61 protein-coding genes (1 of these 61 only partly in view) are annotated in these 53722 nt (G+C 59.6%); 35 read left to right on the top strand and 26 right to left on the bottom strand.

What is annotated here, in order from left to right; all coding sequences use genetic code 11:
- The first annotated feature begins 265 nt into the window (after positions 1-265).
- Positions 266-1045 (top strand): alpha/beta hydrolase, encoded by a 780-nt coding sequence (locus ACSBQV_RS10620; RefSeq protein ID WP_099783881.1) that lies wholly within the window; start codon positions 266-268, stop codon positions 1043-1045.
- A gap of 429 nt (positions 1046-1474) precedes the next feature.
- Positions 1475-1693 carry a TM2 domain-containing protein gene (locus tag ACSBQV_RS10615; protein ID WP_033641985.1) on the top strand — a complete coding sequence of 73 codons (219 nt, stop codon included), beginning with the start codon at positions 1475-1477 and terminating at the stop codon, positions 1691-1693.
- A gap of 50 nt (positions 1694-1743) precedes the next feature.
- Here ACSBQV_RS10615 and ACSBQV_RS10610 read toward each other — a convergent pair whose 3' ends face one another.
- Positions 1744-2277 carry a hypothetical protein gene (locus tag ACSBQV_RS10610; RefSeq protein ID WP_047572519.1) on the bottom strand — a complete coding sequence of 178 codons (534 nt, stop codon included), beginning with the start codon at positions 2275-2277 and terminating at the stop codon, positions 1744-1746.
- A 502-nt stretch (positions 2278-2779) separates the two neighbouring features.
- Between ACSBQV_RS10610 and ACSBQV_RS10605 the strand changes: the two genes are divergently transcribed.
- Positions 2780-3877: a hypothetical protein gene (locus ACSBQV_RS10605; RefSeq protein WP_099818242.1), complete on the top strand. Its 1098-nt coding sequence runs from the start codon at positions 2780-2782 to the stop codon at positions 3875-3877.
- A 3-nt stretch (positions 3878-3880) separates the two neighbouring features.
- Here the strand turns inward: ACSBQV_RS10605 and ACSBQV_RS10600 are convergent, their stop codons facing one another.
- The 6 genes from ACSBQV_RS10600 to ACSBQV_RS10575 form a co-directional block, all read right to left on the bottom strand.
- Positions 3881-4585, bottom strand: coding sequence for a hypothetical protein (locus tag ACSBQV_RS10600; protein ID WP_042783746.1), 705 nt, complete (start codon positions 4583-4585; stop codon positions 3881-3883).
- 16 nt (positions 4586-4601) lie between these two features.
- Entirely contained in the window at positions 4602-5777 is a 1176-nt protein-coding gene (locus ACSBQV_RS10595) for a hypothetical protein (protein WP_099783879.1), read from the bottom strand.
- A complete protein-coding gene (locus ACSBQV_RS10590) occupies positions 5774-7060 on the bottom strand; it encodes a hypothetical protein (protein ID WP_099783877.1) in 1287 nt (428 codons plus the stop codon). The genes ACSBQV_RS10595 and ACSBQV_RS10590 overlap by 4 nt, the downstream gene beginning before the upstream one ends.
- Before the next feature lie 53 nt (positions 7061-7113).
- On the bottom strand, positions 7114-7638 hold the full coding sequence (gene cybB, locus ACSBQV_RS10585) for a cytochrome b561 (RefSeq protein WP_099783898.1): 525 nt from the start codon (positions 7636-7638) through the stop codon (positions 7114-7116).
- A 277-nt stretch (positions 7639-7915) separates the two neighbouring features.
- The gene (locus tag ACSBQV_RS10580; RefSeq protein ID WP_099783875.1) at positions 7916-9517 is read right to left on the bottom strand and encodes an ABC transporter substrate-binding protein; all 1602 of its coding nucleotides are present in this window, start codon (positions 9515-9517) and stop codon (positions 7916-7918) included.
- 128 nt (positions 9518-9645) lie between these two features.
- On the bottom strand, positions 9646-10026 hold the full coding sequence (locus tag ACSBQV_RS10575; protein ID WP_046688317.1) for a winged helix-turn-helix transcriptional regulator: 381 nt from the start codon (positions 10024-10026) through the stop codon (positions 9646-9648).
- Positions 10027-10110: 84 nt separating this feature from the next.
- Here ACSBQV_RS10575 and ACSBQV_RS10570 point away from each other — a divergent pair, with 84 nt between their 5' ends.
- The gene (locus ACSBQV_RS10570; protein ID WP_072628318.1) at positions 10111-10878 is read left to right on the top strand and encodes an NAD(P)H-dependent oxidoreductase; all 768 of its coding nucleotides are present in this window, start codon (positions 10111-10113) and stop codon (positions 10876-10878) included.
- Here the strand turns inward: ACSBQV_RS10570 and ACSBQV_RS10565 are convergent.
- Positions 10875-11123 (bottom strand): hypothetical protein, encoded by a 249-nt coding sequence (locus ACSBQV_RS10565; protein ID WP_099783873.1) that lies wholly within the window; start codon positions 11121-11123, stop codon positions 10875-10877. The genes ACSBQV_RS10570 and ACSBQV_RS10565 overlap by 4 nt on opposite strands.
- 192 nt (positions 11124-11315) lie before the next feature.
- On the opposite strand from ACSBQV_RS10565, the gene ACSBQV_RS10560 reads away from it, so the two are divergent.
- Positions 11316-11720, top strand: coding sequence for an Exc2 family lipoprotein (locus tag ACSBQV_RS10560; RefSeq protein ID WP_033651039.1), 405 nt, complete (start codon positions 11316-11318; stop codon positions 11718-11720).
- A gap of 233 nt (positions 11721-11953) precedes the next feature.
- Positions 11954-12595, top strand: a complete 642-nt coding sequence (locus ACSBQV_RS10555) for a DsbA family protein (protein ID WP_099783871.1) — start codon at positions 11954-11956, stop codon at positions 12593-12595.
- A gap of 35 nt (positions 12596-12630) precedes the next feature.
- Here the strand turns inward: ACSBQV_RS10555 and ACSBQV_RS10550 are convergent, their stop codons facing one another.
- Complete coding sequence (locus ACSBQV_RS10550) at positions 12631-13353, bottom strand: acid phosphatase (RefSeq protein ID WP_099783869.1); 723 nt, start codon at positions 13351-13353, stop codon at positions 12631-12633.
- Between the two features lie 223 nt (positions 13354-13576).
- Between ACSBQV_RS10550 and feaR the strand changes: the two genes are divergently transcribed.
- On the top strand, positions 13577-14476 hold the full coding sequence (gene feaR / locus ACSBQV_RS10545) for a transcriptional regulator FeaR (protein WP_434991441.1): 900 nt from the start codon (positions 13577-13579) through the stop codon (positions 14474-14476).
- Between the two features lie 33 nt (positions 14477-14509).
- Here the strand turns inward: feaR and ACSBQV_RS10540 are convergent, their stop codons facing one another.
- Both ACSBQV_RS10540 and leuE read right to left on the bottom strand, forming a co-directional pair.
- Complete coding sequence (locus tag ACSBQV_RS10540) at positions 14510-16009, bottom strand: aldehyde dehydrogenase family protein (protein ID WP_042783752.1); 1500 nt, start codon at positions 16007-16009, stop codon at positions 14510-14512.
- Between the two features lie 159 nt (positions 16010-16168).
- Positions 16169-16807, bottom strand: a complete 639-nt coding sequence (leuE, locus tag ACSBQV_RS10535; protein WP_033641999.1) for a leucine efflux protein LeuE — start codon at positions 16805-16807, stop codon at positions 16169-16171.
- Positions 16808-17044: 237 nt separating this feature from the next.
- On the opposite strand from leuE, the gene ada reads away from it, so the two are divergent.
- Positions 17045-18100: a bifunctional DNA-binding transcriptional regulator/O6-methylguanine-DNA methyltransferase Ada gene (gene ada, locus ACSBQV_RS10530; RefSeq protein WP_099783867.1), complete on the top strand. Its 1056-nt coding sequence runs from the start codon at positions 17045-17047 to the stop codon at positions 18098-18100.
- Positions 18097-18768 (top strand): 2OG-Fe(II) oxygenase, encoded by a 672-nt coding sequence (locus tag ACSBQV_RS10525; RefSeq protein WP_099783865.1) that lies wholly within the window; start codon positions 18097-18099, stop codon positions 18766-18768. Before ada ends, ACSBQV_RS10525 begins: the two co-directional genes overlap by 4 nt.
- Here the strand turns inward: ACSBQV_RS10525 and tehB are convergent.
- A complete protein-coding gene (tehB, locus tag ACSBQV_RS10520; protein ID WP_099783863.1) occupies positions 18763-19626 on the bottom strand; it encodes an SAM-dependent methyltransferase TehB in 864 nt (287 codons plus the stop codon). The two genes, ACSBQV_RS10525 and tehB, sit on opposite strands and share 6 nt — an antisense overlap.
- A gap of 178 nt (positions 19627-19804) precedes the next feature.
- Between tehB and ACSBQV_RS10515 the strand changes: the two genes are divergently transcribed.
- On the top strand, positions 19805-20908 hold the full coding sequence (locus tag ACSBQV_RS10515) for a DUF1615 domain-containing protein (RefSeq protein WP_099783861.1): 1104 nt from the start codon (positions 19805-19807) through the stop codon (positions 20906-20908).
- Positions 20909-20963: 55 nt separating this feature from the next.
- On the opposite strand, the gene ACSBQV_RS10510 is transcribed toward ACSBQV_RS10515, so the two are convergent.
- Positions 20964-22643, bottom strand: coding sequence for an alpha-keto acid decarboxylase family protein (locus tag ACSBQV_RS10510; protein ID WP_033642005.1), 1680 nt, complete (start codon positions 22641-22643; stop codon positions 20964-20966).
- Between the two features lie 1046 nt (positions 22644-23689).
- Here ACSBQV_RS10510 and pagP point away from each other — a divergent pair.
- The 3 genes from pagP (at position 23690) to ACSBQV_RS10495 (ending at position 25210) form a co-directional block, all read left to right on the top strand.
- The gene (gene pagP, locus ACSBQV_RS10505; RefSeq protein ID WP_033642007.1) at positions 23690-24280 is read left to right on the top strand and encodes a lipid IV(A) palmitoyltransferase PagP; all 591 of its coding nucleotides are present in this window, start codon (positions 23690-23692) and stop codon (positions 24278-24280) included.
- A 126-nt stretch (positions 24281-24406) separates the two neighbouring features.
- Complete coding sequence (locus ACSBQV_RS10500; protein ID WP_099783859.1) at positions 24407-24895, top strand: DUF2501 domain-containing protein; 489 nt, start codon at positions 24407-24409, stop codon at positions 24893-24895.
- A 51-nt stretch (positions 24896-24946) separates the two neighbouring features.
- Entirely contained in the window at positions 24947-25210 is a 264-nt protein-coding gene (locus ACSBQV_RS10495) for a putative hemolysin (RefSeq protein ID WP_019454261.1), read from the top strand.
- 36 nt (positions 25211-25246) lie between these two features.
- Here ACSBQV_RS10495 and ACSBQV_RS10490 read toward each other — a convergent pair whose 3' ends face one another.
- Positions 25247-25864, bottom strand: coding sequence for a hypothetical protein (locus ACSBQV_RS10490; protein ID WP_046688326.1), 618 nt, complete (start codon positions 25862-25864; stop codon positions 25247-25249).
- A gap of 106 nt (positions 25865-25970) precedes the next feature.
- Entirely contained in the window at positions 25971-26660 is a 690-nt protein-coding gene (locus ACSBQV_RS10485; RefSeq protein ID WP_099783857.1) for a transporter, read from the bottom strand.
- 138 nt (positions 26661-26798) lie between these two features.
- Here ACSBQV_RS10485 and ACSBQV_RS10480 point away from each other — a divergent pair, with 138 nt between their 5' ends.
- The gene (locus ACSBQV_RS10480) at positions 26799-27581 is read left to right on the top strand and encodes a DeoR/GlpR family DNA-binding transcription regulator (RefSeq protein WP_434991440.1); all 783 of its coding nucleotides are present in this window, start codon (positions 26799-26801) and stop codon (positions 27579-27581) included.
- Positions 27582-27583: 2 nt separating this feature from the next.
- Positions 27584-27967 (top strand): VOC family protein, encoded by a 384-nt coding sequence (locus ACSBQV_RS10475; protein WP_033642012.1) that lies wholly within the window; start codon positions 27584-27586, stop codon positions 27965-27967.
- Here ACSBQV_RS10475 and ACSBQV_RS10470 read toward each other — a convergent pair whose 3' ends face one another.
- Positions 27968-28876 carry a LysR family transcriptional regulator gene (locus ACSBQV_RS10470; RefSeq protein WP_434991439.1) on the bottom strand — a complete coding sequence of 303 codons (909 nt, stop codon included), beginning with the start codon at positions 28874-28876 and terminating at the stop codon, positions 27968-27970.
- 125 nt (positions 28877-29001) lie between these two features.
- Here ACSBQV_RS10470 and ACSBQV_RS10465 point away from each other — a divergent pair, with 125 nt between their 5' ends.
- The 6 genes from ACSBQV_RS10465 to ACSBQV_RS10440 all read left to right on the top strand — a co-directional run bounded on the left by ACSBQV_RS10465 (position 29002) and on the right by ACSBQV_RS10440 (position 33579).
- Positions 29002-29883 carry a pirin family protein gene (locus ACSBQV_RS10465; RefSeq protein WP_099783855.1) on the top strand — a complete coding sequence of 294 codons (882 nt, stop codon included), beginning with the start codon at positions 29002-29004 and terminating at the stop codon, positions 29881-29883.
- Between the two features lie 116 nt (positions 29884-29999).
- Complete coding sequence (gene ycaC / locus ACSBQV_RS10460) at positions 30000-30626, top strand: isochorismate family cysteine hydrolase YcaC (RefSeq protein ID WP_004928476.1); 627 nt, start codon at positions 30000-30002, stop codon at positions 30624-30626.
- Between the two features lie 312 nt (positions 30627-30938).
- Positions 30939-32114, top strand: a complete 1176-nt coding sequence (locus ACSBQV_RS10455; RefSeq protein ID WP_033651051.1) for a type I restriction endonuclease — start codon at positions 30939-30941, stop codon at positions 32112-32114.
- 239 nt (positions 32115-32353) lie between these two features.
- A complete protein-coding gene (locus tag ACSBQV_RS10450) occupies positions 32354-32713 on the top strand; it encodes a hypothetical protein (RefSeq protein WP_099783853.1) in 360 nt (119 codons plus the stop codon).
- Positions 32714-32788: 75 nt separating this feature from the next.
- Entirely contained in the window at positions 32789-33241 is a 453-nt protein-coding gene (locus ACSBQV_RS10445) for a thiol-disulfide oxidoreductase DCC family protein (protein ID WP_099783851.1), read from the top strand.
- 86 nt (positions 33242-33327) lie between these two features.
- Positions 33328-33579: a hypothetical protein gene (locus ACSBQV_RS10440; protein ID WP_033642017.1), complete on the top strand. Its 252-nt coding sequence runs from the start codon at positions 33328-33330 to the stop codon at positions 33577-33579.
- Here ACSBQV_RS10440 and ACSBQV_RS10435 read toward each other — a convergent pair.
- The 3 genes from ACSBQV_RS10435 to ACSBQV_RS10425 form a co-directional block, all read right to left on the bottom strand.
- Entirely contained in the window at positions 33570-34118 is a 549-nt protein-coding gene (locus ACSBQV_RS10435) for a GNAT family N-acetyltransferase (protein WP_099783849.1), read from the bottom strand. The two genes, ACSBQV_RS10440 and ACSBQV_RS10435, sit on opposite strands and share 10 nt — an antisense overlap.
- A 95-nt stretch (positions 34119-34213) precedes the next feature.
- On the bottom strand, positions 34214-34948 hold the full coding sequence (locus ACSBQV_RS10430) for a DUF2076 domain-containing protein (RefSeq protein WP_099783847.1): 735 nt from the start codon (positions 34946-34948) through the stop codon (positions 34214-34216).
- 107 nt (positions 34949-35055) lie between these two features.
- Positions 35056-35859 carry a helix-turn-helix transcriptional regulator gene (locus ACSBQV_RS10425; RefSeq protein WP_099783845.1) on the bottom strand — a complete coding sequence of 268 codons (804 nt, stop codon included), beginning with the start codon at positions 35857-35859 and terminating at the stop codon, positions 35056-35058.
- A gap of 117 nt (positions 35860-35976) precedes the next feature.
- On the opposite strand from ACSBQV_RS10425, the gene ACSBQV_RS10420 reads away from it, so the two are divergent.
- A complete protein-coding gene (locus ACSBQV_RS10420) occupies positions 35977-36747 on the top strand; it encodes a class I SAM-dependent methyltransferase (protein ID WP_099783843.1) in 771 nt (256 codons plus the stop codon).
- A 57-nt stretch (positions 36748-36804) separates the two neighbouring features.
- On the opposite strand, the gene aqpZ is transcribed toward ACSBQV_RS10420, so the two are convergent.
- Entirely contained in the window at positions 36805-37500 is a 696-nt protein-coding gene (gene aqpZ / locus ACSBQV_RS10415; protein ID WP_033642023.1) for an aquaporin Z, read from the bottom strand.
- A gap of 426 nt (positions 37501-37926) precedes the next feature.
- On the opposite strand from aqpZ, the gene ACSBQV_RS10410 reads away from it, so the two are divergent.
- Entirely contained in the window at positions 37927-39288 is a 1362-nt protein-coding gene (locus ACSBQV_RS10410) for an esterase-like activity of phytase family protein (protein WP_099783841.1), read from the top strand.
- A 200-nt stretch (positions 39289-39488) separates the two neighbouring features.
- Here the strand turns inward: ACSBQV_RS10410 and ACSBQV_RS10405 are convergent, their stop codons facing one another.
- A complete protein-coding gene (locus ACSBQV_RS10405; RefSeq protein ID WP_099783837.1) occupies positions 39489-40664 on the bottom strand; it encodes a low temperature requirement protein A in 1176 nt (391 codons plus the stop codon).
- Positions 40665-40974: 310 nt separating this feature from the next.
- On the opposite strand from ACSBQV_RS10405, the gene ACSBQV_RS10400 reads away from it, so the two are divergent.
- Complete coding sequence (locus ACSBQV_RS10400) at positions 40975-41259, top strand: YdgH/BhsA/McbA-like domain containing protein (protein ID WP_099783835.1); 285 nt, start codon at positions 40975-40977, stop codon at positions 41257-41259.
- 240 nt (positions 41260-41499) lie between these two features.
- Positions 41500-42057 (top strand): class I SAM-dependent methyltransferase, encoded by a 558-nt coding sequence (locus ACSBQV_RS10395; protein WP_033642027.1) that lies wholly within the window; start codon positions 41500-41502, stop codon positions 42055-42057.
- On the opposite strand, the gene ACSBQV_RS10390 is transcribed toward ACSBQV_RS10395, so the two are convergent.
- On the bottom strand, positions 42058-42519 hold the full coding sequence (locus ACSBQV_RS10390; RefSeq protein ID WP_033642028.1) for a GNAT family N-acetyltransferase: 462 nt from the start codon (positions 42517-42519) through the stop codon (positions 42058-42060).
- Between the two features lie 216 nt (positions 42520-42735).
- On the opposite strand from ACSBQV_RS10390, the gene ACSBQV_RS10385 reads away from it, so the two are divergent.
- The 4 genes from ACSBQV_RS10385 (at position 42736) to aroL (ending at position 47173) form a co-directional block, all read left to right on the top strand.
- Positions 42736-43851, top strand: a complete 1116-nt coding sequence (locus ACSBQV_RS10385) for an ABC transporter substrate-binding protein (protein WP_099783833.1) — start codon at positions 42736-42738, stop codon at positions 43849-43851.
- The gene (locus tag ACSBQV_RS10380; RefSeq protein ID WP_099783831.1) at positions 43844-45967 is read left to right on the top strand and encodes a TonB-dependent siderophore receptor; all 2124 of its coding nucleotides are present in this window, start codon (positions 43844-43846) and stop codon (positions 45965-45967) included. The genes ACSBQV_RS10385 and ACSBQV_RS10380 overlap by 8 nt, the downstream gene beginning before the upstream one ends.
- Positions 45968-46020: 53 nt before the next feature.
- On the top strand, positions 46021-46539 hold the full coding sequence (locus tag ACSBQV_RS10375) for a GNAT family N-acetyltransferase (RefSeq protein WP_099783829.1): 519 nt from the start codon (positions 46021-46023) through the stop codon (positions 46537-46539).
- A gap of 109 nt (positions 46540-46648) precedes the next feature.
- Positions 46649-47173, top strand: a complete 525-nt coding sequence (gene aroL, locus ACSBQV_RS10370; RefSeq protein WP_099783827.1) for a shikimate kinase AroL — start codon at positions 46649-46651, stop codon at positions 47171-47173.
- A 36-nt stretch (positions 47174-47209) separates the two neighbouring features.
- Here aroL and ACSBQV_RS10365 read toward each other — a convergent pair whose 3' ends face one another.
- Positions 47210-47953, bottom strand: coding sequence for a helix-turn-helix domain-containing protein (locus ACSBQV_RS10365; RefSeq protein WP_099783825.1), 744 nt, complete (start codon positions 47951-47953; stop codon positions 47210-47212).
- Positions 47954-48049: 96 nt separating this feature from the next.
- Here ACSBQV_RS10365 and ACSBQV_RS10360 point away from each other — a divergent pair, with 96 nt between their 5' ends.
- The 3 genes from ACSBQV_RS10360 (at position 48050) to ppnP (ending at position 49267) form a co-directional block, all read left to right on the top strand.
- Positions 48050-48454 (top strand): nuclear transport factor 2 family protein, encoded by a 405-nt coding sequence (locus ACSBQV_RS10360; RefSeq protein ID WP_047025776.1) that lies wholly within the window; start codon positions 48050-48052, stop codon positions 48452-48454.
- 47 nt (positions 48455-48501) lie between these two features.
- Complete coding sequence (locus tag ACSBQV_RS10355) at positions 48502-48702, top strand: YaiA family protein (protein ID WP_015376810.1); 201 nt, start codon at positions 48502-48504, stop codon at positions 48700-48702.
- Between the two features lie 274 nt (positions 48703-48976).
- Positions 48977-49267, top strand: coding sequence for a pyrimidine/purine nucleoside phosphorylase (ppnP, locus tag ACSBQV_RS10350; RefSeq protein WP_004940463.1), 291 nt, complete (start codon positions 48977-48979; stop codon positions 49265-49267).
- Between the two features lie 65 nt (positions 49268-49332).
- On the opposite strand, the gene rdgC is transcribed toward ppnP, so the two are convergent.
- Positions 49333-50244 (bottom strand): recombination-associated protein RdgC, encoded by a 912-nt coding sequence (gene rdgC, locus ACSBQV_RS10345; protein ID WP_004940461.1) that lies wholly within the window; start codon positions 50242-50244, stop codon positions 49333-49335.
- A 216-nt stretch (positions 50245-50460) separates the two neighbouring features.
- Between rdgC and mak the strand changes: the two genes are divergently transcribed.
- The 3 genes from mak (at position 50461) to ACSBQV_RS10330 (ending at position 52094) form a co-directional block, all read left to right on the top strand.
- The gene (gene mak / locus ACSBQV_RS10340; RefSeq protein WP_099783823.1) at positions 50461-51375 is read left to right on the top strand and encodes a fructokinase; all 915 of its coding nucleotides are present in this window, start codon (positions 50461-50463) and stop codon (positions 51373-51375) included.
- 102 nt (positions 51376-51477) lie between these two features.
- Positions 51478-51711, top strand: a complete 234-nt coding sequence (locus ACSBQV_RS10335) for a type II toxin-antitoxin system Phd/YefM family antitoxin (RefSeq protein WP_004940455.1) — start codon at positions 51478-51480, stop codon at positions 51709-51711.
- Positions 51708-52094 (top strand): type II toxin-antitoxin system VapC family toxin, encoded by a 387-nt coding sequence (locus ACSBQV_RS10330; RefSeq protein ID WP_033651066.1) that lies wholly within the window; start codon positions 51708-51710, stop codon positions 52092-52094. Before ACSBQV_RS10335 ends, ACSBQV_RS10330 begins: the two co-directional genes overlap by 4 nt.
- On the opposite strand, the gene licT is transcribed toward ACSBQV_RS10330, so the two are convergent.
- Together licT and sbcC are read right to left on the bottom strand one after the other, a co-directional pair.
- Entirely contained in the window at positions 52091-52939 is an 849-nt protein-coding gene (gene licT, locus ACSBQV_RS10325; protein WP_042783774.1) for a BglG family transcription antiterminator LicT, read from the bottom strand. The genes ACSBQV_RS10330 and licT overlap by 4 nt on opposite strands.
- 231 nt (positions 52940-53170) lie before the next feature.
- A protein-coding gene (gene sbcC / locus ACSBQV_RS10320) for an exonuclease subunit SbcC (RefSeq protein WP_099783821.1) crosses the window boundary here: on the bottom strand, positions 53171-53722 show its 3' portion. Its footprint extends 2700 nt past the window's final position; only the last 552 of its 3252 coding nucleotides appear in the window; its start codon lies off the right edge, out of view; it ends in the stop codon at positions 53171-53173.

Here is a 53722-nt window from a genome sequence, read left to right as displayed (position 1 = left end):
CGGACAGCATGTCGCCCTGAATCTGCTTCGGCCGGCCTTTTGCGCATGCGGTTCAGGTTGTTCACGAGGCCTCTGTTTGTTGCTGAGTGGTAATGTGCTGCAAGGGATAATACCAGTATGTTTGTTTAATGATTCACACAACCAGCAAGCGTCGTAAGCCGAATAATCTGTTGCTACGGTTGAACCTCACCGTCTTTTCTCTCATCTGGGGAGAGACATTACCGCCAATGTTAAATCACAGGCTTATTTATAAAGTGAGGTTGTTATGTGTGGATGTTTGATTTCAAGAACGAAGGACTTTAACTTTAATGGTCAACGTTATAGGGTTTTTATTGCTCATGACAAGCAAGCGCATGGCGATTTAAAAGCGCTTTACTTTCTCGATGCCAATACTCAATTCTCCCAGCTGACCGAACGCCATCAGAGTAGAAACAACGACAATATTCTTTATGTGGGCGTCGGCTATCAGGATGGGGTGGATATACTAAAAGCAAGAACCCGCGACTATACGGTTCCCTCTGATGATAAAGAGTTTATTGACGGTGGCGGAGCGCCGGCATTTTATCAGTTTATCACCGCATGCGTTAAGCCCTGGGTTGAGTCACGCTACTCAATCAATACAGACAAACAAACGCTGGCAGGTCATTCACATGGCGGGCATTTTGTACTTTATACGCTGTTGAACCATCCTGACGCGTTTCAAAATTATCTGGCGGCCAGTCCATCGATCTGGTGGGGGAATGGGGCGTTGCTTCCTGATGGCAAGTTAACAATCGCTGAAAGCGTTAATAAAATAACCCTGATGATTGGCGAGTATGAGGAAAAGGTTCATCCGCAAAGTAATGAAACTGAAAGAGGGCGGGTGACCAGAATTAATGCAACACCCAAATTGCGAGTCAGGCATCTGGCAAAAAAACTGATCGAAGATGAGCAACGCTGTGATTTTATTTTCTGCTCAGGGCGTCGTCACCAAGGGGTCATTAAAGATTACGCACTGATGGCGAATGCGATTGCGGCGCATAATACTCAACGTGATGGGCTTTAGCGTCGTGATATAATCATTTTTTGAACACCTGCAAGTGAGCTGCTATTAATCGTCTGCAGGCATTCACCAGGGAAACTAAAAATTATAGCGATATGCCGATATCAGGCAATGAAAATCTGTTTTAACCTTATCTCTTACAATGACGGCTGCGGGATAATTTTCGCTCATCTATTATGCCGACGAGCTCCTGCGAGCGTGCGTGTTTTTTTGAGCCGAAACCGGGTATCTGTAGCCTCACTTCCCATGCTTTCCTCTGCTTATCCTTTCGCCGGTTAAACAACCGTTTAATTAATCGCTGTTATAATTACCCCTGTTGAGCCTTGATGGATGAATGTTTTCCTCCTCAAGCATTGCGATGCGGCGCTCTGCGGAGCGGCATCCGTTTTTGGACATGCCGGTGGCTCGGTGAGAAGTTAGGAGAAGTGAACTATGAGCAGAAAAGACAAGCTCGCGGCGGCCCTGTTGGCCATCTTCCTGGGCGGACTGGGCATTCACAAGTTTTACCTGGGGATGAAGTGGTGGGGGCTGTTCTACCTGCTGTTCTGCTGGACGGGGATCCCATCGATTGTCGGCTTTATCGAAGGCATTATTTATCTGTTCCAATCGGAAGAGAAATTCAACCAGAAATACAATCCTGGTCTGATTTAAGGCTTTTCTGACGGCGCTTCCTGCTGCGGGAAGCGCCGTTTTTCATTCCGTTACTGTTTCTTCATCATCATCTTGCCGCGCATCTCTTTGCTCATCATTTTATTCGAGCTGGAGATCACGCAGTTATATTGCTTGCCTTGGTTGATAATCATAAAGGTACTGACCGGATTTTTAAAATCCTTGTCGATGGTGAAATAAATATAGGCCTGCGGTAGTGCAGCCGGTTTAAAGGCGCCGAAGGCATACACATCCGCCAGGCCCAGCGCAGAGAGATCGACCGTCAGCTCCATGGGTTTCATGGAATCCGGCGATGGGAACATCGACTTGGCCGACATCATCATGGTGCTGCTGTTGATGGTGTAATCGGTTTTGACCTTCATGCCCATATATTTCGATTCCGGCATGGAAAGTTCTTTTTGGCAGGCGGCGTCGTGCTGCGGCGCCGGGCTGCCGTTTTCCATCACGGCGTGCACGTGTTCCAGCATCACTTCCGCGTTGCCGGTGGTAGGTTGTGCATCGGCCGCGTAAGCCGCGCCGCTGAAGGCGGCCACAGAGGTAAGGATAATGCCCGTAACGATTTTCATTGTCGGTCTCCGGAATGCTAATAATGATATTAATTGCGGTGTGTAGCCTATTGGCCTGATAAAACGCAAAGTGACCCGTTCCGTGGAGATAAAATATCCGCGGAATATTGCTGGAAAAGAGTTTTTCTTCCTCGCGGTAAGCAAGGTTGTGTTAATTTTTTAAGCGCCTTTCTCTTTTTTTATTCGGTATTTTTTCCTGCATATAAATAGTATGTCTAAACATAGTCAATGTTTAGAATATGTACAAACTATTGCGATTTTTTTCCTCGTTACGCTTTCTGTTTCTTAATCGAGCAATAAATATTTATTGAGATACAGAGGGTTATGTTTTTATGTTGGAATCACGCAGTGAAGCATTATTTATGTGATCTTCATAGTCACAGAAATAACGCTGAAATTATTACCTTTCTATTTAACGGCTAATTATTCATGGCATAGGCTTCAACCCCACTAACCGTCTGAGCTAGAATCAGGCGGTTTTCTCTTCGAAAAGGATATCGCCATGGCCGCCTGGGCGCTTTTGATCGTCGGTTGGTTATTGATTTGGCAGGATCACCCGGTTTGGGGGGGGCTGTGCATCGCGCTGTTTGCCGTGCTGCAATGGGCGAAGCGCGCCGCTAAAAGCGGGCAAGAACCCGAAGAGGCGACAGAGTGGCGCAAGACCGACTGGCGTTCGCAGCCGATTGAGATGGCGCACGCCGGCGACAGCGATCGGCAGATTGGCGGCGTGGGGGAACTGGGCATGGGCGGCCCCAGCTTTTGGACGCTGCTGCTGCGCGACGGGGCGATTGTGCATGGCGCCTGTGCCGCGCCGCAGGACGTGGACGATGGCAAGCTGCGCCTGATACCGACCCGCAGCCGCGAGGGAGAGGAGCTGACGGTATACGAGCCCGCCGCCCGGGCGCTGTATGCGCTGCCTGCGTTGACCGATCGCGAGCTGGGAGCCTTGGGCGCCGGTTCCGCTGAGGCGCTGGCGCGGCTGCGGGCGACGTGTCGGCAGGTGGAAGCCACGCCGTTGCACCTTGTGCGCGGTCTGTGGGTGCCGCAGTGGGTAGCGGATCCGGCGGATCGGCTGGAGATCACGTTGCCCAGCGGCCGCGTGCTGGCGGCGCGCTCGATGTTGCCGGCGGATCTGCGCCAGGCGGACGATCCTGCCGCGCTGCTGCACACGCCGCCTTATGAACTGTTGTTGGATAACCGGCCGACCGATCGCTTCGTGCGCGATCTCGAACGCGTGGCGGAATCCCCGTCGGGTGACGGTTTGAGCGTCGGCGGCTGCCAGTTCCGCGGCGAGCATATCGTCGATGGCCTATACCATCTCTACTTCGCCGGTGAGTGGTTCAGCCTGCTCTCTTATGCGCATAAACCGGCGGGCGGGCGCGGTTCGGACACCACCTTTTTCGTCGAGCGGGTCGAGCCGCAAGACGGCGGGGTGTTTGTGATTGAATGGGATGCCTACAGCGTGGGGCCAGGCGGGCGTGAGCCGCGCGTGCCGGCCCCGCCGGTATTGGTTATCGCGGTAAGTTGGCAGGAAACGCCGCTGCAGTTGCCAACGGCCAACAACCGCGTGACCGTGCGCTTGCCCAACGCCACGGCGTAAGGCTTAAGGCAGCACCCTGACTTCGCCGTTGTGCAAGGTCAGCACCGCGATCGGGCTACCGGAGAAGCACTCCCTAAAGATCCAGTCGCTGGGCCGAAACGCCGCCGCAGGCAGCCCGGCCTGCCACTCCTCCCACTGCGGGGTCGGCTTATCCGGCGGTAAAGAGAAAGAGACCAGCCAACCGGCTTCGCAGTGCACCGTTTGGCCGGTTGGACGGGTGAAGGTATGCGCACCTGCCAGCTCCATCACCGGCGGTAAAACCTCGAAGGCGATGATCGGCACGCCGGCCACGCTCTGCGGCTGAGGAAAGCGCACGGCGGTCACGCCGTTCATCGTGATGGGGCTGTCTTCGGTGCCGGGCTGGCGCGGCTCCTGCCGGTTTACCCAGCTGCCTTTCGGCAGGGTGATTTCACCGAACGGTTTTGCCGCCTCGAGCGTCAGGTAACTGCGCCGATTCCAGCGTTCTTCCGCCCGCTGGCTCTTGAGATCCTGAAGGGCAATGTCGATCAGCATCAGCGCGAACGCCACCGGGTAGATCGCCAGCGCCGAGGCCAACAGATAGCCGCCCCAGGAAAGCGGCGGGCGCGGGCGGCCGCAGCGGGCGGCGGCGTATCGCCAGCCCCACCAGGCGAGCAGGATGCCGGCGAGCAGCAGGGCCAATAACAGCGCCAGCAGGCCGGCGGCGCCGGCGCCATAACCTAACAGCATGGCAAGTTCCTTATGTTCACGGCGTGGTGTAGCGATAGCGAACGAAGTAGGGCAGCGCCGGGGTCTCCCCGTCATCGCCATAGTGGCTTTCCGGTTCGATCACGGTTTGGCGTGCGTCGTCGCGCCCGTTGTAGCGGTACTCCAACGGCTGTCGGTAGCGCACTTCGGATGAGCGCAGATCGAAAATCAGCGAAAGACGCGCATCGCCGTTATCCGTTTGGGCGACCAGCTTGTCGTTGCCCGCCCACAGCTGATACAGCGATTTATCGCCGTTTTCCAACAGCACCGCCAACTGCCCGTCGGATTGATACCGCAGAAGCTGATACAGCCCTCTGTCCAGCGTTTGGGCGATCAGGTAGATGCCGCCATCCGGAGCCTGCGCGCTTTCCTTGACGCGCACCGTTAGCCAATGCAGTTCGGCCACCTCGCCGGTTTTGCCGTTAACGGCAATGTGCAAGGCGCCGGAACCGAGCACCGGGTTCATCCAAAACAGCACGCGATCGCCATCAACGGCGGTAAAGATCTCGGGCATGGATTTGCGCTTACCGGAGGCGTAAGCCGTCGGTGACTCCTCCTCGCCGCGCTCAAAGCCCAGCAGCTGTCGCTCATCCAACAGCGCCGGCAGATCCAGCGTCTGCCGCCAATGGGCGCCAAAGTCCGGGCTGTAGAATACGCCTTCGGTGCTGATGAAATACAGCGCGCGCTTTCCCGACAGCGCTACCAGTTTGCCGCCGATAAAGGAAGGCAGATTGTCGTCGCCCTCCGGCCAGGGGATCAGCGCCCCGATGGTGCCCCGTTGCACATCGACCAGCCGGCGCCCTTTGGACAGAAAAAGCACGCACTCCTGCTCGACGCAAACCGCATCGTAGATTGATTCGTCGAGTTGCCCCAGCATCTGCAACCCCTTCGGGCCGGTGAATAACACCTGGCTGAGGTAGTTGGCCGCCCAGCCGTAGAAGCTATTGTAAGCCCCGCGTTCGCTCCTTTTGCTGATGAGCAGCAGAGCGCCGTCCTGCGCCGGGTAGCTGTGGATGAGATCGTAACGGGCTATAGTCGGCAACGTCTCGTCGCTCTGGGTCCATTGCCACTGCGCATAGCGTTGTTCAGGGGCGAGGAAATAGACGCCCAGCGCGCTGGCCAAAAACAGCGTCAGGATAATAAGGGGTCTTTTATAAAGCGCTAGCGTCATCATTTCAGCTCCGTCACCTGTTCCTGCCGCCATAGCCTGCGGCGCAGATTGCGCAGGTATTTGAACGTCTTAAACGTGCGGTGCTGCTCAAAAGCGTAGAGGCGGCAGATCTGGGCGAAGCCCTCGATCAGCAGCGCCAGGCCGCTGACCATCAGCATCAGCAGCAGCAGAATCGGCGGCAACTCACTGCCGAGGCGCTTCAGGGTCCAGGCATCCAGGTAAAAGCCCTCTGGGGTATCGGCGTTATCCCACACGATCAGACCGAGCATCAAACACATCATGATCGCGCCCAGGATGAAAACGACACGCGCGCTCAGGTTAAGGCCGGCTTCGGTGAAGTAGCGATTGCCGCCGATGAGATAGGTTTGGTGGTCGCGATGATTGATGATCCCGCGCACCGTAGGCAACTCGGGGACGGTGTCGTTCTCGCAGTACAACACCTGCAGCGGATCGCCCTTAGCGATGAAAAGCGGATGCTGCCGACGAAATACCGGATGCAGTTTGGTCGTGGGGACGTTGAGCGCACGGGTCGTCACCGCGAAGTGCGTCTCGTTCTGACGCCACGCGTAAGTGTCCAAATACTGCATCTGCCGCGGGATCTCATAGTGGCGAAGTTCGTAGCTCAGGGCGTTGACCGTCTCGATGCCGGAGGCCTCGACGCCGTCCGGAAGGGGAAGTGCGGTCTGCAGCGGTGCGGTCGTCGGCACGGCGTCTTTGCGGACGGCCCGGTATCTGATGCCGGGGATTTTCAGGCTGAGCGAATCGGGCGGCGTGACGTCTTGCCCCAGCAGCACGCGATCCAGCGCCCTGAGCAGGCGCCTGCGGCCGCGATGCCCGATCAGCAAGAGCTCTGAACCGACGAACAGCACCATGCCGATGCCGATGAGGCCGGCGATGATGGCGATAAAGAACAGGACGATGGTCAGCCAGGAGTCTTCCCGGTCCATGATGAAAAAGGCGGCCGGGAAGCCACCGGCCAGCGCCGCGCCCAGCACCAGCAGGGCGAAATATTTCAGCTTGTATTTAAGCGTTCTGTCGGGTTCCAGCCGGCCTTTCGTGCCGTGCAGCAGCCAGTGCAGCCAGTAGCTGCCGTCACGCAGGCGGTGAGCGCCAATCTTCACCCGATCGCCGGCGGCGAGCGTGGCCAGCAGATTTTCGCTGTCGCTGAAGTCGTCACGGTAAAAAAAGAACGTCTGGCCGGAGGCGATGATCCTCACCAGGTTGTCGGGCGCCGTCTGCTGGCAGGCGCATTGTTCGACGGTCACATTAAAAAATTGGGTTTGCATGTCATTCCCTGTCAGCGGGCGTGGCCCGAAAAGTCATCCCTGGCGCCGGGTATTCAGCGTTTTTTCATCAATGGCAGCATGCGCACCAGCGCATTGTCCTTGACGATGTAGTGATGGAACAGCGCGGCGGCGGCATGCAGGCCGATCAGCCAGTAGCCGAATGAGGCCAGCGTTTTATGCCAGCCGATAATCATCCGCGCCTGCGGCCGATCGGCCACGTCGGCGAACGGCATCGACAGGCCGAACAGATACCACTCCTTGCCGCCCAGATAGCGCGAATACACCCCCAGCACTGGCAGCGTCAGCAGCAGCAGATAAATCAGGGTATGCGTCAGGTGCGCCAGGCCGGTTTGCCACTTCGGCGGTTTGGGCGCGATGGCGGGCGAGGCGTGGCGCCGGCGCAGGAGCAGGCGGGCCAGCATCAGCGCAAACACCGTCACGCCGCTGCTGAAGTGGGTGACAACCAGCGCGTACCACGGTGCGCTGCCCGGTTCGGCAAAACCCCGCAGCTCGATGGTGACGCAGGTGATGACCAGCAGGATCGCCACCAGCCAGTGCAGGCGAATTTGCCACGGCATGTAGGTGTTCTGCACCGGGTTACCTTTTGATGTTAAAGGGTCTGTGCGCCGATGGTAACGAAATGTTACATCGGAGGAAAGCGCGTGCGCGCAATTTAGGCAAAACGCCAGGTTCAACTCACTTATTAAGCGATTGGTTTAGTGGGATATGCGCCTGGCGGCAGGGGAGGCTGTGAGCGTCGTAAGGTATGAAGTTAACAGGCGGTAGATTCCGAGGCCGGCAGCTTATTAAGCGATGACGCGGGTTGCGCCGCAGCCCTCGCTGCGGCGCCTGGGATCAGTTCAATTTGGCCTTGGCGAAATCGCTGCCGTTCACGTCCACCACGTAGCCGCTCAGGTTGCTGCGGGTGGCGTAGAACACTTTGCCGGTGGCCAGCGGTAGCCACGGCGCCTGTTTGGCGAAGATCACCTGCGCCTGTTGGTACAGCTTGGCGCGCGCCTGCAGCTGGTTCTCCTGGATAGCCTGCTGGATCAGCCGGTCATAATCCTTATCGCACCAGCGCGCCACGTTGGCGCCGCTCTGTACCCCGGCGCAGCCGAGCAGGGTGGCGAAGTTGTCCGGATCGCCGTTGTCCGATACCCAGCCGTACAGCGCGCTCTGCTGCTCGCCTTTGCGCAGCCCGGCCAGATACTGGCCCCACTCCCAGGTGACGATCTTGGCCTTCACGCCCACCTTCGCCCAGTCGCTCTGGATCATCTCGGCGATGCGCTTCGAGTTCGGGTTGTAAGGGCGCTGTACCGGCATCGACCAGATGTCGGTCTCAAAACCCTGCTCCAGCCCGGCCTGCTTCAGCAGCTCGCGCGCCTTTTGCGGATCGTAGGCGTATTCCGGCAGTTTGTCGTTGTAGCCCAGCATGCCCGGCGGCAGCAGCGAATTGGCCGGTGTGCCGCTGTCTTTGAACACCGCGGCGACGATCGCTTTCTTGTCCACCGCGTAGCTCAGCGCCTGACGCACCAGCAGGTTGTCGAACGGTTTTTTCTGGGTGTTGAACGCCAGATAGCCGACGTTCAGCCCGGTAATGTCGTGCAACTGCAGGTTGCCGTCGGCCTTGATGGCGGCGAACTGTTCCGGCAGCGGCGCGGGGATGATCTGGCATTCGTTGGTTTTCAGCTTGGCCAGCCGGGTCTGCGGATCCGGCGTGATGGAGAAGATGAGGTGCTTGCTGGCCACTTCGCCCTGCCAGTAGTGCGGGTTGGCGATGTAGCGGATCAGCGAATCCTGCTTGTACTGCTGCAGCGCAAACGGCCCGGTGCCGATCGGCCAGTTGTCGACGTATTCCGGCGTGCCCTTTTTCAGCATCGCGTCGGCGTACTCGGCGGACAGGATCGAGGCGAAATCCATCGCCCAGTCGGCGACGAACGCGGCGTTGGGCTGGCTCAGCGTGAAGCGCACGTGGTGTTCGTCCACCGCTTCCACCTTGGTGATCAGCTTATCCAGACCCATGTCGGTGAAGTATTCATAGTTGCCGCCGGAGACCTTGTGATACGGGTTGGCCGGATCCTTCTGCCGCATCACGGTGAACACCACGTCTTCGGCGTTGAAGTCGCGCGTTGGGGTGAAGTATTTGTTGCTGTTGAATTTTACCCCCTGGCGCAGGGTAAAGGTGTAGGTCTTGCCGTCCGGGCTGACGCTCCACTCGGTGGCCAGCGACGGGGCGGGCGTTTTATCGCTTTCGCGCAGCGTCACCAAGCGGTTGTACAGCACCTGCGAGGTGGCGATAAAGGTCGGCCCGGAGCTGGAGAGCTGCGGGTTGAACGATTCCGGCGAGGCAACGGTGCAGTACACCAGCGCATCGGAAGCGGCCAGCGCGCCGCCCGCCGACAGCAGGCCGCAGCCAGCCAGCACCAGCGCGGCGATTGGGTGTTTTAAAAACGTCAAGGCAAGATCCTCAGGTGGAGTGGGCCGTTACCGGCGAATTGAATTAACTATAGATAACGGATGGCGAGACCGGGAACAAGCGTCTCACCTGCGCATTCTGTGCGCCGCGCGTTGCTTGCCAAACCGCTTTACTCGCTCTCGCGCTTGCGGTCGGCATCATAGCGCTCGCGGGCGGCGTCCAGCTCGGGGAAATGGTATTCCGCCCAGCGGTCCAGCGCCGTCAGCGTCTCGACCAGCGAGCAGGCGACGGCGCTGAGCCGATATTCCACATGTGCCTGATTCTTTTCACTTAAATCCAGCCGTTCAAGCAGCCCGTTGCGTTCCAGCTGGCGCAGCGTTTGCGTCAGCACCTTCTGCGAAATGCCGTCGATGCGGCGCAGCAGTTCGCCGTTGCGCATCGGGCGCTGCGCCAGCGCAGGCAGGATCAACATCACCCACTTGCCGGAGATCAGCGCCAGCGCATCGCGCGCGGAGCACTTGCTCGAATAGACGTCGCCGGGATAAGCCATTGGGGGTTACCTTCAGGTGCGTAATTGCCAAGGGTGCGATAAAGCCACAGCATAGCAGCACCACCTTACAACGGGAGAAATAGGATGAACGTGCTGATTGTGCTGGCTCACCCCGAGCCGCATTCCTTCAATGCCCATTTGGCCGAACAGGCGCGGCAGGCCTGCCTGGCACAGGGGCATCAGGTGAAGACGGTCGATCTGTATCAGGAGGGATTTGATCCGCGCGAGAGCGCCGGCCATTACCCCAGCAGAAAGCAGGCGGACAGATTTGATGCGATGCAGGAGCAGCGCCATCACTGGACGACTCAGGCGCTGCCGGCGGAGATCCGGCGGCATATCGAGCTGCTGCACTGGGCGGATACGCTGGTGTTGCAGTTTCCTTTCTGGTGGTTCGGCGCGCCGGCCATCATCAAAGGCTGGATGGATCGGGTGTTCGTTTACGGCGGGATCTACGACAGCCGCCACCGCCATGAGAACGGCGTAATGCGCGGCAAACGGGCGCTGCTGACCGTCACCGCCGGCGCTTCCGCACAGGCCTGCGCGCCGAACGGGCGCGACGGCGATATGCGGCTGATGCTGTGGCCCATCATGCATGCGTTGCACTATATCGGCTTTAGCGTGCTGGAGCCGTTCCTGGTCTATGGCGTGCGCGGCGGGTTGGCGGGCGAGGCTCTGCAGGCGCAAAACGCCGCTTTGGCGCAGGTGACGCAGGCGTACCGGGACGGTTTGAACGCGTTTTCCGCCTGGCCGGCGGTGCCCTTCAACCGCAATGAAGATTTTGACGCCGATCTGGCGCTGAAGCCCGGCGCGCCGGTGTACAGCCCGTTCGTGCGGCATTGCGATCCGGATTAGAATCCGGCCTTCAGCAGTTCCTCGCGCAAATCGTCGATAATCGCCGGTTCGATGTCGGGGAACTGCTGCTGAATATCGGCGATGGCTTCGGCCACGCTCGGGCCGGCGAAGGTGCCGGAGAAGGGCAGCAGCGGCAGGTTGGCGTCGCTGTCCGGCAGTTCGCCGCGGATGGTGCCGGTGATCATGCCCGCTTTTTTTTTCGCCGTGAGGTCGTACTCCCCCACGCTTTTGTCGATCGGTTTCATTGGCCGCCTCGCTGTCGGTGAGTGTTTACCCTGTCTGTTAAAGCATAGTGTTTCAGGCAATGAATACCAATCAATGTATATAATATTAATATAAAACAAGGCGATGCGCGTTTTGTCGTTTGACGTTCGCCGGGGGCTGGCGCTATGCTCTTGGCGCTAAAGGAACCTTCCTCACTGACAGGGACAGACGACATGAAAAGACTGAAAAGCGCGGCGCTGTTGTTGCCGCTGTTGGCGCTCAGCGCCTGCACCCATCACCTCAGCAGCGCCGAGCTGCATGCCAAGCACTACATTTATCAAACCCGCGACGATTTCGATCCGCAATTCCGCACCGATGTGAACGGCAGTATTAAGAACGCCGTGCCGATGTTCGAACAGTTCTACCAGCTGGGGAAAAAGGATCGCGCGGCAGGCGTGGCGCGCAGCGAGGCGCAGAAAAAGGCTGACTATCTGGCCAGCCCGGAATTCCAGCAGAACATGGAACACAAAACCATTTTCATCAACCGCACTTACAGCGGCTCCGACAACCCTAAACGCCGCCAGGTGTTCTCGCAGGAAGCGGTAGGCGCGTACTGGGACGGTTACGAAGGGCGCTGAACATAATCCCTCACAAATATACCCGTCATACTTGAAGCTGCATCTGTGTTGACTGCGAGCGCTCACCCCAGTCACTTACTTGAGTAAGCTCCTGGGGACTCCCGCTCTTGCCGCCGTGATGCAACTCCAATTATTTAGGGTATAGAAGGTAATAAAAACTGGTCTTCTGGCGGTTATTTGATTATAAAAACCGCCGCTAAGGACGATGTTCATAGATGAAACCAGGAGTGTTTATGTTGGCAAAAGTTAAGCGTTCGTTCGCCGCCGCCGTCGTATTGATGTTGGCGCTGCCCGCGGTTCAGGCCGCGGATTACCGCGCGGGCGAGCAATACACCCGGCTGGATAAGCCGGTGGCCGCCGCGCCGGCGGTGGTGGAGTTCTTCTCCTTCTACTGCGGCCCTTGTTATCAGTTCGCCGAAACTTACCGCGTGGGCAGCACCGTGGCGCAGGCGCTGCCCGCGGGCGAGAAGGTCACCAAATATCACGTCAGCCTGATGGGCAAACTGGGCAATGCGCTGACCGAAGCCTGGGCGGTGGCGACGGTGCTGGGCGTGGAAGACAAGATTGAAGGGGCGATGTTCGACGCGGTGCAAAAACAGCACGCCGTCAACAGCGCCGACGATATTCAGCGGGTGTTCACGGCGGCCGGCATCGATGCCGCCACCTATGAAAACGCGCGCCACAGCCTGCTGGTCAAAGGGTTGATCGCCAAGCAGAATGAAGCGGTGAAAGCGTTTGACGTGCGCGGCACCCCGTCGTTCTACGTGGCCGGCCAATACAAGATAGACAATGCCGGCATGGCCGCCACCAGTGTTGAAGGCTACGCCAAAGAGTACGCGGCGGTGGTGCGTTACCTGTTGGACAAACAGCCGTAAACCGGGCCGTCAGGGCGCGGTGTCAGCCGCCGGGTCTATTTCGCCGCGGGTAAATCCAGCGCCTGACGCAGCTCATCACGGGCTTGCCGATACTGCTGCTGGAAATCCTGCTGTTGCGAAAGCTGCTGGCTGATCACGCTGCCGGCGATGCGGCCCATCTCGATATCGGAAGGGTAGTGGATCCCCGCCACCACCCGGTTGTCGCCATATTGCCAAGCGCGCGTCATGATGGCGGCGCGCTTCTCCGGCACCATGTTGGCCAGGGTGATGCCCATCAGCGTGCCCAGCGTGGTGTGGCCGGAAGGCCAGGAGCCGGAGCTGGAGCGCTTGACGATCGGCTCGATGCGGCTGTCCAGCATATGCGGGCGCGGGCGCTTCCAGAAATCTTTCGCCGGATCGACCACCGCCGCTTCGGTCGCGACGATGCGATCGAATAAAGCGCTCACGGCCGGCAACGCTTTGGCGTTGAACTTCGGCCCCATCACATTGCTGTACACCCAGACGTTCTCTTCCGCATCCGCCTTGGCCTGGCTGGCCATTTCCGGCGTGCGTTTTTGCTGCATGTCGAGGACTTCCTGCAGTTCGCGCTGGGTCTGCGCCGAGTCGTTGGCCGGCGGTGGCGGCAGGATGTGGGTCAGATCCACCTGCTGCGCGGTGGTGAACGGTTGGGCTTCCTCTGCCGCCTGCGCATGGAACGCGGCCAGGGCGCTGGTGGTAAACAAACACAGCGCTAAAACAGATTTTTGCAATGATTTCATCGGGTCATGTCCAGGGTGTCAACGTGAAGGGGGAGCAGCCTGTATCTTTGGCGAGGCCTGTGAAGATGAGATGACGATTTCGTGACGGATTGATGACGACGCGCCGGGCGAACTGTGATCGCGGCGCCAAATCCCCCGCTCGCCATTGATTGTGTGTTAACGGATTGTTATGGTGATTTTCTGTTCAACGGCGCAGCGCCGCCGGCGTTTGAAGGGAGAGATCATGACGGCATTGGCAACGCTCCGCGACGCCGGCTTCGAAGAGTGGCTGGGCAAAATCAACACCGCCTGCGGCAGGTTCTGCGCGAAAACGCTGGGGCCGGGTTTCAGCGGGGCGATGCAGGAGTTCCGCGCCCATGCGCTGCGTCTGAGCGTGGTCGACGTGGCCCAGGCGCGGCTGTATCGCACGCCGCGTGAAATCGCCCGCAGCGACGGCGCGCACTTTTTTACCGTCTTCCAGCTGCGCGGCAGTGCGTTGATGGAGCAGGGCGATCGCCAAACGATGCTCTCTCCCGGCGACATGACGCTGATCGACGCCTCACAGCCCAGCAGCTTCACCTTCCAGCGCGATTCGCGCCAAATCTCTTTGCTACTGCCGCGCGGCTGTCTGCCGCTGCCGCCGCCTTGCGCGCAGCGTCTGGGGGCGGAGCTCAGCGCGGTGCGCCTCAGCCGCCAGCTGGTGCTGAGCAGCATGCAGGATCCTCAGCTCGCCGCAGCGGAAAGCGAGGCGGTGCTGAATGCGCTGGCGGCGCTGCTGCGCCCGGCTCTGGCGCTTGAACAGGCGCGGCCGGAGGGGCAGCACCCGGTATTTGACAAGGCGCTGGCGTTGATCGACAGGCATATTCAGTCGGCGCAGCTGCGTCCTGAGTGGGTAGCGGCCGAGCTGGGGGTATCGTTACGCAGCCTGTATCGGCTGTTCGCCCGTCAGGGGCTGGTGGTGGCGCAGTACATCAGGAACCGCAGGCTGGATCTGTGCGCGCAGGCGCTGCGCAGCGCCGCTGGGCAGGAAAAGCTGGCTGGCATTGGCCTTGACTGGGGCTTCGCCGATCACAGCCATTTCTCGACCGCTTTCAAGCAGCGTTTCGGCATGTCACCGAGAGAGTACCGTCGGCAGTATCAATAAGTCAGGGCGCGGGCCTGGCCCACGCCGCTGCACTCAATAGCGGATGCAGACCGATTTCGACTCGGTGTAGGCATCCAGCCAATCCGGGCCGAAATCACGGCCGCTGCCCGACTGTTTGAACCCGCCGAACGGCATGTTCGGGTCGATCAACGTATGGGTGTTGACCCACACGGTGCCGGCCTGAATGCGCGGCGTAAACGCCATCGCCTTTTGCAAGCTGGTGGTCCACAGGCTGGCGGTCAGCCCGAAGTCGGTGTCGTTGGCTTTGCTCAGCGCCTCTTCGGCGCTCGCCACCCGGATCAGGTTGACCACCGGGCCGAACACTTCCTCGCGCGTCAGGTTCAGCCGGTCATCCGGGTTGATCACCAGCGTCGGCGGAATGTAGAAGCCGTTGGCGTCCGGGCCGGCCGCGCCGCCGATAAGCTCGGCGTTTTTCGCCCGGGCATCGTCCAGGTAGGCCGCCACCTTGTTGCGGTGCGCGAGCGACACCAGCGGGTTGATTTGCGCCCCGGTATCCATCCCCGGCCCGACCGACAGCGATTTCACCGCCTGTTCGAATCCGGCCACCAACCGATCGTAAATCGGCGCTTCGATATAAATTCGCGAGCTGGCGGCGCACACCTGCCCCTGGTTGAGGAAGCTGCCGAGCATCAGGCCTTCGATCACCTGCTGCGGATCGGCATCTTGCAGCACGATGGCCGGGTTTTTACCGCCCAGCTCGAGCGTCACGCGGGTCAGGCGATCCGCCGCAGCGCGCGCGATGCTTTTGCCCACCGGCGTGGAGCCGGTAAAGCTGACTTTGGCGATCAGCGGATGTTCGGTCAGCGCCTTACCGCACACGGTGCCGCGCCCGGTGACCACGTTGAACACGCCCGGCGGCACGCCGGCTTCGCTCGCCAGTTCGGCGATGCGCAGCAGGGTGAGCGGGGTGGTTTCCGACGGCTTGATGACGATGGAGCAGCCCGCCGCCAGCGCCGGCATGACTTTCCACATGCCGATCATCAGCGGGAAGTTCCAGGGCACGATGCCGGCGACGACGCCGATCGGCTCTTTGCGGGTATAAACCTGATATTTGGCGCCCGGTGGCATCGGAATGGACACGTCCAGCGTCTGACCGGTGATTTTGGTCGCCAGCCCAGCGGTGTAACGCATCCAGTTCAGGGTACTGCCGACTTCGAAAGCGCGGGCGATGTTGATGGATTTGCCCTGCTCCAGGGTTTCGAGCTGCGCCAACTCTTCGGCGTGCTGCTCCACCAGATCGGCGAAGCGCAGCAGGATGCGTTCGCGCTCGACCGGCAGACGCTGCGCCCAGACGCCTTCGCTGAAGGCTTTGTGGGCGGACTCCACCGCCTGCGCCACGTCGTGTTCGTTGGCGTCGGCGGTGGTGGCGATTTGCTGCCCATTGGCGGGGTTATACACTGCCAGGCGGCCTTCCGCGGCGGACGCGCGCCACTGGCCGTCGATATACAGCCCATGCTGACGATCGAGAAAACGCGACACGCTATCCAGCACGGCTACGGTATTGTCAGACATACATCCTCCGATCAGATTCATCAGGTTATCGTTAACCCTGAGAGTCTAGATCAGCGGTAAAGCGGCGGCTTTGCTCTGCCTGACATTCGATTTGTCCTGCGTGTCATTTTGCCGTGACGGAACAGTAAACTGCGGCCGGCGGGCGCCGGCCGGGAAGGATTACGAACTCAGGGTCGCCAGACGGGTGGCGAAACCGAGGAACAGCAGGCCGATCAGGCCGTTGCCGAGCTTCGCCAGGCCTTTCTTGTGGTTGAAGAAATGTGCCAGCATCGCGCCGGAGAAGATCAGCGTGCTCATGTAGATAAAGCTGACGGCTTCGAGGATCAGCGCCAGAATGGTGAACGACAGCCCGGTGTGCGCGTAGTTGAAATCGATGAACTGCACGAAGAACGACACGTAAAACAGAATAGCTTTCGGGTTGGTCAGGCTCAGCGTCAGCGATTTGCGCAGAATGCTGTTGCCGCCCTCAATCTGTTGCTGTTGCGCCTGCGCCTTCTGCACAAAGGTGGCGTAGAGGATTTTTGCGCCAAGGAACAGCAGGTAAATCGCGCCGAGAAAACGCACCAGGGTAAACAGGAACGGCGTGGTGCGGATCAGCGAAGCCACGCCGATATAGGCGCAAAAGATCAGGATCGCATCGCCGATAAACACGCCCAGCGCCGCGGTATAGCCGGCGCGCACGCCGCGCGATATGCCGGTTTTCAGCACGTACAGCGTATTCGGCCCCGGCAGAATGATGATGAAGACCACCCCGGCCAAATAGGTCCATAAATTCAGGACGCCAAAACTCTCTAACACAATAACCTCTCCATGCGCGCAACTAACAGGCAGAAACACTGGCCACGCCCGTGGCCGGCCGCGATCCTAACGCCGTGCAACCGGGTTGGCAACGTAATAAACTTCATGTTGTTGGTTAAAAATTGTCGAAAGATTGTTGAAAACGTCGGCGCCGAATTAAAAAGCAAGAGTCGGCGTGTTTCGCCAACGGCCCGTCACTATGCTGGTTAACATCGAAACCGCAGTGAGGAACGGATGATGAAAAACGTAATCGACAGCGCCGATCCGCGCTGGCTGGCGATTGTCAGCCGCGACAAGCACGCCGACGGCCGCTTTATCTACGCGGTGAAAACCACCGGCGTGTATTGCTCGCCTTCCTGCCCGTCACGCCAACCTAATCGGCAAAACGTGGAGCTGTTTGACGACGCGGAGCAGGCGGAGGCGGCCGGCTATCGGCCCTGTAAACGCTGCCGGCAGGGGCTGACGCCGCTGACGGAACAGCATGCGCGGCAGATAGCTGAGGCCTGCCGCTATATCGAGCAGGCGGAAAAAGCGCCGTCGTTGCAGACGCTGGCGCGCCATGTCGGGTTGAGCCAATACCATTTCCACCGGCTGTTCAAAGCGATCACCGGCCTGACGCCGAAAGGCTACGCCGACGCGCAGCGCAGCCAACGCTTGCGCGCCGGTCTTACGCAGCGGGAAACGGTGACCGACGCGATCTTCGACGCCGGTTATGGCGCCAACGGCCGCTTCTACCAGCAGGCCAACGCCGCGCTGGGCATGACGCCGAAGGCCTATCGGGCGGGCGGCAAAGGCATGCGCATCCATTTCGCCGTCGGGCGCTGTTCGCTGGGCGAGATCCTGGCGGCCCAGAGCGAGGTGGGCATCTGCGCCATTCTGCTGGGGGACGATGCGCAGCAGCTGGTGCAGGATCTGCAGGACAAATTCCCCAACGCCGAGCTGATCGGCGGCGACGCGCAGTATGAAGCGCTGATGGCGCAGGTGGTGGGCCTGATTGAAGCGCCGGAGAACGGGTTGGCGCTGCCGCTGGATATTCGCGGCACCGCGTTTCAACAGCGGGTCTGGCGGGCGCTGCAGGCGATACCGGTCGGCGAAACCGTCAGCTATGCCGATATCGCTCGGCGCATTGGGGCGCCCAAAGCGGTGCGCGCGGTAGCCGGCGCCTGCGCCGCCAACATGCTGGCGGTGGCGATCCCCTGCCACCGGGTGGTGCGCAACGACGGCACGTTGTCCGGCTACCGCTGGGGCGTCGATCGCAAGAAATCGTTGCTGGAAAAAGAGGCGCAGCGATGAGCGGCGCACTGGCGACCCGGCTGGCCGAATTGGACTGGGCGGCAATTGAACGTGAACTCGATGCGCAGGGCTGCGCGCGTCTGCCGGGCGTGCTCAGCCAAGACCTGTGCCGCGAGCTTTCGGCGCTTTACCCGCAGGATACGCATTTTCGCAGCCGCATCGTGATGGCGAAGCACGGTTTTGGCCGCGGCGAGTACCGCTATTTCGCCTATCCGCTGCCGCCGCCGGTGGCCAACCGTTGGAACGCCTTGTTGGGGCTGGCGGCGTGCTATCCCGCCGCACATGAAACCTACCTGGCGGAATGCCACCGGACCGGCCAGCGGCGGCCGACGCCGCTGCTGTTGCGCTACGAAACGGGGGATTACAACTGTCTGCATCAGGACCTGTACGGCGAGCGGGTGTTTCCGCTGCAGGTGGCGTTTCTGCTCTCCGCCCCCGAGCAGGACTTCACCGGCGGCGAGTTCGTGCTGACCGAACAGCGGCCGCGGATGCAGAGCCGGGCGGAGGTGGTGCCGCTGCAACAGGGCGACGCGGTGGTGTTCGCCGTGCATCACCGGCCGGTGGCGGGGGGGAAAGGCTGTTATCGGGTCAATCTGCGCCACGGCGTCAGCCGAATACGCGCCGGCCAACGCCACACGCTGGGGATTATCTTTCACGACGCGCTATAGCTTGCGCGCCAGCAGGGTGGCGAAGCGCAGCGAGATGCGGTTGCCGGCGGCGTCGGTCTTGTGCAGTTGGCCGACGTCTTCGTTGTATTTGAGGATCTCCCAGTCGCGATAATAATGCTTCAGCTCACCCGGCCGGAAGGTAAACGGGAACGGCAGTGGGCAGGGATAATCCTCGGTATCCATCGCCGCCACGATCAGGTTATGGCCGCCGCGTACGGTGCTGTCCTGCATGTCTTGCACGATATGCGGGATCTGTTGCCGCTCGAGGAACATCAAGACCACGGTGGACAGGATAAAGTCGTATTCGCCGCTGAAGCGGTGGGTGTTGAGATCCTGCACCCTGGCGCTCAGGCGGGTTAATTGCTCGGCGTCAACAATCTGATTGAGGCGGGCTATCGACGGCGCATGCTTGTCCCAGGCGGTGACATCGAAACCTTTCAGATTGAGGTAGAGCGAATTGCGCCCGCCGCCGCAGCCCAGATCCAGCGCCTTGCCTGGTGTGATGCGCGCCGCCGCCTCGATCACTTCGGAGTGAGTGCGCGTCAGTTCGTATTTCTTGTGGTAGTAATCTTCCGGCGTGCAGTAAAACGCCAGCCGGCAGGTCATGTCGGCCGAGAAGGAAACGATGCGATGCCACTGTTGGGGGGCGATAAACGGCGGCTGGCTTTCAGGGCTAAACTGCCAGGTCTCGGTGGTGGCGCCGTCTTCGGTCATCATGGCGAACGTCAGGCTGCCGCTCAGCACGGTGAGCTTCGCCCAGGTGCCGCTCTGGGTGTTGTGGCGCTGACGAAAGGCTTCCGGCAGCGTTTCGCTGTTCCATTCCGGCAGGGTTTTATAGCAAAGCAACTGCTGCTCCATAGGGGGCTCCTCTGGCTGGGCAAGCAAAGTGATTTATATGATGCATGTAAAATACATCTTTATCGATCGTTTGAACATAGCAGCCTGAAGGAAAGGCGCGGCGAGATCTTTATACTGGATTGTGCGCGGCGGCTGGGCTAATTTCAGTGCTGTTCATGTCATCACGTTTAGGGAAAAGATGCCGATACGCCGTTTATGCCACCCGAAGCCCCTCCGTTTGCTGAGCCTGGCCGCGCTGCTGGCCCTGGCGGGCTGTACCAGCAAAACCACCACCACCTCGCCGGCGGCGCGTCCCGCCGACGTCAAAGCGCGACTGATGACGCTGATCCCGGCCAATGCCGGCGACCGTCAGGGTTGGGCCACCGATATCACCGCCGCGTTCGCCGCGCAGGGCATCGAGCCGAGCGATGAGAACCTGTGCTCGGTACTGGCGGTCACCGAACAGGAGTCGACGTTCCAGGCTAACCCGCAGGTGCCGGGGCTGCCGAAGATCGCCTGGAAGGAGATCGACCGCCGCGCCGATCAGATGCACATCCCGAACTTTTTGGTGCATACCGCGTTGAAGATCTCGTCGTCGAACGGCCAGAGCTACAGTGAGCGCCTGGATAAGGTGCGTACCGAAAAGGATCTGAGCGATATCTTCGATGACATGATCGACCGCGTGCCGATGGGGCAGAAGCTGTTCGGTCATTTGAACCCGGTTCATACCGGTGGCCCGATGCAGGTGAGCATCGCCTTCGCTGAGGCGCATGCCAAAGGGTATCCTTATCCGGTTGACGGTTCGATTCGGCGCGAAGTCTTCAGCCGACGCGGCGGCATGTACTTCGGCATTATGCATTTGCTGGGGTACCCGGCCGACTATAGCCGGCCGATTTACCGCTTTGCCGACTTCAACGCCGGCTGGTACGCCAGCCGCAACGCGGCGTTCCAAAACGCGGTCAGCCGGGCGAGCGCCATTCCGCTGGCGCTGGACGGCGATCTGATCGACTTTGGCAGCGACAAGCCCGGCTCGACCGAGCTGGCGGTGCGCACGCTCGGCAAGCGCCTGAACATGAGCGACAGCGCCATTCGCCGGGCGCTTGAGAAAGGCGACACGGCCGACTTTGCTGATACCGACCTGTATAAGAAGGTCTATGCGCTGGCGGGCGGCAAGCTGCCGCGTGAGATGCTGCCGGGCATTCAGCTGGAAAGCCCGAAAATCACCCGCAAGCTGACCACCGCCTGGTTCGCCAAGCGGGTGGATGAACGCCGCCAGCGCTGCATGGCGCGCGCCGGCGGGTAACGGCATGAAAAACGCCGCCGGCGGCCTGAACCACCGGCGGCGTGATCATCGCGCATCAGGCGCTGCGGCGCGGGTTGGTCAGGCCGAAGTTAAAGCTGTTGCAACGGTTGCAGAACTCTTTCATCACCGGCGGCGTGTCCATCATCGGCACTTTCACCTCGATAAACGCCAGCCGATCCTGCCGCGAGGCGTGTTCCAGGGCCATTTCCAGCTGTTGCGTGGTTTCCACCGCCACGCTGAACGGCTGCGATCGAGTATTCAGCACCGCCGGCAGTTTGGCGTAGTCCCACGGGCTGATGTCGTTGTAGGACGAGCTTTCGCCGAGGATATAGCGTTCGATGGTGTAGCCGTCGTTATTGATCAGGAAGATGATCGGCTTTTGCTCGCAGCGCAGCAGGGTGGACACTTCCTGCGCGGTCAACTGGAAAGAGCCGTCGCCGATGAACAGCAGGTGGCGGCGTTCAGGGGCCGCCATCAGGGTGCCGAGCAGCGCCGGCAGGGTATAGCCGATTGAGCCCCAAATCGGTTGGTTGACCACCTTGACGCCGTCCGGCATGCGCATGCCGCCAATGGCCGCGCCGGAGGTGCCGTTTTCCACCACCACCACGTCATCCGCCCGGATGAAGCGCTGGATGCGCCGCCACAGATAGGCCTGGTCGATAGGCGCGTCGCTCGGCGTCGCCAGCTTCTCATGCGGGCTGGCCAACGGCGCCAGGGGCTGCGCCGGCGCGTCTTCGCTCAGATCCAACAGCGCCTGCAGTAGATCCGCCGTCGACACCGCCGGGTAGGAGGTGTTGTCCAGCTTCATTGAGAACGGTTGGATGTCCACCTGAGCGGCGGCGGGAATGTGCTGGGAGAAATAGCCGGTGGTGGAATCCACCAAACGCACGCCGAAGCTCAGCACGCAGTCCGAGTGGGCCATGTGTTCATACAGTTCGGGGCGCGACAGATTGCCGCTGTAGCCGCCCATCCAACCGGCGGTGTTTTCCGGGATAATGCATTTGGCGGTGGGCATATTGGTCAGCGGAATGGCGAAGCGGTGAGCGACCGCGATGACCAACTGCTGCAACTGGTAGCGATCCACCATTTGATCGACCAACATGATTGGGCGCTGGGCGCGTTTGATTTTGGTTAACAGCGCCATCGCCGCTAATTGCACATTGTATTTATCGCTGGCCGGTAATTGCGGTGCCGTCGCCGCCGCGGCGATTTCAATTTCCACATCGCAAATATCCGACGGCAGCTGTAAATACACCGGTTTCTTCTCTATCCACGCGCGGGAAATAACGCGTGGGATTTCTTGTGCGGCATTTTCCGGCGTAATCAAGGCTTGCGCAACGGTGAATTGTTTAAAGCAGTTCATGACGTTGTCGAAATTGCCATCGCCCAGGGTATGGTGCAAGAGCTGGTGATTTTTCATCGCATGCAGCGGCGGCGTGCCGGCGATGCAGATAACCGGCGAAGATTCGGCATAGGCCCCGGCGATGCCGGACAGCGCGGCCAGATCGCCGACGCCGTAGGTGACGATCAGCGCGCCGGCGCCTTTCATGCGGGCGTAACCGTCGGCGGCGTAGGAGGCGTTCAATTCATTGCAGTTGCCGACAAACGCCAGCCGCTCGTCGTTTTCCAGCAGCTCCAGCAGGCTGAGGTTATAGTCGCCGGGCACGCCATAAATACGATCGACGTTCAGGGCGTGAAGCTGTTGCAGAATGAATGACCCGATAGTTATTTTCATTGATTGCTCCGAATTATTTATCTTTATTTTGTCAGGCGAAAATCAGCAAAAATAAATTGCTGGCGATGTTGTGTCGTTAGCATTAACAGTTATTTAAAGTGTCGGCTTGTTCAAGACAGGCGTGGCAGCCGAAGAATAGGCGGTTTGTATTCGGCGCTTTACGCGATTGAATAATGTATAAATAGTGTGGTTATTATGCAGGAGGACGGTGCGGTATTTTTCCCTGGCGGTATATCGACAGAAAAATGGCGGCGTATTGGCATTTATCATGATGCAGGGCGAATCATCCGGTACTTTTGACGCCGCGTTAAATCCCATCGGGTGGCGTAACGCTCTTTTGCTGGTAAAGAAAGGCAGAAGCCGGCGCAAAGGGGCATTTTGGTGATCCGCCGCACGCTTATTTCATGAAACCATCACGCAACCAATCAAAAACAAAAAATTAACAATGTCGCTTTTTTATTCGCGTCGTGTTGTCAGTTTTACTTTACGGGGCTGCGATGCGCGCCGCCTCGGGCCGGCGTAAAGAAGCGTCGTTACGGGCGCTAATATAACGTGGCAACCATCACATTCCGTGGAGCCGATGCGTAAACTTTTCTCTACGTGCGCCTGGATGGCGCATGCCGACCAGAGAGTCAGCGTTGCAGTGGCGCCGGTTTGCGGGGGAAAGAGCGATGAAAGCCATCGACAGGCGCTGGTACTGATTCATGAGGAGCGTGATGGGTTGCCGTTGCCGCGCGTCACCCTTCGGCGTTTTAAAATCGACTGTTCGGCCTTATTCTCTGGCGTTCGTGAACCGCCTCGATGTCGATGTGTTGGTCAAGCACCTGGCCCGCGAGTAGCGAACGACAAAGCGGACTTTTCCCACGGTTTTGCCGTCCGAAAGGCGCTAACATGCAGATGTCGGTGCAACCCGTTATAAACCAATGCGAATTTTCCGATGCTAAGCTTAACCAAGGCGAAACGGGCGTTGGATAAATTGGATACAGCTTGATCTTGCCTGGGCTATCGGTAAAAATCTTCGGCCGTATTTTTACAGGAGCTTTACCATGTTTCTCAAACGGACTCTGTTGGCATGTTCTCTGGCGTTGATATTTCCTGCACTGCCTTCTTACGCTGAGGTTAGTACAGAAAGTGGCAATACCGCGCAGGCCGAAAAACCGGGTCTATGGCAGCGCTTTACCCATAACGTGTCGGAGACCTGGAACAATTCGCCGAACCACGATCTCTATATTCCGGCCATCACCTGGCATAACCGTTGGACTTACGATGACGAACATATCGATAAGTACAACGAGCGCCCGTGGGGCGCCGGTTACGGCATCTCCCGCTACGACAGCGATGGTGACTGGCACGGCATCTACATCATGGCGTTCAAGGATTCCTTCAACAAGTGGGAGCCGATCGGCGGCTACGCCTACGAGAAGATCTGGCGTCCGTTGGATGACAAGGATTTCCGCCTGGGGCTGGGTTTCACCGCCAGCGTCACCGCGCGCGATAACTGGAAATATATCCCTATCCCGGCGCCGCTGCCGCTGGCTTCTATCGGCTATCAGCGGCTGACGTTCCAGGCGACCTACATTCCCGGCACCTATAACAACGGCAACGTGTTCTTCGCCTGGCTGCGCTGGCAGTTCTAAACTTCCTGAATTCCGAAAAACGGCGCGGCGGCGAGATAAAAGGAACTTGTCGCCGCAGGCGGCGTCGGAGAGGTATCCCGGCGCGCTGCGCCGATTGCATGCCGTTCTTACAGGAGTTTTACCATTATGATCACCAAACATCGTTTACTGCTGGCTTTGGCGCTGTCCGCGACCCTGGCCAGCGGTGCTACCCAGGCCGCCGGTCTGATGGATTCTCTCAGCAGCGCGGCGGGCGAACTGAGCAAGTCTGGCGGCGAAAGCAGCGGCGGCATGTCGCTCTCCTCGTTGACCGGCTTGCTGAACGGCGGCGACAAGGCGTTAAGCTCCAGTAGCATGACCAACGCCGCCGGCATCCTGCAGTACTGTGTGAAAAACAACGTGCTGTCGGCTAACGGCGCCGAAGGAGTGAAAGATCAGTTGCTCAGCAAACTGGGCATCACCAGCACCGAAAACGCCAAGAGCCAGGATTATCAGCAGGGTCTGGGCGGCTTGCTGCAGACCGGTGAAGGTAAGAGCCTGGATCTCAACAGCCTGGGCACCTCGCAGATCACCGAGAAGGTGAAACAAAAAGCCTGCGATCTGGTGCTGAAACAGGGCAAATCCTTTATTTCATGATCAACCCACGGCGGAGCGTTCCGCCGTGGGTATTTTGCATAAGCTGGAAAAATGAAAAAAACGTTGATGCTTTCCCTGCTGGCAGGGATGACGATGTTGCAGGGGTGTTCCGTGAAATCCAACGATGCGCCGCCACCGCCGCAGGTGAAACCGATCGGCATGGCGAACCCGGCCGACGTGTATTGCACCAAAATCGGCGGTAAGCTGAACGCCAAAGAAAACGCGGCGGGCCAGTATTCGACCTGTACGCTGCCGAATGGGCAGGAAATTGAAAGTTGGGAGCTGTTCCGCCGCGATCATCCGGTGAAAAAGTAACCTTTTGCGGCGCCGGTGACTCTGCCCGGCGCCCGATCAGAATTGCCGATCGCCTATCGGCTGCAGCTGCAGGCTGCCGTCCTTTTGCAGCGATAACGGTATGCGCCAATCGCTCCGTTTATCCAGGTTGAACGGCCTGGAGCGGAACATGCAGCCGGTCTTGATGTTCTTGATTTTCATCACGTGTTCCGCATCCGCATTCATTTTAACCTCGAAGCTGCCGGCGGCCGGAATAAAGACTTCCGCCAGCTGCTGCGGCGCGGCGGGCGTTTCCATTTTGACCAACACCGCGAAATCGTTGCCTTGATTGTCCAGCGTCAGCCGATGCAGGCCGGTTGCGGGCAGGCCGGTCGGCTGATGCAGATAGCCGGCTGACGCGGGCCAGGGTTGCCCGGCATTATCGTGCAGCGGCCCGCCGCATTGCTCACGTGCTTCGCGCTGCGGCATTTCGCGCTTGATGGCGCGGTTGTAATCGGTGGGGGCGGCGAGGCTGAATTCGTCGTCATACTGGTGGGTGAGCAGATAGCGCTTGACGCCGAGCACCCCGAGGGCGACCAGCATGAAGAACAGAAATACCCTCAGGCGATTTTTAAAAATCAGCCCAAACAGCTTCCCGGGTAATTGAAACAGCCACCTTGCGATCGTCAATAACATCGTTTTCCCTTTACGCCCAAGCCGTTACGTCTGCGGTAACTTCGCTTGCCTCAGTATAGCCAAAGCGTTGCCACCGGGCGGCATGCGCCATGAAATTCCTGTTTTTTTATCCTAAACCTTCTTCCAACAGCAACAGCAGCAGGAAGCCGGCAAAGAACATCGCGGCGGCGAACGGGGTTTCCTTTCCGCCTTCATGCGCTTCGACCAACAGCTCTTCGGTCACCAGGTAGAGCAGGGCGATCAGGCCAAAGGCCAGAAAGGCGGTCAGCCAAAATGCGCCCAGCATGGCCACCGGCGTCCCCAGCAGGCCGCCGATGGGCAACAGCAGCGCCAGGCCAACTATCGCCGCCATGACGCGCAGCCGCCTGCCGAGAAAGTCTTGCAAATCGCCGACGATCGACAATCCCAGGAACAGCACTTCCAGCGTTAACGCCAGCGTCAACAGCAGGCCGGCTTTGGCGCCGGCCGCGAAGGCAATGCCCAGCACCAGCCCATCGATAAAGATATCGACGCCGACCGCGGCGATAAAACCGACCGGCCCCTGCGCTTTTTCGCCCAGACGCCGAACCAGCAACATTAACAGCACCCCCACAGCGCCGCCCAGCAACACCGCCAAAGGCGACTGCTGTTTGAGATCGGGCAAGATTTCGGTGGCGGCGGCGGCGAACACGATGCCGGCGGTAAAGTGATGGATGACGCGCATCGCGGCGTCGCCGGGGCGGCGATAGAGCGCCACCGCTGCGCCGACGACGGTGGCTGCGGCGGGAAACAGCGTATAAAGCACGGCGGAAGTCATCGCGTCATAATCCCTTATCTGTGATGTCACTTTCAGTCTAGACGAGCGCCGCCGCTTGAGTGTTGCCAAAAAAGTGTTTGTTCGATTATGTACGTTTGTGTACATTTATGATCACTTTAGCATCACCGGATTGATATGATGTCCAAACTGTTACCGAATGAGCGCCATCAGGCCATTCTCGACACGCTCCGCCAACAGGGGCGAGTGCTGGCACTGGAGATGGCGCAGCGGCTGAATACCACCGAAGCGACCATCCGCCGCGATCTGCGTCAGCTGGCGGCACAGAATCTGTGCAAACGCATCTATGGCGGTGCGCTGGCGCCGACGCCGGCCGAAGGCCCCGTTGCGGCGCGCATTGCCCTCAGCGGTGATGAGAAGCTGGCGCTGGCGCAGACCGCGCTGGGGGTGATCGGCGAAGAACAGCTGATCTTCCTCGATGCCGGCAGCACCCACCTGTATCTGGCGGATCTGTTGCCGTGCGATCGGCGTTTGACGGTGGTAACCAATGCGTTGAGCATCGCCGGCAAAATGCTGGAACGGCCGGGGATCCGCACCATCCTGATCGGCGGCGAACTGGATGCGCAGGTCGGCGGCTGCGTGGACGCCAAGGCGGCGGAAGAGATCGACGGATTTCATTTCGATCTGGTGTTCACCGGCATTTGCGCCTACGACCCGGCCGGCGGCTTCTCCGCGTTGAGTTACCAGGACGCCACGTTCAAAAAGCGGTTGCTGACGCGCGCCGGCAGCGTGGCGGTGCTGTGCACCCGCGACAAACTCAATACCTACGCCCCCTACCCCTTCCTGCCCGCCGGGCGGGTGGATCATCTGGTGACGGCGCGCGGCGCGCACCCGCAGCTTGAGCAGCAGGTGGCGCAGGGCGGCGGCCAGATCTGGCACAGCGATTTATCGACCGGAGAATGATGATGAAAATAGCCCATGTTGCCCTGTGGACCCGTGACATCGACGCGCAGCTGGCGTTCTGGCAGCGCTATTTCAACGGTGAAGCGGGAGAGGAGTACGTCAGCCGCAATCGGCCGGGGTTCGTTTCCCGCTTCGTCAGCCTGGCGGCCGGGCCGACGCTGGAGATCATGCGCGTGCCGACGTTGCTGCCGGCGCAGGCGCAGGAGGAGCGGGTGGGCTGGGCGCACATCGCGCTGTCGCTGGGGGATGAGCGGCAGGTCGATCGGTTGGCGCAGCGCGCACGGCAGGAGGGCATCTTGCTGTCCGCGCCGCGCTGGACCGGCGACGGCTTCTACGAGGCCGTCATTCGCGATCCGGACGGCAACGCGATCGAAATCACCGCCTGATTACTCTTCTTCAATGCTGGCGAACTGTTCACCCAGATAGTCGAGCAGCAGCCGCACCGCCGGCAGCAGGCCGCGGCGCGACGGGTAGACCGCGTGCACCACGCCGCCCTGCGGCTGCCAGCCAGGCAACAGTTGCACCAGCTCGCCGCGCAGCATGTCGTCGCGCATCATCATCGCCGGCAGTTGTACGATGCCGGCGCCGGCGATGGCGGCGGTGCGCAGCATCAGCATGTCGTCGGTGACCAGTCGCGGCGTGTGCTCCCACTCCACCCGTTCACCCTGTGGGCCGGTCAGCCGCCATTGGTGCTGAGCGCGCGCCGGGCCGAGATCGAGCGTCGGGTATTTACGCAGGTCTTCCGGCGTTTGCGCCGGCCCGAGGGTGCGCACCAGCGCCGGGCTGGCGGCGACGCACCAGGTGCGCTGCGCCAGGATCTTCAGCACCAGATCGCTGTCCTCCAGCGGCAGCGGCCGCACGCGGATCGCCAGATCCAACCCTTCCCCCACCACGTCCACCCGGCGGTTGGTGGCCTCCAGATGCACCGTCACCTTGGGATAATCGGCCATAAAGGCCGCCACCATGCTGCCGACGCGAGTGTGCAGGATCGCCACTGGGCAGGACATGCGCACCGTGCCGCAGGGCTCGGCGCGCGTCTGCTCGATCGCCTGCTGCGCGGCTTCCGCTTCCACCAGCATCGCCTTGCAGTGCGCGTAATAGGTTTGGCCGACCTCGGTCACCGAGAAGCGCCGTGTCGAGCGTTGGATCAGGCGCACGCCCAGCCGCTCTTCCAGCAGCGCCACGCGGCGGCTGAGTTTGGATTTGGGAATGCCCAGCGCCCGGCCGGCGGGGGCGAATCCCTGGTGATCGACCACGCTGGCGAAGAAAAACAGGTCGTTCAGATCGGTCAGCATCGCATCCCTTATCGTTCTACCAGTAGAACGCTGAGTGTACATCTTGCCTACTACTGCAGCAAACCCCGGCGGATTAAACTTCTGACATCAACTTAAGGCCGTGAGGTCTGAAACGGGAGTTCAAGATGAAAAAAATCCTCGGTATTCACAACAGCCCGGAAGCACATTGGGTCGGTAACGGTTTCCTGGTGAATTCGCTGTTCTCTTATAACGATTTGGGAGCGGAAATGAGCCCGTTCCTGCTGCTGGATCACGCAGCGCCAACCAAATTCCGCTCCGCCTCCGGCACCCGTGGCGTGGGTCAGCACCCGCATCGCGGGTTTGAAACGGTGACCATCGTCTATCAGGGCGAAGTGGAACACCGCGACTCGACCGGCAGCGGCGGGGTGATTGGCCCCGGCGACGTCCAGTGGATGACCGCCGCCTCCGGCATTCTGCACGAAGAGTTCCATTCGCGGGACTTCTCGCGCAAGGGCGGCACCATGGAAATGGTGCAGCTGTGGGTCAACCTGCCGGCCAAGGACAAAATGGCCGAGCCGGGCTATCAGACGCTGCTGAACGCCGATATTCCGGTGGTTCCTCTGGCGGACGGCGCAGGGCAGGTGCGGGTGATCGCCGGTGACTTTGGCGGCCACGTCGGCCCGGCGCGCACCTTCAGCCCGCTTAACGTGTGGGACATGAAGCTGAATGCCGGCCATACCACCACGCTGACGGTGAAAGAAGGCCATACGCTGGCGCTGGTGATGCTGCACGGCGCGATCCTGGTTAACGGCGAAGACGTGGTGCGCGAAACCCAAATGGTGCGTTTCGACCGGGCGGGGGATTCGATCACCATCGAAGCCAACAACGACGTCGCGCTGTTGGTGCTGAGCGGCGAACCGATCGATGAGCCTATCGTCGGCTACGGCCCGTTCGTCATGAACAGCGACGCGGAAATCCAGCAGGCGTTCCGCGATTTCAACAGCGGCAAGTTCGGCAGCATGAACGCCGAAGCGAGCGCCGGTTGAACCTTGGCGCCTGGGGCGGACCGTGTTCCCCGGCTCAGGCGCTACACTTAAACCTCAACGCCCCGCCCTGCGGCGGGGCGTTTCATCCGCAACATCAACCCCACAGGAGTAAAACCATGACTGCAAATTACAAGCGCCTCGACAAAGACCAGGCCGCCGTATTGCTGGTGGATCATCAGGCAGGGCTGCTTTCGCTGGTGCGTGATATCGATCCCGATCGGTTTAAAAACAACGTGCTGGCGCTGGGTGATTTAGCGAAGTACTTCAACCTGCCGACCATTCTTACCACCAGTTTCGAAAACGGCCCCAATGGCCCGCTGGTGCCCGAACTGAAAGCCCAATTCCCCGATGCTCCCTTCATTCCTCGCCCTGGCCAGATCAACGCCTGGGACAACGACGATTTCGTCAAGGCGGTAAAAGCCACCGGCCGCAAGCAGCTGATCATCGCCGGCGTAGTGACCGAAGTGTGCGTGGCATTCCCGGCGCTGTCGGCGCTCAATGAAGGTTTCGAGGTCTTTGTGGTGACCGACGCTTCCGGCACCTTCAATGAGCTGACGCGTCAGTCGGCCTGGAGCCGCATGGAGGCCGCCGGCGCGCAGCTGATGACCTGGTTCGGCGTCGCCTGCGAGCTGCACCGCGACTGGCGCAACGACATCGAAGGCCTGGGCACGCTGTTCTCCAACCATATCCCGGACTACCGCAATCTGATGACCAGCTACAACACGCTGACGAACGGCAAGTAACGCGATAGATGGGCAGTATTTGCTGCCCATCATTTGTATTTGGATTCTGTATAAGTACCAGTACCAGCAATGGTTCACTCGCTATAAATTCCCATCTGTTAATACTTCTCTCTTTTTTATTGTGATCGACTTTAGGTCTTTTTGTTCCCATTTTGATTAAGGCTATTTGTTCTGCTATATAACTAATAATTAATGCTAATTCTATTAAATGTTGACGGAGTTCTATTTAAGAGCCCCGCTTTGTTGCAAGAAAAGCGCTTTTGAACGTGTAATTTAAGACTACAGCGATTTAACACAGCAGAGGGATGGTTGATGAATGCATTCAGAGATAAGCTTAAGGCCCATGTTCTTCATGTGGCCTCGGTAGGTCAGCATTGCAATACTGAGGAAACGACTAAGCAGGCATTAATTTTGCCGTTATTAGAAACCCTAGGCTTTCATCCATATGATCCTACTAAGGTGAAGGCAGAGTATGGTGCTGATTTTCCAGGCGTTAAGGTGGGTGAACGCGTTGATTACGCCCTTTTTTGCCATGCGGTTCCCGTCATGTTCATCGAGGCGAAGTCTTTCAATCAAAATTTGTCAAATCATAGCCCCCAGCTATCTCGCTATTTTAATGCGACACCGGAGGTTACGGTTTCTGCAATAACCAATGGGAAAGAATGGCGATTTTTCACCGATCTGAAAGATAAAAACATCATGGATGATACACCATTCTTGAAGATAGATTTTAATAATCTAAACGATTCTGATATTGATCAGCTCTATCGATTTAGGCACGACCAATTTCAGCCGGAAGCGCTGCGGACATTAGCTGAAGAAAGCATCTATCTGACTTCATTTACAAAAACTATCAGCGCCAGTCTTCGAGATGTTGATTCTGATTTTGTTCGCTATGTAGCAAGTCGCTCTAACGTTCAGCGTCAGCTAAACCAACGATTTTTGGACACAATAACGCCATTGGTTCGTTTGGCTGTTGAAAAAGCGGTGAGTGCGATGGTCGTTTCTGGTCTGTCAGTGACGTCGGAAAATGTTGTAGCGTCTGAGTCACCAGATGAAGGTGAAGCGCAAAACAGACCGGATCCGCTCGCCCCGATCGTTGATCCCGATAATAGTAAAATAGTGACGACCTTTGCAGAAAGGTGCTTGTTTGACAATGTGGCGATGATCTTGGGCACTGAGGCAGAGCTGATTGCGAAAGACACGGAAAGCTATTACAGCATCCTCTTTCAAGGGAAGACGACGCGATGGGTTCTGCGTTATTTCGACAATAAGCAACGTCCAACCATTTTGCTTCCGCTTGAGATAGACGAGGCCAGACAGGCTGAGATAACTCGCGCCGGCCTGGAGTTGGCTGCCGGGGGGCATATCATTATCGACCGCCCGGAAAATATTTTGCGGCTAACGGGTTTGATCGTTGATTCTTACCAATATTGTATTAATGACGAAAACTTTAGGCAGAAGAGAAAAGATAAGCAGGAAAGTTAGTCCATACCCACTTTAAGCCGTTGATTGGCAAAAGAACATGAAGAGCTTTCCACGCAGGGCGGCATGTGCCGTGCGGAAAGTGGGAAAGATCGGAATGCTTACCAAATCTTCTGTTTTCATCACGTTAGACACGGGATGTAAGCAAAGCGCAGCGGGGCGAAAAGGTAGCGAAAAGCGGCTTTCTCATGGGCCGGGGGCGGGGTAGCGTAATCCTGAACCCGGCAAATGAGGCTAATTCAATGAAACAAGCAATCAAGATCCTGGCGCTGCCCTGCATGGGCATGGCGCTGTTGTTCAGCGCGAGCGCGATGTCTGCCCCCGAGGCGCCTGCGGCCAAAGCGTTGCCGCCTGTGGCGGATGAACCGATGCGCATGCCGCCTGTGGCGGATGAACCGATGCGCATGCCGCCTTTCCCGGGCGGGTACCCGCCCAAGCCGGGGTTCTGCCGCGGCGGCGAGCTGTTCTGCGCCACCTCGGCCAGCGACAATCCGGTGGAAACCATCAACAAACTGACGGCGGTGATCCCGGCGGGCAGCGCCAAACATTACGAAGTGCGCGTCGCGGTGGTGGCGGTGCCTGACGCACCGCCCGCGCCTTAACACGCCCCGTCATCCCGCTCTGGCCTGGGCGCACCAGGCGCGTTAGGCTAAGGCGAGCATTTTTCGGGAGGCGGGATGACCCCTTTATCACAGCTGCCTTATCTGCAGCCCGGCGATCGCGCGTTGTTGTTCGACGGCGAATGCAACCTGTGTCATGGGCTGGTGAGATACCTTGTTCGCGCCGATAGGCAGCGGCGCATTCTGTTGGCGACGGTGCAATCCGTCGAAGGGCAGGCAATCTTGCAGGCGCTGGGATTGCCGACCGACCGTTTCGATTCCGTGGTCTATGTGGAACAGGGGCGCTGTTGGCTGCGTTCGGCGGCGTTGTTTCGGGCGCTGCGCCAAGTGGGATGGCCGTACCGCGCGCTGGCGCTGGCGCGTTACCTGCCGCCGCGACTGGCGGACAAGATCTACGATGCGGTCGCCGGCAATCGCTACCGGCTGTTTGGCCGCAACGACGGCAGCGGCCTGCCGGGTGCCGACCAGCCCGGGCGCTATCTGCCTCGGCGGCGGGAGCCGCCGGCCTGAGCTTTACGCTTCTTTACCATCCAACCGCTTGAAATATCAGCACTCCAGCTCCATATAATGGGTCATTCAGCCAACAAGGAGCGCGCATGGGAATCAGTGAAGAAGAGCACATCCGCCGTTTGACCCAAGAGAAAAACGACATGGGCAATACGGCGAAATGGGTGGCGATCGTTTCCGCCGTCTACTTTGCCTTGATGGTGTTTTATGGCCATCCAACCGGCGTGTTGGCGATGTCGGGCGCGGTATTCATCGTCTCTACCGCCACCTGGTTGAAAAAGCGCCAGAAGGTCAAATCTTACCGCATGGCGTTGGCCAAAATCAGCGACGATCAGCCCTGATAGTCGCAGCGCTTTAGCGTATACACCAGGCTCGGCGCCGCGCCGGGCACGTCATCCAGCGTATCCACCCGCTGCATGCCGATTTTTTCCAGCACTCGCCACGAAGCCTGATTCTCCGCACGCACAATGGCGGAAATCTCCTCCAGCGCCAATCCGGCAAAACCATATTGCAGCGACGCCCGCGCCATCTCGGTGGCCAATCCCATGCCCCAGACGCGAGTATCGAAGCGATAGCCGAGGTTCACGGTGCGCTGCGCCCCGAGCGGTTTCCGGGACAATCCGCCAAAGCCGATAATCCAATCCGGCCGTTCGCGCAGAGCGATCGCCCAGGAACCGTAACCGTGTTGTTGCCACCCGGAAATCCTCTCTTGCAGCGCCGATGCGGCCTGCGCTTCGCTGGTGAGTGGGCCGGCGGGATTGAAACGCTGCGTTTGCGGATCGCCGAAGATGGCGTAGAAACGCGCGAGATCCGCCATCACCGGTGGGCGCATCTGCAGGCGTTCGCTGAAGAAAGGAGTGGAAGGATTAAAGCTTGTCATCGTTTCTCTCTGCTGGATAAATGAACAGCATTCACTGTAGACCAGATTGGCGAAACGGGAAATCCCCCTCTGCGGGTGAGAGGGGGCGAAGGGAATTAAAGGAAGGAGTCGTCGTCGTCGCTGTAATCGTCGTCGGCGTAGTCCGTGTCGTCCTGATAGTTGGCGTTCTGGAAGCCGCTGTCCTGGTTGAGGAAGCTGCCGCCATCGCCGTTGTTGAAGGTATCCAGGTTGTTGGAGGCGTCGAAATTGCGCATTGCGCTGTCGTCCAGCGGCGCCGGGGTTTCTTCGATAATATTTACGATTTCCTGGGGTTGCGAATGGCGGAACATGCCGGTCAGCATGTCGGCCAATACCACGCCGCCGGCGACGCCCGCCGCCGTTTGCAAGGCGCCTCCCAGGAAGCCGCCGGCGCGTGAAGGCGCCGCCTGCTGCGGTGGGGCATAGGCCGGTTGCTGCGGCGGCTGCTGCGCGTTGTTCCAGGCCGCCGTATTTTGCTGCTGCGCCTGATACTGTTCGCGCGGGCTTGGCGTACTGCGGCTGCCGCCGCCGAACAGGCCGGCCAGGAAGCCGCCGCTGCTCTGCTGGCCGTTGGCGGTTTGCTGCAGCTGCGCCACCTGGGCCTCCAGCTCTTTGACCCGCTGATCCATCTGCTTGAGCGCCGCTTCCTGAATAATCATCGCCTGCGCCATGTAATAAGGGGCGGAAGGCTGCTCGCGAATATGCTGGTTGATTTGCTGCTCTGCCTGGAGATCCCGTGGGCCCGTCTTGGTCTCGGCTTCTTTCAGGCGGCCAAACAGACCATCGATAAGGCGTTGTTCTTCGGATTGCATAGGAGTACCTCAGGAGATAAATAACGGTGCTGGATGATCACTATCATCGGTATCAATTACCCTAGCGCGTTTACATGAACCAATAAATAAATGGCGGGTAAACCTGCCTATGAATTTGTTACCAATTGCGGCAGCGGGATCAGCATCACCAGCTTCAGACCGGCGTGCTCCGCCGGATGGAAGGTGAGTTGGCGATAGCGCAGCGCGCCTCGCTGAGGATGCTCGAACGCTCTTTCGCCGCCTTCGCGCGCCATGACGTCATGTTGCTTCCACCAGTGATTAAAGTCCGCGCTGTTGTGTGTCATGTTGCGCACGAAGGCGCGCATCTCTTCGGTATTTTGATGATGGCTGGTCTCGGCGCGAAACTCGGCCACCACGCGGCGCGCGCGCTCTTCCCAATCGCTGACCAGCGTTTTCGCCAACGGGTGGAAGAACATGAAGTGCAGCAGGTTGGGGCTGTTGGCCACATCCAGCCAGCCGCTGAACAGCGCCGCCGCCTGCGGGTTCCAGGCGACGACGTTCCAGGTCACGTCCAGCAGATAGCAGGGCACCGTCATCTGATGCACGCTTTGCAGCACCGCGTCATTGGCGGTTTCTCGGTGCGCTTCCTGCTCGGGGTCGGCGATACGCGCCAGGGTAAACAGGTAGTGGCGTTCGGCCGGGCCGAGCCGCAGCGCTTTGGCGATGCGCGCCAGCGTGAAAGGGGAAATGGACACCTCGCGGCCCTGTTCGATCCAGGTATACCAGGTGGCGCTGATGCCGCTGATTTGCGCCAGCTCTTCGCGGCGCAGGCCGCTGGTGCGGCGGCGCGAAGAGCGGGGCAGGCCGATCATTTCCGGCGTGATGCGTTCGCGGTGCGCGCGCAGAAACGCGCCGAGGGCTTTTGGCCCGGATAAGGCTTCTGATGACATAGCATGGTACCTATTTATACCAGGATAACTGCTCATATTGTACCCGTATAGTAGCCTGATTATAGTAGCCGAAAGCCTTCAGGCACAGGCGCAAGCCGGATAATAACAGGAGCAAACATGAGCAACAGCAACAGCCATAACAATGCGGTAGACCGGCAGTTCGGCGAGCAGGCCAACGCCTATTTAACCAGCGCGGTGCATGCGCAGGGCAAGGATTTGCAACGTCTGGCGCAGTTACTGGCGCCGCACGCCGAAGCGCGCCTGCTCGATCTGGGCTGCGGCGCCGGGCATGCCAGCTTCACCGCGGTGGCCAGCGTAGCGCAGGTGGTGGCCTACGATCTGTCGGCGCAAATGTTGGCGGTGGTGAAGCAGGCGGCGGCGGAAAAAGGCCTGAACAACATTCAGCAGCAGCAGGGCGTGGCGGAGTCTTTGCCGTTTGAGGATGCCAGTTTCGATCTGGTCATCAGCCGCTATTCGGCGCACCACTGGCGCGATGTCGGCCAGGCGCTGCGCGAGGTCAGGCGTGTACTCAAACCGGGCGGCAGCGCGATATTTATGGACGTGGTCTCGCCGGGGCACCCGCTGCTGGATATCTACCTGCAAACCGTGGAAGTGCTGCGTGACACCTCGCACGTGCGCAACTATGCGCCGGGCGAGTGGCTGACGTTGCTGACCGAGGCCGGGCTGGTGGTACGCGAGGTGACGGCGGATCGATTGACGCTGGAGTTCGGCAGTTGGGTGGCGCGCATGCGCACGCCGGCGCATTTCGTCACCGCGATCCGCGCGCTGCAGCAAAGCGTGTCGCAGGAGGTGGCGGAGCATTTCGCCATCCAGCCGGACGGCTCCTTTACCAGCGATATCATGATGTTTGAAGTGACGAAGGGCTGAAAGCAACGGGGCAGCCGATGAAGGCTGCCCCGTGAAACGCGATCGACTGCGATACGCTTATTTTTTGTCTTCCAGCAGGCAGCGGTAGATCAGGCCGCCGATAATGCCGCCGACCAGCGGCACCAGCCAGAACACCCACAGCTGCTGCAGCGCCCAGGTGCCCTGGAAGATCGCTACGCCGGTGCTGCGCGCCGGGTTGACGGAGGTGTTGGTCACCGGGATGCTGATCAGGTGGATCAGCGTCAGTGTCAGGCCGATAGCCAGCGGGGCAAAGCCTGCCGGCGCGCGCTTGTCGGTCACGCCATGAATAACGATCAGGAAGAAGGCGGTCAGCACCAGCTCAATCACGATTGCGGCTTGCAGAGAGTAACCGCCTGGCGAGTGTTCGCCGTAACCGTTGGAGGCGAAACCGCCTGCCGTGGCGTCGAAACCGGCTTTGCCGCTGGCGATCAAATACAGCACCGACGCTGCGGCGATACCGCCGATCACCTGTGCGATAACGTAAGGGATCACGTCTTTCGCCGCGAAACGGCCGCCGGCGAATAAGCCGACGGTGACCGCCGGGTTAAAATGCCCGCCGGAAATATGGCCGACGGCATAGGCCATCGTCACTACGGTCAGACCGAAAGCGAGCGCGACGCCGAGGAAACCAATACCCAGCTGTGGGAATGCCGCTGCCAATACTGCGCTACCACAACCACCAAACACCAACCAAAATGTGCCAAAAAATTCAGCAAAAAGTCGCTTTGACATAGATTCCATCCTGCGGAATAGACTAACGGGCGTTAGCACTAAAAACTATAGAACAGCTTTTTAAGTTCATGCAGATATTCTATAGAATTTTCTTAATGCACCTTGAATAACGGCGGTATTAAATCCCTGACATTTTATTTTGTCTATGAGAAAAACACCGTTTTTCGCCGTGTTGACGCGCGTTTGCCGATTTTTTTATCTTTGTTATAAGAATTTACCCTAAGCAAAACGACGGGCTATTTCCGGGCGGTTTTTTCCAGCGGTTTTCTCCATTCAATACGCTCAGGTTAATTGCTAATTTCTATTTGCCAGCCAACCTTATTGCCTGATGTGCATTTGACGAATTGCCTATTGTCATCTAAGTGTCATGCTAAATTAATATCGTCTTCTGCCTGACAACGCTTCATTTAACCTCGGGTAAAAAATATGAAAATAAAATCGCTCTCCCTGCTGTTGGCTTCACTGTTTCCGGTATTGGCTCACGCTGCCGACATTGAGGTGGCGCGTTATGTGGTCGGCTTCCCCGGCGGGGAACGCGTCGCCTATCAGGGGGCGTTTGCCAAGCATTTCTCGCAGGGATTGCCGGTAGGGATCGGCTCCGGATTGATGTTCAACAAGAAGCAGGGCGACGATTTGGTGCTGACGACGCTGACCGATCGCGGCCCGAATGCCGATGCCCCGGCGGTAGGCAAGCAAGAGGCCAAGATTTTCGCCAATCCGCAATTCACGCCTCTGTTGATGGACATTCGTATCGGCGGCGGCAAGGCCGTAGCCGAGAATGCGCGGCCCTTGCACGACGAAAAAGGGCCGATCGGCGGGCTGCCGTTGCCGGGCGAGCTGATTGGTTCTACAAACGAAGTGGCGTTGAGCGACGCGTTGCAGCCGCTGTCCGGAGATCGCCGCGGGTTGGATACCGAAGGGGTGACCGGTGACGGCAACGGCGGCTATTGGCTGTGTGATGAGTACGGCCCGTTTCTGATCCATATCGACGGCAAAGGTAAAATCCTCGCCAAATATGGCCCAACGCCGCAGGCTGGCGAACAGGCGGTGGCGGGCGGTTTGCCGAACATCCTGAAATGGCGTCAGCCCAACCGCGGTTTTGAAGGATTGACCCGGATGCCGGACGGGCGAATTCTGGCGGCGGTGCAGAGCACGCTGGATGTCGATGGCAAAAGCAAAAACAAGGCGCAGTTTACCCGGCTGGTGAGCTTCGATCCGCGCAGTGGCAAAACCGCCATGTACGGCTATCCCATCGATATCGACAGCTATAAAAAAGCCAAAGACGCCAAAATTGGCGATGTCGTGGCGTTGGACAACCAGCGCATCCTGTTGATTGAACAGGGAACCGGTAAAGATAAGTCGATGATCAACAAGATCTATCTGGTGGATCTCGCGCAGGCCAGCGATCTGAGCGCGTTTGACGGCCAGGGTAAAGCGCTGGAGTTCGACGATGCGAAAGATCTGGCTAAACGCGGCGTTAAGCTGGCGCAGAAACGGGAAGTGGCGGATCTGCGTCAGTTGGGCTGGCGCCAGGAGAAAGCGGAAGGGTTGGCGCTGATCGACGATCGCATGCTGGCGGTGATCAATGACAACGATTTCGGCTTGCAGGCCACGCTGGTGGATGCGTCGCCAAAGAGCAAGAAAATCGGCGACTATCAGCTGGAGAAAGGAGGGCGGTTGAGCCTCGACGGTGACAAAACCGACGCCCGCATCGAATTGCGCCCTCTGGAGCAGCCGGAATCGCTGAGTGAGCTCTGGGTGCTCACCTTGCCGCAATCCTTGAAGTGACCGACATCGGGGGCGATTGCGCCCCCGTCAGACCGTTGACAAAGGAGGAAAAAACGTGTTTTTTCCTCCTTTGTGGCCATCAGCCGAAAATCAATAAATTGATTTTCCTTGTTTTTTTATCCGCTGCTCTCTGCAAACCCGGCAATGGCATGAGGTTTGTCATCAATCTCACAGCGGGGGCGATTGCGCCCCCGTTTGATTCAGGCTTGCGCGTGCCGCTGCGGCGCTCTGCCGCGCGAGATGCTCTCCCACGCCGCCACCACCACCATGATCAGCGTCGTCAGGCCATTGACCATCAGCAGGTCGGTTAAATAGGCGATCGGGGCCAATACCGCCAGCGCCAGCAGCCCGACCAGATGCGACAGCGGGAAGCGGCGATACACCAGCCGTTTGTACAGCGCGTTGACGAACAGGTAAATCGCCGGGCCGAGCAGCAGCACCGCCGCCGTGGCGTGTTGGATGCGGCCGTCGGGATGGGCGATCACCAGCTCGTTGGCCACGGCGCAGACGATGATCGCCCCTACCAGCGCGACGTGCACATAATGGAAATAAGCGCCCAGCTGGCCGGGATTTTCCGCCTGGCTGATGGCGTGGCTGCCGGCTTTGCTGCTGGTGTCGAAGTAAACCCACCACATCGCCAGGCTGCCGAAAAAGGCCACCAGCGAAGCGATGAGCACCGGCAGGCTCCAGCTTTCCATTTCGCTCAGGGTGGCGCCGGTGATTAGAATGGTTTCCCCCAGCGCCACGATCACGAACAGCTGGCAGCGCTCCGCCAGATGGTGGCCTTCGATGGTCCATTCGCTGCTGCTGTCCGAGCGCCCCAGCACCGGCAGGCGAAAACCGAACATCGGCGAGACGTATTCGCACAAGACGGCGATCGCCCAAAGCGCCAGGCGAACATGGCCTTCCGCCAGCCCGCCGGCGATCCAGAAGACGGCGGAGATGCACAGCCAGCCGAGAATGCGGCGAAAGTTTTGTTTTAACGGATGATCGGGCGCCAGCAGGCGCAATACCGTGGTGGAGCGCCCGACCTGAATGGCGACGTAGAACAGGGCGAAGATCAGACCGCGTTCGCCAAACGCCTGCGGCAACGCGGCGGCGGCGAATAGCCCCAGCAGCATGATCGCGAACAGCAACAGGCGGATCTGGCGGGTATCCGGATTGAACCAGTTGGTGACCCAGGCGGTGTATTGCCAGGCCAGCCAGACGGCGAACCACAGCAGCAGGGTTTCCAGCGCGCCGATCAGCGTCAGGTGATGCAACAGATAGTGGGAAAGTTGGGTCACGGCGAAAACGTAGATCAGATCGAACAGCAGCTCGGAAAATGAGACCGACGCGCCCTGACCGTCACGCACGCGCAGCAGGTTTTGCGACATAAGCGTTCTTCCTTAAAAGGGTAAGCCACAAAATTCAGCGTAGCTCAGCGCGCTCCGGCGGGTAAAAAATCTTAAATAGACGCGGTGCGCATTCTTTATCGCGCGCCGTCTTTAATTGTTCATCAAATAGGGGTAAGGTGAAGCCTATAAAGTCATTCTCGCCTGAAAATACACACCCGCTCTCACTTCCTCCTTATTCTCCTCACAATGATTGATGTTCTTTACGTTGCATGACGTCCGTTTTCATTGGCTAGCGGATAATTAACATCACTGACAACGAGCTAATAAACAAGAACACCTGGAGTCAATCATGAAACTTATCCCAAGCATCGCAGCCGTATTGATCGCCGCCGCTTCATTTTCCACTTTCGCCGCGCCGCTGTCGTCGGTAAAACAGGTCAACAGCGAGCAGGCCGCCAATCTGCAAAGCCTCGGCGTTGTGTCGGTTTCCGGCGTTAGCGGCTCACCGCGTGACGCCATCACCGCCCTGAAAGAAAAAGCCGCGGCGGACGGCGCCAGTCATTATCGCATTATCGGTCTGGACACCCCCGGGGACTCCAGCAACTGGCGCGGCAATGCGGAAATTTATCGCTAAGCGTTAGCTTTTTACCCTCTGGCCGCGGCAACGCGGCCAAAAAAATAAACGGTCGCAATAATTATCTGAACGGTCGGCGCATAAACCGCTTATTCTCAGATCATTATTGCGACCGTTTTTCTTTGCGCGCCGCTGACAAGGTTGCATTTTATTACAACTGTGTCCGCCGCTTTCGGAATCATGTTAATGATTACTTAAGAAATTCGGCTCACATTGAGGGCTTAACCCAAGGAGGCCTCAATGTTAAATGCGACCCGACTGCAACTGATGAATCACTTCGCTTACCTGCAGCAATTTATGGCTTCACCGCGCACCGTCGGTACGCTGGCGCCTTCTTCCCCGTGGCTGTGTCAGGCGATGCTCAATCAGGTTGAATGGACCCGGGCGCTGTCGATCGCGGAACTGGGCGCGGCGGACGGCGTGCTGACCAAACGCATTCTGGGGCGGATGCGCGCCGATGCGGCGCTGGAGGCTTTCGAGATCCAACCCCATTTCGTGCATCGGCTGCGCGGGATTGACGATCGGCGGCTGCAGGTGATGGGCCATTCGGCGACCCGGATGGCCACGGATTACGACGTGGTGTTTTCCTGCCTGCCGCTGCTGTCGATCCCGGTCAGGATCAGCGTGCGCATTCTTCAGCAGGCCCGGCAGCGGCTGCTGGCGCGCAACGGCACGCTGGTGCTGTTCCAATACAGCCACCTGTCGGAAAAATTGCTGTCGCGCTATTTTCACTGGAAGCGCCTGCGGGTAGTGCGCAACTTCCCGCCGGCGCTGGTGTATGTCTGTACGCCGCGTTAGCTACAGTTTTTTCTCCATCACCACCACCTCTTCGTCATGCTGCCGCCGGCGCTCCAGAGGTTGCCAACCCCAGCCGGCGTACAGCGCTTCCGATTTGTCGGTAATGAGATGCAGAACCGAGTGATGGCGCTGCCGCGCCGCCTCGACGATGGCCATTTCAAGACGGCGGGCGATGCCCTTGCGGCGGTGATCGGGATGCACGAAGACGCCGGCCAGCCACGGGGTGAGATCCTGGCGCTGATGGTCGTCGCTGGGCCACAGGCTGGCCATGCCCACCGGACGATCGCCGTCGATCATCATCAGCGTCAGGTGGTCGTCGCCCGGTCGGCTGCATTGGGCGAAACGCAGCTGGGTGCGCTCCAGCGAGCCGCCGCGCTGTGAACCCCACTGGCCGAATGCCCAGGCGGCGCACACATCGGCAAACTGCGGGCAATCCGACAGCGGAATGATGCGTTGAGTCATGGAGGTCTCCCGGTTTTTAGCTGTTTCCCCGTTCTATTTAACCGATTTCCCCGCCATTTTTTTAACTTTTTAAAGCCGTTATTTTAGCGGTTTCGCCGTGTTTGCCGCGCGCCCGGCGCCGTTTCCCGGATTTCTTTTGGCAATGGCGGCGCGGGATTGCAAGTGCTAATGAGAGTGATTATCATGCGCACACTATTTCCCCCTTTCGGCTCAATCATGCGCAATTTCCTCATTTTACTGCTGCTTTCTCTGTGGTTCGGCGTGTTCTACGCCCAGGCGAAGACGGTGACCGATATCACCGGCCGTCAGGTTGTGGTGCCGGACAATCCGCAGCGCATCGTGGTGGGGGAGAGCCGCATGTTGTATACGCTGGCGCTGCTGGAGCCGGGCAACCCGGCGCAGCGCATCGTCGGCTGGCCGGCGGATCTGGCGCGTTTCGATGCGCAAAGCTGGCAGCTTTATACGCAGCAGTTTCCGCAGATAGCCCAGATCCCCGTCATCAGCGGCAATAACTTTCGCCAGGTCAATGTCGAAAGCCTGCTGCAGCTGAAACCGGATCTGGTGATCCTGGCGCGCTATGCGCGTGAAGACGGCGACAACGATCGGTTGGTTTCTGCGTTGAACAAGGCCGGCGTGGCGGTGATCTACGTCGATCTGCGCATCGATCTGCTGAACAACACCGTGCCGAGCGTGCGGCTGCTGGGCGACGTGCTCAATCGCCGGCAGCGCGCCGAGCAGTTCATCCAGTTTTATCAGCAGCACATGGCGGTGATTCAGCAACGCCTGGCGGGCTATCAGGGGCCGAAGCCCAAAGTGATGCTGCACCTGCATCTGGGGCGGCGCGAGACCTGTTGCACCACCGCCGCGCACGGCAACCTTGGCGATCTGCTGACCTTCGCCGGCGGTGACAACATCGCCAACGCCAGCGTCAAAGGGGTGTATGGCGAGCTGAACCCGGAAACCATTCTGAGCGCCAATCCCGACGTGTACCTCGCCACCGGCATGGCCGGGCCGCAGGGCAAACGGCTGTCCGATCTACGCCTCGGGCCGCAGGTCAGCCGCCAAGAGGCCGCCGACAGCTTCCGCCGGCTGATCGCCAAACAGCCGATGCTGACCAACCTGCAGGCGGTGAAAAACCACCGCGCCTGGAGCGTTTGGCACAACTTTTACCTCAGCCCGTACCACGTGGTGCTGGTCGAGGTGTTCGCCAAAGCGTTTTACCCGGATCTGTTCGCCGACATCAACCCGCAGCAGACCTTCCAACAGCTTTATCAGCAGTTTTTGCCGTTACCTTTTTCAGGGACCTATTGGAGTCAGTTAGATAATGAATAACAACAAACGCGGCTGGTGGTGCGCATTGCCGTTGGCGGCCTGCGCGACATCGCCGACGTGGGCGGCGGAAAAAACCGCGTCGCAGGAAGAAAGCCTGGTGGTGATCGGCCGCAAAGACGCCGACGGCGTGCAGAGCTATCAGCCGTTGACCAGCGTCACCGGCACCCGCAGCGAAACCAACCTGCTGAACGTGCCGCAGGCGATCGACGTGGTGCCGCAGCAGGTGATTGCCGATCAGGCGGTCAGCAGCCTGGATGAGGCGCTGTACAACGTCAGCGGCATTACCCAGGCCAACACGCTGGGCGGCACCCAGGACGCGGTCATGAAACGCGGTTTCGGCGACAACCGCGACGGCTCCATTCTGCGCGACGGCGTGCGCTCGGTGCAGGCGCGCAACTTCACGCCGACCACCGAGCGGGTAGAGGTGCTCAAGGGGCCGGCTTCGATGCTGTACGGCATGGGGGAACCGGGCGGCATGATCAACATGATCACCAAAAAACCCCAGCTGCAGCAGCGCACTCATGTGGAAGGCTGGGGCAGCAGCTTCAACGGCGGCGGCGGCCAGCTCGACGTTACCGGGCCGCTCGGCACGTCGGGGTTCGCCTATCGCATGATCGTCGATCACGATGAAACCGACTACTGGCGCAACTTCGGCCGCAACCGCCAGACGGTGATCGCGCCCTCGTTGATGTGGTATGGCGAGCACACCACCGTGCGGCTGGCCTACGAGCATATGGAATATCTGGTGCCGTTCGATCGCGGCACCATTATCGATTCGCGCACCGGCAAACCGGTGAATACGCCGCGCGATCGCCGTTTCGACGAAGCCTATAACGCCACCCGCGGCGATCAGGACAGCATTACCCTGCAGATCGATCAAACGCTCAACGAACGCTGGAAAAGCTCGCTGACCTACGCCTACAGCCGCAACAGCTACAGCGACAACCAGGCGCGCGCCACGGCGCTGAATCCGGTGACCGGCGTGTTGACTCGACAGGCCGACTCGACCGCCCATGCCGTCAGCCACGCCAACGCGGTGCAGTTGACGCTCAATGGCGACGTGGACTGGGGGCGTATCAACCACCAGATGCTGTTCGGCTTCGATTTTGAAGATAACCGCACCTACCGCGGCGACATGATCCGCGGCAAAAAGAACAGCGATTTCAATATCTACCATCCGGTATACGGCCTGATGCCGCCCTCGACCGCGGTCAGCGCCAAAGACAGCGATCAGCGGGAAAATCTCACCAGCTACGGCTGGTTTATGCAGGATTCCATCCAACTGACCGATAATTGGCTGGTGATGGGCGGGCTGCGCTACGACGCTTTCGACGTCTATGCCGGCAAGGGGCGGCCGTTCCAGACCAACACCGACAGTTCGGACGGCAAGCTGGTGCCGCGCGCCGGGGTGGTGTACAAGCTGACGCCTTACGTGTCGCTGTACAGCAGCTATACCGAGTCGTTCAAGCCCAACTCCTCCATCGCCACCCAAATTGGTTCGCTGCCGCCGGAGCAGGGCAAGTCGTGGGAAGTCGGCGGCAAGCTGGCGCTGCCGAACGGCGTCACCGGCACGCTGGCGCTGTTCGACATCACCAAGCGTAACGTCATGGTCAATGAGCTGGTGGAGGGCGAAACCGTGACGCGCACCGCCGGGCGCGTGCGTTCGCAGGGCGTGGAGCTGGACGTGGCCGGTAACCTCACCGATTCGCTGAGCCTGATCGGTTCCTATGCGTATACCGACGCGCGCGTGGTGGACGATCCGGACAACAAGGGCAAAGAGATGACCAACGTGGCGCGCCATACCGCCTCGCTGTTCCTGACCCAGAACCTGGGCAGCCCCGGCCTGTACAGCGGCGATGAGGTGCGTATCGGCGCCGGCGCGCGCTACGTGGGCCGCCGTCCGGGCGACGCCGCCAACAGCTTCAATCTGGATAATTACACCGTTGCCGATGCGTTCGCCGCTTACACCATGCCGATCAACGGCTATCGGGTGAAATGGCAGCTGAACGTGAAGAACCTGTTCGATAAAACCTATTACCCGTCCAGCGGCGGCAATTTGCGCGTGGCGGTGGGGGAACCTCGTGAGGTGGTGCTGCGCGGCAGTATCGATTTCTGAGCCGCGAGCGGTGAAATTTGCTTAAATAACCGCCCCAACGTTAAGGAGAACCCATGAGCCTGCAAATTCGTTTGGCGCAGCAGCGGGATATCGCGCATCTGATGGCGGTTGAACGCTCGGCGGCGCAGCTGTTTCGCCAGCAGCCGGCGTGGCGCTTTATCGCCGAAGGCGAGGTGATGAGCCCGCAACAGCACGCCGCGTTTATCGCCGAACGCCGTGAATGGCTGGCCGAAAGCGACAACGGCGAGTGCGCCGGTTTTATCGCCGTGCAGGCTCAGGGGAAAGACTGGCATATCGCCGAATTGTCGGTCGCCGGTGCCTGGCAACGGCAGGGCGTCGGCCGCCGCCTGATCGGGGCGGTGGCGGAAGAAGCCAAACGCCAGGGCGCAGCTCGCCTGACGCTCACCACCTTCATTGACGTGCCGTGGAATGCGCCTTATTACCGGCGGCTGGGGTTCCGGCCGCTCGACGACGCGCGGCTCACGGCCGCCTTGCGGCGGCATCTGGATGAGGATCTGGCGCACGGCTTTGCCGCAGGCAGTCGCTGTGCCATGGAATTTACACTATCGTAAATATTGAAATACAGAGCGGGCGGGGTATGATGCTGCCACCACGCCATCGCACCCGCTCGGTATTTTGGTATGCAATGCACTCAAGTCACCGCATAAGGGACAACCCGTAATGACACAAACCCTGTTCATGATAGGCGCTCGCGGAGCCGGCAAGACCACGGTAGGCAGCGCATTGGCGCTGGCGTTGGGCTATCAGTTCGTCGATACCGATTTGTTTATGCAGCAGGCGGCGCAGATGAGCGTGGCGGAAATGGTCGAGCGCGAGGGCTGGCTGGGGTTTCGTCGCCGCGAGACCATCGCGTTGCAAACCGTGACCAGGCCGTCAACTATAGTTGCCACCGGCGGCGGGGCGATCCTGGCGGAGGAAAACCGCCAGTTTATGCGCCAGCATGGCACCGTTATCTACCTGCGCGCGCCGGCCAGCGTGTTGGCGCAGCGGTTGGAAGAGTACCCGGAAGATGCGCAACGCCCGACGCTCACCGGCAGACCGATCGCCGAAGAGATGCTCGAGGTGCTGGCCGCGCGTGAAGCGCTGTATCAGGATGCCGCGCATTACGTGATGGACGGTGCCGCCGATCCCCAGCGGGTGGTGGAACAAATCCTCGCGGTGCTGCCGCGTGAGACGGTGAAATAACCTTTTCTTCTCTTCGGGTGCTGGGCGCCCGTTTTCTTATTCCCTTTGCCGAGCGGCCGCAAAGTACGCGCCGGGCGTGACGCCGAAGCGGCGGCGAAAGGCGGCGATGTAGGCGCTGACGTTGTCGTAGCCGCAGGCGTCGGCCACCTCGCAGACCGCTTCGTCGCGTGATAATCCCTCCAGTGAACGCAATACCCGCGCCTGTTGGCGCCACAGCGCGAAGCTGATGCCGGTTTCCTGCAGAAAGCGGCGGCTCAGGGTGCGTGGGCTGAGCCCGGCCCAGGCGGCCCAGTCGCGCTGGCTTTGCTGGCTGGCGGGATCGTTCAGCAGCGCCCGGGCGATGTTCAGCAACCGGGCGTCCTGCGGCAGCGGCAATTGCAACGGCGCGCGGCTTGCCGTGTGCATTTCATCCAGCAGCACCTGCAGCAGCCGCCGTTGCGGCGCGCTCATCGGGCCGGCGGAGAACTGCGCGATGCGTTCCACCAGGGCCTGCAATAGCGCGGAGGCGGTGAACAGCTGCGGCTGCGGCGGCATCTCCGGCGCGCTTTCCACCGGCAGATACAGACTCCAGCCCGCCACATCGCCACAGGCCAGCGCCTGATGGGGGCACCCCGGCGGCAGCCAGCCCAGCGCACCGCCGGTGATCGCCCATTGCCGGCCAGGCAGTTCCAGCGCCAGCATGCCGCGCGTCAAGAGATAGATCTGGCCGCCGTCGTGCCGGTGCCAGGGCGTCAGGTGTTTTCTTTCATGCTGAAGGCGTTGGCTGCGGATCTGCGTCATATTGTCCGTTTAACGTTATTGAAAGCCTTGATGCGGTTATTATGCCATCGCCTGGCCGGGATAGGATCGCCATTCCCCCCATTTCGGAGAAACGTGATGACTCAACTTACCCCGCTGAACCTGGTGCTCGATACGCTGCAGCAGGTGGTCGCCAGCCCGGAGCATCGGCCGACGCAGCTCGCCGCCCGTTTCAGCGCAGGCTACCGCCAGCAGGTGGATGGCAAGGTGCTGAACTTCGAGCAGTTTGAGCAACATATGGCGATGCTGAAACGGCAAACCCGCCGCATGACGCTGAAGGTGCTCGCGGCGGCGGCGCAGGATGAGTCGGTGCTGACCCACCATCTGGTCGAGGTGGAAAAGCGTGACGGCACCTGCAGCCGCGTGCGGGTGCTGGCGCACTTCACCGTGCGTGAAGGCCGCATTTGCGCCTGCGACGAACTGACCGAGCTGTTGACGGGCGCCCCCGGCGATCGCGATCTCGGCTCGCGCGTGCCGGAATGAGGGCGGCTGCTATACTTGCTACTGTGTGAAACACACGGGAGAACGGCATGCGCGAAAATGATCAACCTGCTTATCCACGGAGCGCCCGCGTCGTAGAGGTGTTTCGAGGCGACCCGAACCTGCATCTGCGCCGTTTTGAGGTGCGCACCGACGACATTGAGCCGAATACGTTGCTCAGTGAACATGAAACCGAGCAGGAAGCGCTCGACGCCAAGCACCGCTATGAGGACGAGGCGTTAGAGCATTGACCTTCAGCCCAGCGGAAACCGGCGTCAGGCCGGTTTCCTGTTTATGGTTTGGAAATCGATGCCCTTGCTCTCTTTCCCGCGCGGATCGCACCGCTTGTCCCGCCAGACGCTGCGCACCGACTCCATTGCGCTGTCCTGCCCATTTGCCGGTAAGCGTCCCGGCCGCGGTTTGCTCTGCGTCGCGATCGCATTTCGCGCGAAAAACCAGTGACAGATCAACCGCAATCCCCCAATATGGATTTTCCATACAAGATGATGACGCGGGTGCCAGTCTATGCTGAAAGTGAATGAGTATTTTGCCGGAAAAGTGAAGTCTATCGGTTTTGACAGTAGCAGCATCGGTCTTACCAGCGTGGGTGTGATGGAAGAGGGCGAATACACCTTCTCCACCGCGCAGCCGGAAGAAATGACGGTGATCACCGGGGCGCTGAAAGTGCTGCTGCCGGGCGCGCCGGACTGGCAGGTGTTTACGCCGGGCGAGAAATTCTTCGTGCCGGGGCACAGCGAGTTCAACCTGCAGGTGGCCGACGCGACCGCCTATCTGTGCCGCTACCTGAGCAAATAAAGGTTGCTCGTTAGGGGAACGCAGGGCTCAGCGAACGCTGGGCCCTGGTCGTATCTGAGGCGGGATTAACGCTGGGCTTCGCCGCCGAGCGCTTCGATGGTGTTTTTGATCAACGCCGCCAGCTCACTCGTCATCAGGATAAAGTCGGCGTCAAAGCGCTGGGCGAAGTCGTCGCGATCGATGTCGTCGTTCTGCTCGCGCAGCGTGTCGGCAAACTTCAGACGTTTTAATGAACCGTCGTCCGACAGCATCAGCTGAATGCGCTCCTGCCAATCCACCGCCAGCTTGGTCACCAGTTTGCCGGCTTCGATGTGCACCGCGATTTCGTCGCTGATCAGATTCTGTTTTTTGCAGCGGATCACGCCGCCTTCTTCCAGAATCGCTTTCAATTCCGCTTCATCCTGAATGGCGAAGCCGGCCGGCATCTCGCCGGAACGCACCCATTCGGTCAGCGTCAGTTCGATCGGGCTTTCCATCGTCAGCGGCACCACCGGCAGCGAACCGAGGCTTTTGCGCAGCAGCGCCAGCGTATCTTCGGCGCGTTTGGCGCTGGCGGCATCGACCATGATCAGATCGTTGACGGTGTCGATCCACATGAAAGTCTGGTTGAAGCGGCTGAATGCGCGCGGCAGCAGGCTGTGCAGCACTTCATCCTTCAACGCGTCCTTCTCGGTTTTCTTCAGTTTGCGGTGTTGTTCCGCCTCCAGGCGCTCAATCTTGGCCTGCAGCTCTTGCTTGATGACCGGCGACGGCAGGATTTTCTCTTCCTTGCGCGCGCAGATGACGATTTGGCCGTTGACCGCGTGCGTCAATGCATCGCTGTGCGAACCCATCGGGGAGACCCAGCCGGTCTTCGCCATGTCCTGGCTGCCGCACGGCGTGAAGGCGAACGCGCTGAGTTGTTTTTCCATTTCATCCGCGTTTAGCGCCACTTCGCGGCTCAAACGGTAAACCATCAAATTCTTAAACCACAGCATAATGTTATCCCAGGCTGGGCGTGCGTTCGGCACGCTGATTCGTCAAAAGCAGGGCGGCATGATAACGAATTGACGCTGAAAAATCGCCCCATTCTCTCTGAATTGCGTCGCTTTACGCAGCGAGAAAGGACGGGACGGAGGGTGGGAAACAGGTGATTCATTTGCGCGCTTACATTAGGCTGTGGCAACGCTGCGCGGCATCGAGGAGAAAAATACGTGCGCATTGGCATCGATTTGGGTGGAACGAAAATTGAAGTGATTGCGTTGGCGGACGACGGGCGGGAGCTGTTTCGCCATCGTATCGCCACGCCGCGCCATGACTACCGGCAAACTCTGGCGGCGATCGCCGGGCTGGTGAAACTGGCCGAGGATCATACCGGCGAACGGGGATCGGTCGGGGTCGGCATTCCCGGCACGCTGTCGCCGTTTACCGGGCGGGTGAAAAACGCCAACTCGGTGTGGCTCAACGGCCAACCGCTGGACGAGGATCTGTCTGCGCTGCTGACGCGAGAGGTGCGCATCGCCAACGACGCCAACTGTCTGGCGGTGTCGGAAGCCACCGATGGCGCCGGCGCCGGCGCGAAAACCGTGTTTGCGGTCATCATCGGCACCGGCTGCGGCGCCGGCGTGGCGCTGAACGGCCAGGCGCATGCCGGCGGCAACGGCATCGCCGGTGAATGGGGGCACAATCCGCTGCCGTGGCAGGATGACGATGAGCTGCGCTACGCCCGCGAAGTGCCGTGTTACTGCGGCAAGCCGGGTTGCATCGAAACCTTTGTTTCCGGCACCGGTTTCGCCACCGACTATGCGCGCCTGAGCGGCAATGCGCTGCAAGGGCATGAGATCATGGCGCTGAGCGAGCGGGGCGATGCGTTGGCGGAGCAGGCGATTGGCCGCTACGAAATGCGGCTGGCGAAATCGCTGGCGCACGTGATCAACATGCTGGATCCGGATGTGGTGGTGCTCGGCGGCGGTATGAGCAACGTGGATCGTCTGTATCGCACGGTGCCGCAACTGGTGAAAGGCTGGGTGTTCGGCGGCGAGTGTGAAACGCCGATCCGCAAGGCCGTTCACGGCGATTCCAGCGGCGTGCGCGGTGCGGCCTGGCTGTGGCCGCAACAGCAGGGCTAAGCGTTGCAACAAAGCGCGAGGCTGCTCGCGCTTTAAACCCTTCACTGTACAAAAACTGGACGGCGCTTTATGCTTTAGCTAACTTAGCTAAGGAGGACGCGTATGCCGATTCAGGCCAATATGCACGAAGCCAAATCCAATCTGAGCCAGTTGGCGGACAGAGCCGCGGAGGGAGAAACCGTGATTATTGCAAAAGCAGGGAAGCCGTACGTACAGCTGGTCGCCATCAAGGGGGAAGCGCGCCGCCCTGGCGCCGCCAAGGGCAGGTTCACCGTGCCGGCGGATTTCAACGCCGGGGATGCGGCCATTGCGGCGTTGTTTGAGGGCGATGAATGAAGCGCCTGTTGCTGGATACCCACGCGTTGCTGTGGTGGCTGATCGACGACGCCTGCCTGGGCGTGAACGCCAAAAGGCAGATCGCCGATCCGGGCAATGCGGTGTACGTCAGCGCGGCCAGCATTTGGGAGATCTCGATCAAGCAGGCGCTGGGCAAACTCGCGCTGCCGGAAGACATCTTTGCGATCATCGAGGCCGAGGATTTTCTGTCGTTGCCGATGGACGCCTTTCACTGCCAACAGGCCGGGCAGCTGCCACCCCATCATCAAGATCCTTTCGATCGCATGCTGATCGCACAGGCGCAGGCCGAGGGGCTGACGCTGATCTCCGCCGACGCGGTGTTTCCGCAGTACGGCGTGCGGGTGGCGGACGCCCGCCGTTAAGCCGGCTTTTCCTCGCTTTCGCTGCGCACCCGTTCGATATGAATGGTCAGAAACATCATCTCTTCCGTGGTGAGCTGATGCTGATAGTGTTTTTCGATGTGGCGGTTGATCTTGCCGGCGCAGGCGAATGACTCGCGGTACTTCTCTTTCACCACCTGATACAGCGAATCATCGTCGCTGTCGACGTAGTTTTTCCCCAGCAGCCGTTGGGCGAAAAATTTCAAGTGGGTCACGAACCGGTGGTAGCTCAGGGATTCCTCGTTGTAATCAAAGCGGAAATGGTACTTGACCAGGTTGAGGATCTCTTGCATCACGCGGGTAATGTGCAGCGTGTTGTGCATCTCGTCGTTAAGCTGGGCGTTGACCAGGTGCAGGGCGATAAATCCGGCTTCGTCCTCCGGCAACGCGGTATCCAGCCGCTGTGCGATCAGGGCCAGCGCCTCCAGCCCGACGGCGAATTCGGCCGGATAGAGTTTTTTAATCTCCCACAGCAGCGCATTTTTGATATCCAGCCCTTGCGCATGGCGCTGCAGGGCGAAGTGGATGTGATCGGTCAGCGTGATGTAGACGATGTTATGTAGCTTGCCCGGCAGGCGTTCGCGGGCGAGGGTGATGATTCTGTCGGCGGTGGTGACGCAGGCCAATGGGATCTCGGCGAGCAGCTCTTTATAGCGCTCGGCGATTTCTCCGCCGTTATGGGTGAAGACCTTTTCGATCAGGCTTTCGTCCAGCGTATCGCCGGGCTTCTTTTTAAAGCCGATTCCTTTTCCCATCACCACCGTCTCTGCCTGACGGTCGTCCAGCGTAATCACCACGTTATTATTGAGTATTTTAGCGATTTTCATGGTTTTTCCCGGTGTTTCAGCATCCTGAAAACGAAAAAACCTGACGCCCGGAAGCGATCCCGGGCGTCAGGTTTTGCCTGTATTTTATCTTTCTGCCCTGCGGCCTGAGCGGCGGAGGGGATACAGTAACAATCCTGTTATGCTGGCATAATAACCCGTGCCCACCGTGGCTCAACGCTTTTCACCGCGGAGTGCCGCCGCGGTCACACTTCTGCGCCGCAAGCCGCGGGATCATTCCAGCCTGAAGTGCGCTTCCAGCCGGCTGACGCCAAGCCCGTTGACCTTTTTCACCTTGATCTGCACCGGAATGCGTTCTTTCATCGCCTCGACGTGGCTGATCACGCCGATGGTTTTGCCGGAGGCGTTCAGGCTGTCCAGCGCATCCAGCGCGGTGTCGAGGGTTTCGGCGTCCAGCGTGCCGAAGCCTTCGTCGAGGAACAGCGAGTCGATGCTGGTTTTATGGCTGACCAGATCGGACAACGCCAGCGCCAACGCCAGGCTGACCAGGAAGCTCTCGCCGCCGGACAGGGTGCGGGTATCGCGCAGCGCGTCCGCCTGCCAGGTGTCCACCACCTGCAGCTCCAGCGCATCGCTGGTCTTGCGCTGCAGCAGGTAGCGCCCGTGCAGCCGGCCGAGCTGCCGGTTGGCCAGATAGACCAGATGATCGAGCGTCAGCCCTTGGGCGAAACGGCGGAACTTGTCGCCTTCTTTCGAGCCGATCAGCTGGTTGAGGTAGCTCCAGTCGTCGTAGTCTTGCTGGCTGCGGGCGATTTGCTCGAACAG

The organism is Serratia sp. B501, from assembly GCF_051172315.1.
Lineage (GTDB): Bacteria > Pseudomonadota > Gammaproteobacteria > Enterobacterales > Enterobacteriaceae > Serratia > Serratia ureilytica.
The sequence above is the reverse complement of the archived record's forward strand: the minus strand, read 5'-3'. Positions and strand labels throughout refer to the sequence as shown.

Bases quoted from the DNA above. Each gene is read 5' to 3' on its own strand.
- ACSBQV_RS10620 (WP_099783881.1), top strand. From the start codon at position 266: ATGTGTGGATGTTTGATTTCAAGAACGAAGGACTTTAACTTTAATGGT.
- ACSBQV_RS10615 (WP_033641985.1), top strand. From the start codon at position 1,475: ATGAGCAGAAAAGACAAGCTCGCGGCGGCCCTGTTGGCCATCTTCCTG.
- ACSBQV_RS10610 (WP_047572519.1), bottom strand. From the start codon at position 2,277: ATGAAAATCGTTACGGGCATTATCCTTACCTCTGTGGCCGCCTTCAGC.
- ACSBQV_RS10605 (WP_099818242.1), top strand. From the start codon at position 2,780: ATGGCCGCCTGGGCGCTTTTGATCGTCGGTTGGTTATTGATTTGGCAG.
- ACSBQV_RS10600 (WP_042783746.1), bottom strand. From the start codon at position 4,585: ATGCTGTTAGGTTATGGCGCCGGCGCCGCCGGCCTGCTGGCGCTGTTA.
- ACSBQV_RS10595 (WP_099783879.1), bottom strand. From the start codon at position 5,777: ATGATGACGCTAGCGCTTTATAAAAGACCCCTTATTATCCTGACGCTG.
- ACSBQV_RS10590 (WP_099783877.1), bottom strand. From the start codon at position 7,060: ATGCAAACCCAATTTTTTAATGTGACCGTCGAACAATGCGCCTGCCAG.
- cybB (WP_099783898.1), bottom strand. From the start codon at position 7,638: ATGCCGTGGCAAATTCGCCTGCACTGGCTGGTGGCGATCCTGCTGGTC.
- ACSBQV_RS10575 (WP_046688317.1), bottom strand. From the start codon at position 10,026: ATGGCTTATCCCGGCGACGTCTATTCGAGCAAGTGCTCCGCGCGCGAT.
- ACSBQV_RS10570 (WP_072628318.1), top strand. From the start codon at position 10,111: ATGAACGTGCTGATTGTGCTGGCTCACCCCGAGCCGCATTCCTTCAAT.
- ACSBQV_RS10565 (WP_099783873.1), bottom strand. From the start codon at position 11,123: ATGAAACCGATCGACAAAAGCGTGGGGGAGTACGACCTCACGGCGAAA.
- ACSBQV_RS10560 (WP_033651039.1), top strand. From the start codon at position 11,316: ATGAAAAGACTGAAAAGCGCGGCGCTGTTGTTGCCGCTGTTGGCGCTC.
- ACSBQV_RS10555 (WP_099783871.1), top strand. From the start codon at position 11,954: ATGTTGGCAAAAGTTAAGCGTTCGTTCGCCGCCGCCGTCGTATTGATG.
- ACSBQV_RS10550 (WP_099783869.1), bottom strand. From the start codon at position 13,353: ATGAAATCATTGCAAAAATCTGTTTTAGCGCTGTGTTTGTTTACCACC.
- feaR (WP_434991441.1), top strand. From the start codon at position 13,577: ATGACGGCATTGGCAACGCTCCGCGACGCCGGCTTCGAAGAGTGGCTG.
- ACSBQV_RS10540 (WP_042783752.1), bottom strand. From the start codon at position 16,009: ATGTCTGACAATACCGTAGCCGTGCTGGATAGCGTGTCGCGTTTTCTC.
- ada (WP_099783867.1), top strand. From the start codon at position 17,045: ATGAAAAACGTAATCGACAGCGCCGATCCGCGCTGGCTGGCGATTGTC.
- ACSBQV_RS10525 (WP_099783865.1), top strand. From the start codon at position 18,097: ATGAGCGGCGCACTGGCGACCCGGCTGGCCGAATTGGACTGGGCGGCA.
- tehB (WP_099783863.1), bottom strand. From the start codon at position 19,626: ATGGAGCAGCAGTTGCTTTGCTATAAAACCCTGCCGGAATGGAACAGC.
- ACSBQV_RS10515 (WP_099783861.1), top strand. From the start codon at position 19,805: ATGCCGATACGCCGTTTATGCCACCCGAAGCCCCTCCGTTTGCTGAGC.
- ACSBQV_RS10510 (WP_033642005.1), bottom strand. From the start codon at position 22,643: ATGAAAATAACTATCGGGTCATTCATTCTGCAACAGCTTCACGCCCTG.
- pagP (WP_033642007.1), top strand. From the start codon at position 23,690: ATGTTTCTCAAACGGACTCTGTTGGCATGTTCTCTGGCGTTGATATTT.
- ACSBQV_RS10500 (WP_099783859.1), top strand. From the start codon at position 24,407: ATGATCACCAAACATCGTTTACTGCTGGCTTTGGCGCTGTCCGCGACC.
- ACSBQV_RS10495 (WP_019454261.1), top strand. From the start codon at position 24,947: ATGAAAAAAACGTTGATGCTTTCCCTGCTGGCAGGGATGACGATGTTG.
- ACSBQV_RS10490 (WP_046688326.1), bottom strand. From the start codon at position 25,864: ATGTTATTGACGATCGCAAGGTGGCTGTTTCAATTACCCGGGAAGCTG.
- ACSBQV_RS10485 (WP_099783857.1), bottom strand. From the start codon at position 26,660: ATGACTTCCGCCGTGCTTTATACGCTGTTTCCCGCCGCAGCCACCGTC.
- ACSBQV_RS10480 (WP_434991440.1), top strand. From the start codon at position 26,799: ATGTCCAAACTGTTACCGAATGAGCGCCATCAGGCCATTCTCGACACG.
- ACSBQV_RS10475 (WP_033642012.1), top strand. From the start codon at position 27,584: ATGAAAATAGCCCATGTTGCCCTGTGGACCCGTGACATCGACGCGCAG.
- ACSBQV_RS10470 (WP_434991439.1), bottom strand. From the start codon at position 28,876: ATGCTGACCGATCTGAACGACCTGTTTTTCTTCGCCAGCGTGGTCGAT.
- ACSBQV_RS10465 (WP_099783855.1), top strand. From the start codon at position 29,002: ATGAAAAAAATCCTCGGTATTCACAACAGCCCGGAAGCACATTGGGTC.
- ycaC (WP_004928476.1), top strand. From the start codon at position 30,000: ATGACTGCAAATTACAAGCGCCTCGACAAAGACCAGGCCGCCGTATTG.
- ACSBQV_RS10455 (WP_033651051.1), top strand. From the start codon at position 30,939: ATGAATGCATTCAGAGATAAGCTTAAGGCCCATGTTCTTCATGTGGCC.
- ACSBQV_RS10450 (WP_099783853.1), top strand. From the start codon at position 32,354: ATGAAACAAGCAATCAAGATCCTGGCGCTGCCCTGCATGGGCATGGCG.
- ACSBQV_RS10445 (WP_099783851.1), top strand. From the start codon at position 32,789: ATGACCCCTTTATCACAGCTGCCTTATCTGCAGCCCGGCGATCGCGCG.
- ACSBQV_RS10440 (WP_033642017.1), top strand. From the start codon at position 33,328: ATGGGAATCAGTGAAGAAGAGCACATCCGCCGTTTGACCCAAGAGAAA.
- ACSBQV_RS10435 (WP_099783849.1), bottom strand. From the start codon at position 34,118: ATGACAAGCTTTAATCCTTCCACTCCTTTCTTCAGCGAACGCCTGCAG.
- ACSBQV_RS10430 (WP_099783847.1), bottom strand. From the start codon at position 34,948: ATGCAATCCGAAGAACAACGCCTTATCGATGGTCTGTTTGGCCGCCTG.
- ACSBQV_RS10425 (WP_099783845.1), bottom strand. From the start codon at position 35,859: ATGTCATCAGAAGCCTTATCCGGGCCAAAAGCCCTCGGCGCGTTTCTG.
- ACSBQV_RS10420 (WP_099783843.1), top strand. From the start codon at position 35,977: ATGAGCAACAGCAACAGCCATAACAATGCGGTAGACCGGCAGTTCGGC.
- aqpZ (WP_033642023.1), bottom strand. From the start codon at position 37,500: ATGTCAAAGCGACTTTTTGCTGAATTTTTTGGCACATTTTGGTTGGTG.
- ACSBQV_RS10410 (WP_099783841.1), top strand. From the start codon at position 37,927: ATGAAAATAAAATCGCTCTCCCTGCTGTTGGCTTCACTGTTTCCGGTA.
- ACSBQV_RS10405 (WP_099783837.1), bottom strand. From the start codon at position 40,664: ATGTCGCAAAACCTGCTGCGCGTGCGTGACGGTCAGGGCGCGTCGGTC.
- ACSBQV_RS10400 (WP_099783835.1), top strand. From the start codon at position 40,975: ATGAAACTTATCCCAAGCATCGCAGCCGTATTGATCGCCGCCGCTTCA.
- ACSBQV_RS10395 (WP_033642027.1), top strand. From the start codon at position 41,500: ATGTTAAATGCGACCCGACTGCAACTGATGAATCACTTCGCTTACCTG.
- ACSBQV_RS10390 (WP_033642028.1), bottom strand. From the start codon at position 42,519: ATGACTCAACGCATCATTCCGCTGTCGGATTGCCCGCAGTTTGCCGAT.
- ACSBQV_RS10385 (WP_099783833.1), top strand. From the start codon at position 42,736: ATGCGCAATTTCCTCATTTTACTGCTGCTTTCTCTGTGGTTCGGCGTG.
- ACSBQV_RS10380 (WP_099783831.1), top strand. From the start codon at position 43,844: ATGAATAACAACAAACGCGGCTGGTGGTGCGCATTGCCGTTGGCGGCC.
- ACSBQV_RS10375 (WP_099783829.1), top strand. From the start codon at position 46,021: ATGAGCCTGCAAATTCGTTTGGCGCAGCAGCGGGATATCGCGCATCTG.
- aroL (WP_099783827.1), top strand. From the start codon at position 46,649: ATGACACAAACCCTGTTCATGATAGGCGCTCGCGGAGCCGGCAAGACC.
- ACSBQV_RS10365 (WP_099783825.1), bottom strand. From the start codon at position 47,953: ATGACGCAGATCCGCAGCCAACGCCTTCAGCATGAAAGAAAACACCTG.
- ACSBQV_RS10360 (WP_047025776.1), top strand. From the start codon at position 48,050: ATGACTCAACTTACCCCGCTGAACCTGGTGCTCGATACGCTGCAGCAG.
- ACSBQV_RS10355 (WP_015376810.1), top strand. From the start codon at position 48,502: ATGCGCGAAAATGATCAACCTGCTTATCCACGGAGCGCCCGCGTCGTA.
- ppnP (WP_004940463.1), top strand. From the start codon at position 48,977: ATGCTGAAAGTGAATGAGTATTTTGCCGGAAAAGTGAAGTCTATCGGT.
- rdgC (WP_004940461.1), bottom strand. From the start codon at position 50,244: ATGCTGTGGTTTAAGAATTTGATGGTTTACCGTTTGAGCCGCGAAGTG.
- ACSBQV_RS10335 (WP_004940455.1), top strand. From the start codon at position 51,478: ATGCCGATTCAGGCCAATATGCACGAAGCCAAATCCAATCTGAGCCAG.
- ACSBQV_RS10330 (WP_033651066.1), top strand. From the start codon at position 51,708: ATGAAGCGCCTGTTGCTGGATACCCACGCGTTGCTGTGGTGGCTGATC.
- licT (WP_042783774.1), bottom strand. From the start codon at position 52,939: ATGAAAATCGCTAAAATACTCAATAATAACGTGGTGATTACGCTGGAC.